Consider the following 55213-nt stretch of genomic DNA (forward strand, 5'->3'; position numbering starts at 1 on the left):
GCGGTCAGAACCTGCGGTCTCACGCAAGGTTCTGACCGCAGACAGCGATCTTCTGGCTCGGCCGGAGCCCGCACGGGACACGCCACGCGGGGAGGGGATACCGGTTTGGAAGAGCCGAGACAGGTGCGGTAAGGTTCGTTGTCGCACGGGGCTATAGCTCAGTCGGTTAGAGCGCAGAGCTGATAACTCTGAGGTCGCTGGTTCGATTCCAGCTAGCCCCACTCCCGAGCGTTAAGGTGCTCATCATGTGGAAGAAGTTGCTGATCGTCGCCGGAGTCGGCGTGGCGGTCGCACTGGTCGCCAAGAAGCTCAAGGCGGCCAGCGACGAGCGGGAACTGTGGCACGAGGCCACCACCGCACCCGACCTCCGCTGAGTCAGACGGGCCGAGCCCGTCCCTCGGGGCCTTAGCTCAATTGGCAGAGCACCGCCTTTGCAAGGCGGGGGTTAGGAGTTCGATTCTCCTAGGCTCCACTCACTGCCCAAGCTGGTCACCGCCGTCCATCGGCGAGTGGCCAGTTTTGTTTTGTGGGTCCGGAGCATACGCGGACGTTCTCTGTCGGTTGGTGATGCCACACTCCCGCCCATGCATCAGATCGTCATCGCTGCATTGGTTCGCGAAGGCCAAGTCCTGCTCGTCCGCCGAAGCCCGAACCGCCCTGTCTACCCGGACGTGTGGGATCTGCCCGGCGGACACATCGACGCAGGTGAGACAGAGACGGCCGCGCTCGCCAGGGAGATGCACGAGGAACTTGGCGTGCAGATAACAACAGGCTCGGCGGTCCACCTGTGTCGGCTGGAGATAGGCCGCGGAGAGGGATCCGTGCGCTTCAGTGCCTGGATTGTCGACGAGTGGGAGGGGACTCCGACAAACGCCGCTCCCGATGAGCATGACGAGATCCGTTGGTTCCGGCCGGAGGAGTTGCCTCCGCTCATCCACGAACCCGTACGCATGGCGCTGGTGGAGGCGATGCGGGGTCACAAGCCCAGTGCGACCGGGGAGGAGGGTACGCCGGACGTGAGCAGGTCGGTCAGCGGTGTGGCGAGGTCACGGGGCGAGAACAAGTCAGGTCCGGCGTAATTGGTGATCTCGGAGAGTCGCCACCATCGAAAGCCCGCGAGGAGCTCATCAGCGGCAAGTTCGTCGTCGGTGAACTCGCCGTGTGGCTCAAAATGGGCGGTGCGGACGAGGAAGTAGTCGTTGACCATGCCGTCGAAGCCGGGCACATAATCTGTGGCAACGATTACCTGATGCCAGACGTGCGGCGGATCGACGGTGGCGACCAGGCCGGTCTCCTCTCGCAGCTCGCGGCGCAGCGCGGACAGGCCGTCCTCGTCCGGTTCTATGCCGCCGCCTGGAGCAGCCCAGACCGCCTGCGCTCCGTTCGGGACCGCTGGGTGGGGGGAAACAAATCGGCATAGCAGGACGCGATCATCTTCGTCGAGGATGATCGCGCGGGCGGAGTTGCGAAAGGTCAGCGACACGGCGGACTCCTGATCCTGTGCGGGCGGCACCGCATTGATCGACGTGAGCCACAGGGTAATGCGTCACGAGCCGCGACGCCGACCGTGAGTCGCAACGGCTCGGGCCGGCTCAGGCGGACATGTTGATCTGGCGCATGAGCCGGGTGCGGGCCGCCCGGGACGCGATTCTCCTAGGTGCCACCAGCGAAAACCAGGCTGTACGGAAGCTGTGGTAAAGCCGGCGGTGCGGTCGCAGCTTCGACGGCACTGGTTCGAGTTCGGATCAGGGGTGGGCGATGCGGTACACGACGTGGTTGAAGACCGGGCCCTCTGGGTCCGGCTGGTGGTCGAAGTCGAGTTCAGCGGCGTGGCTCATGCCGATGCGCCGCATCACCGCCTGAGACCGGAGATTCGGCGCCACCGTGATCGCAAGGACTTCCGGCAGCCCGAGGTCGGTGAAGGCATGGTCGAGCACCGCCCTCGCGGCCTCGGAGGCGTACCCGTGGCCCCATGCGGAGCGGGCCAGCCGCCAGCCGATCTCGACGCCGGGGAAAGGCATGCTCGGCGCCACCGGGTCGATGCCGACCAGGCCGATCAGCTCCCGCGTGGCGGTCAGTTCGAGGGCCCAGTATCCGAACCCGTTACGGCGCAGCCCGTCCTGGTAGCGCGCGATGGACGCGGCGGACTCGGCCTCGTCCCAGACCGGACCGAGATGCTCCCGGACCTGCTCGTCGGCATTGATGGCCGCCCAGGGAGCCAGGTCCGCGTCGCGCCAGGCAGCCGCTCGGTACTGATCCTCGTCACATGCCCAGGTTAAGCGTCGGCCCTGGACACCGCATATGAGTGCGATGCTCGACTGCCGCTCGGCTCGGCGATCCACTCGGGTGCCAGGCGCAGGAAGGGCAGCGGCCGGAACGGACGGCCCGTACCGTGCCGACTGTGCGCGAGTTTCCGATTCACCTTTCCGGTCTGCCGGGCATGGGCGTTGTTCTCGTGATCGGGTCTGTACTGCCGCGTGTCGAACCCGCGACCAGGGGCGGCTCCGGGCGACCCGTCATGCGTGACCGCTGATGGGAACCTGGGGACCTCATCCGTTCGAGAACGATCACGCTTGGGATCTTTTCGCCGAGCTTGCCGAGCTGAGCGACGGCGAGAAGGCCGGACGCCTCCAAAAGATCTTCGAGGATGTGATCGACAATCCGGCGGACATGGCGTCCTGGCCGGTGGACGCGATGGTGGGTGCCACGCTGATCGCGCTGGCGCTGCCGGGCGGCACCGCCGTGGAGGAGTACCTCACCGAAGACGACGCCGAAGACGACTGGAGACCGGCGATGCTGCCAGAGCCTTCTCCCGAACTGATCTTCTCGGCGGCGCGGGCCCTTCGGATCGTCACGGCACCCGGAGGCTGGTGGAAGTCGAGCTGGTTCGAGGATGAGGACCGGATCGCCGCGCTGGGCCATGTGCAAGTGATCGCGGATGTGCTGCAATCGGGGTTCGGAACGCCGCTGACCGACGGAGGGGCCCTGTGACGGACTTCGGCGACGGCCGCGACGAGCACGGCCAGATCTTCTCGCAGCCGCAGGTCGCTGAGAGGCTGCTGCTCGTCGACACCGTCGAGGCCGGGGACTGGCGTGTCGTACTCCCGCATGCCGTTGCGATCAGGTCAGGCGAGACCTATTGGATCGTCTGGTCGAGCCTGTTCATCCGAAGCCAGAACGGCGAGGTCAGAGTCATCGAAGGCGTGGACAGTCACTGGATCTGCCGCTGACGGCGGTGGCGCGAGCACGCTCGGCTTGCTCGATCAGGTGGAGTAGTCGCCGTCCCACGGCTCGCCGAAGCGGATACCGGCAGGTACGAGTTCCGCGTAGCGAGCTTCGCGATCGGCGACGAGTCCCACCGTGAACCCGGCGACGGTTGTGGAGAAGGGCTGGACGGAGATGACGTCCTTCCGGCGGTCGGGGAGCGTGTCGATCAGCGCAGCCAGTTCGGCATCGGCGGCTTCATAGGCTGCTGCTGCGTCGGCGCCGAGTCGGCCCCGTGGCACGGGGCGCACGCTGGTGGCCAGGTGGACACCAGCAGCGTCGAAGGTATGCAGGATGGCCAGCCAGTAGCCGGGGTTCGTCGGGTCCCTCGGATCTTGATCATCTTGATGGGCGCGCGCGACAAACGCGAGGAACAGACCACCTGCGTGGTGACCGACGGCGCTCAAGTGTTCGCCGCCCTGGTAACCGATCGGAATCAGGCTGGGCATCGGCATGGCCGCGATGCTGCCATACCGGCGGCAGCACCGTGTGCCGCAGACATTCGCTGTCGTCGGCGGCTGGTATGAAATGGCCCATGAACACCGAGCACGCGCACCCTGACGACCTCGCGGCCATTCGTGCCGCCCTCGACGTCGACGACGGCGGGAGTCCGCGCTCGGCTGGGCGGCCGTCCAAGCCTTCGAACAGGAGCATGGCGTGCTGCTGCCGGAGCCGTACCGGACGTTCGTCGCCGAGATCTCCGACGGCTCCTACGCGGGACCTCCCGACTTCGGGCTGGTCGGCCTGGCTGAACTGCCCTCCGACTGGGGCGACGACCGGCCGGCGCGGGACCTGAGCCGCCCCTTCCCGCTCACGTCGGCGTGGCTGTGGGAGGACGACGAGCGGCCCGACGAGGAACTCGGCCCGCTGCTGGAGCCGGTGTTCAACCACGGTTCGGTCGTACTCGGCACGGAAGGCTGCGGCGAGTACTGGCACCTGGTCGTCAGCGGGCCGCATCGAGGGCACATCTGGTCCATCAGCGGCGAGGGTGCGATGCCTTTCGGTGCGGAGTTCGGTTTCACCACGGGTGAGCCCGGATTCGCCGGTTGGGTCAAGCACTGGGCCGCCGGCAAGGAGTGGTTCGACGCCGCGTGACGCGGCCACCGTGCGAGGCGGCGGCAGCAGCCATTTCCCGGTACCGCACCTCACGGCGAGTCGGAGCCGGGCCCGTTGTTTGGGTCAGGCGTACGTGTCGAAGAGGGCGTTGCGGAAGACGGGAAGGGGATCGATCCGGGATTTGGCGGCCATCGCGGCATCCCAGCCCGGGTAGGCGCGGCGCACTTGCTCACGCGTGGCGTGCAGCCGGTACGGCAGGTAGAAGGTCCCGTTCACCTCCAGCGCCGCGTCGACCAGCTCCCGGGTCAGCGCCCGCATCCGGTTGTCGGCCTCCGCGGTGCGTTCCTGCCGGAAGTTCATGACCAGCCCGAACACGTCCTCGCGGGCGTACGCGAGCACGCTGCGGGTGTCCCGCCGCACGTCGCGGACGGTCACGTTCAGCAGTTCCTGTCCCGAGCGCTGGATGATCTCCCTGGCGGCGGTGATGAACTTGGCCAGCGTCGTATGCGGCACGAAGTACTCGTGGAGGATGTCGGACGTCTGCTCGGAGTGGTCGGCGAACACGGCCGCGGGCTGGTTCTGGATGCTGTTGCGGCTGAGCGGCCCGGCCAGCCACGGCGCGGCCTCGCGTTCCAGGGTCCAGCGCAGCATCTTGCCCAGGTTGCTGCCGGCGGAGTTGCGGAACACGGCCCGCTGCAGCGATGCGGCATCCGGTTCGGCCAGCGGCAGCACGGTGCCGACGGTGTCCGGCTCGGGCGTGAACCGGACGATGAGCGCCTCTTCCAGGAAATTGCGCGGATCGACGGACAGCCGCCCGTACGCCATCTCGGCGGTCGAGTCCGGGGCGAGCACGAGCCGGCTGAACTCCTCGACGTAGTCCAGCGCGGGCATGCTGTCGAAGTGCGGGACGTAACGCGCGTTGGGCCACACCTCCAGGTCGGCTTCGAGGATCACCCCGAACATCCCGTAGCCGCCCAGCACCAGCCCGAACAGTTCGGCGTTCTCGCCCGGCCCGCAGTTGACGACCTCACCGGAGGCGGTGAGCAGGCGCAGCCCGCGTACCGTGCTCGCGATGGGCGGGTGCCCGGTGTGCCAGCCGTGGCAGTTGACACTGAGCGAGCCGCCGACGGAGAAGTCGTGGTTCGACTGCATGACCTTGGGCGAGAACCCGGCGGCGTTGAGCACCGGGATCAGGTCGCGCCAGGTGGTGCCCGCGCCGACCCGGACGACCCGGGCCGCGCTGTCCAGGGAGATCCGGTTCATCGGCCGGGTGTCGAGCACCCAGCCGCCGGCCAGCATGCTCTGCCCGCCCATCGAGTGGCGTACCCCCGCGACGGCCAGGGCCGGATCGTCCCCTGCGGCGATGCGGCGCAGCAGCGGGCCGACCACCCGTGCCGTTTCGTCCGGGGCCGGAGCCGCGAACAGGACGCCGCGCACTGCGGTCGGGTTGATCCGGCTGGCGTCGTCGAGCAGGGCGCCCGGCAGCGGCCCCGGCGGGATCACGCCCTGCGCGGCCCAGTCGCTCACGGCGAGGGTGGCGGCGCTGCCCAGGGCCAGTGCCCCGGCCGCGGTGGCACCGTGGGTGAGCACCTGCCGCCGCGTCGGACGCCACCGTGCCATGCGCCACCTCCGGGTATGGGGGACCGGACTCTTTCTACCGCCGGAATCCGTCGCGCACAGGCGGGCGAACGGCCAGGAACCTGTGTCGCCATGCGCCGGAATAGGCCGTGAACTGCGCACACATAAAACGCGGAAAATGAGGTTGCCTCGCCGACGCGGCGGCCAATACGGTATGCCCACACCAAGAACGACACCGCGAGAAAACGGACCGGAGACAGACATGAGCAGCTTCTCGAACGCAGTGCAGCGGCTGACGCCGTGCGTTCAGTGCGCCATGCCCGCCGCCGCCCGACGCGGTGAGGGTTATGGCTGGGAACTCGTTCCCGGACGAGGCGGATGGCGCTGCTGACGCGCCATGACAAGCGGCTGACGCCGCCCGCCTCCGGATTCGGAAGCGGGCGGCGTTTTCGTTGTCCGACACCTGTGAGCAGCTAAGACCGCATGAAGCCCCGGCCCCGGCCGGTGGTGTCGCACCTTGAGAACTCCACAGTGGATGGCGTAAGAGAAAGCGCGTCGCATTTCGCGGCGCAGCGGTCGATTCGGCTATGGGTAGGCCTCCGCGCTCTCGACGTGGGAAAGCGGGTTCGAGTCCCGCATCGACTACGCAATGAAAGAAGCTCGCGGTTGTCGCACAACGGCAGTGCGCTGCCTCGCCATGGCAGAGATCCGGGTTCGACTCCCGGCTACCGCTCCGTATCCATCACAGCATTCCAGGAGGTGACCCGATGAACGCAGTACTCGTCCTCAACGCCGATCTCGGCCCGCTCCACCGGGTCAGCCTGCGTCACGCCCTGCGCATGCTGTGGCGGCAGGTCGCGGTGGTGCACGAGGCTGAGCCCGACCAAGCCATCGGCGTGTGGCCGATTCCCAAGGTGGTGCGCCTGGTCAGCTACGTGGTGACCCGGTGGCGTTACCACGGTGGGCCGACCTGGTCGCGGCGCGGCGTGCTCGCCCGTGACCAGCACCGGTGCGCCTACTGCGGTGGTCCGGCGTACACCATCGACCATGTCATGCCCAGCTCCCGGGGCGGACGCAACACCTGGCTCAACACGGTGGCCGCCTGTGGTGGCTGCAATCAGCGCAAGGGTGACCGCACGCCCGCCGAGGCGCGGATGCCGCTGCGGTTCAACCCGTCGGCACCCTCGTGGACGGTGCTGGCCAGGCGCTGACCCGAGCCGCGGGGACCACGGGGTCCCGCGGCTCCCGGCTGCGGGATGGGGGTCCCGCAGCCTCCTTCGCGAGTCGTCCAACGGCAGGACACCTGATTCTGGATCAGGGAATCGAGGTTCGAATCCTTGCTCGCGAGCGTTGCACACGGGCCTATAGCTCATCTGGTAGAGCGCCGCTCTTGCAAAGCGGAGGCGGCCGGTTCGACTCCGGCTGGGTCCACGGTTCCACCCGCCCTGATGGCGCAACTGGACAGCGCACCGGTCTACGAAGCCGGGGGTTGCAGGTTCGAATCCTGCTCAGGGCACGCAGTGACGAACGGGATGTGGCGCAGCTCGGTAGCGCGCTGCACTGGGGGTGCAGAGGTCGTCGGTTCGAGTCCGGCCATCCCGACCAGCAAGTCCACGGCGCGGTGGACGAACGGAAGAGTCACCCGCCTTTCAAGCGGGAGTGTTGCGGGTTCGAATCCCGTCCGCGCTGCTCGAAGGCAACACCACGCGGATGCGCCGACGATGGAGAGTCGGGCCCGGCTGTAACCCGGGTGCCTTGTGCTCAGGGAGTTCGAATCTCCCCATCCGCACGTTTCTCGGCTTCGTGACGTCCCGGGTGGGGCGCTCCGTCTGCAAAACGGATGATCTCGGGTTCGACTCCCGGCGAGGCCTCTCGCGACGCCATCCGCTGTGGGTTCCTTCCGCTCGGTTATGGTGCCCGAATGATCACGAAAGTCGACGTGGCCGACGCGGCCGCCCGCATCGCCGGGCGCTTCCGGCGTACGCCGCTGGCCTCGATCGAGCCGGGCGGGCTGTTCGGCACGACCTGGCTCAAGTGCGAGTACATGCAGCACACCGGCAGTTTCAAGGCGCGTGGTGCGCTCAACCGGGTGCTCGCGGCACAGCAGGCCGGCGAGCTCGACCCGGTGGCGGGCGTCGTCGCCGCGTCGGGCGGCAACGCGGGGCTGGCGATGGCGTACGCGGCCCGTGCGTGCGGGGTGCCCGCGACGGTCTTCGTGCCGGCGACCGCTCCCGCGTTCAAAGTCGACAAGCTGCGCGGCCTCGGTGCACGGGTGGAGCAGCACGGCACTGAGTACGCGATGGCGTACGAGGCGGCCGTGAAGCATGCCGCGGACGCGGGCGCGGTGTACTGCCACGCGTACGACCAGGTGGAGATGGCCGCCGGGGCCGGGACGATCGGGCTGGAGCTGCTGGCCGACATCCCGGGCGGGTTCGACACCGTGCTCGTCGCGGTGGGCGGCGGCGGCCTGATGGCGGGGATCGCCACCGCTGTGGCGGGCCGGGCCAGGGTGGTCGCCGTCGAACCCGAACGCGCGCCGAGCCTGCACGCCGCGCTCGCGGCGGGGCAACCGGTGGACGTGGCGGTGTCCGGGGTCGCGGCCGACTCGCTGGGCGCCCGCCGGGTCGGCGACATCGCGTACGCGGTCGCGGTCCGCGAGGGTGTGCACAGCGTGCTGGTCGGTGACGACGACATCGTGGCCGCCCGCCGGGCGCTGTGGGCCGACCGGCGCATCGTGCTCGAACACGGGGCCGCCGCCGCGCTCGCCGCCCTGAGCGGCGGCGCCTACCGCCCCGCCCCCGACGAACGCGTCGTCGTCATAGCCTGTGGCGCCAACACCGACCCCACCGACCTCTGACCCCGCCCACCTCGCGCAACTCTCAGAAAGTCGCGGCCTCAAGACCTCCATGAGGCCGCGACTTCTCAAGAGTCGCGGCAGGAGGGCCGGGCCGAGCCGGGCGTCGGGGTGGGGAAGGGGTCAGAAGACCTGGGTGAAGTATTCGCGGCTGAGGATGCGGAAGTAGATCCAGGACGGGAGCTTGTCGTAGCCGGGCTGGACGGCCTGCAGGACGGTGACCTGGCTGACGTGGGCGTCGAGGGCGGCGCGCTTCTCGCTCGCCACGCTGTCGATGGTCATCGCGACCGTCGGCGCGGGCAGGCCCTGCGCGGGGTCGGTCGGGTACATGTCGCGGAAGGTGGGGGACAGGTCCTTGGCCACCGAGATCATCGACTCGGGCAGGGTGGCCTGGTAGAAGTGCTTGACCGGGAAGTCGGGGGCATGCCGCCGGGTGTTCAGCACCGTCTTGACCCACACCCCGACCTGGGCGTGATCCGGGTGGCCGTAGAAGCCGACCCGGTCGTCGAAGCTGATGACGACGCTGGGCCGGTACTCGTCGATCAGGTTCGAGATGGTCTTCTGCGCCTCGGCGGCGTCCGCCGCGGGCAGGCCGCTGTCGCGGAAGTCGAAAAGCTCGACGTTGTCGGCCCCGAGCACCTTGCCGGCGTTGTCCGCCTCGACCGTACGCCGCTGCGCGAGGTCGGACAGGGACGTCTTGGGCACGTTCGCGGCCTCGCCGCGGGTGAGGTACGCGATGGTGATCTCGGCGTCGGCCTCCTCGCTCATCCGGCGCAGCGAGCCCGCCACGGTGATCTCGTCGTCGGGGTGCGCGAAGATCGCCAGCAGCCGCTTGGGGGCGCTTTCCGGGAAAAGGCTGTCGGTCAGCGGCACCGAGGTGTCGTTGACGTACCGGTTGAGGCCGAAGACGGTGACCACCGGCAGGACCAGCAGGCATGCCAGCACCGACAGGAGGATCTTGTTGCGCCGGGTCAAACGCATGTGCTGTTCCGTTCCGAGGGGGTGGGCGGAACCCGCCGCTCCCGGCGCGGCGAGCCGCCACGCCCGGACCAGGCCTGCTCCGGTCGGACCACCTTAATGGGTGTTCAGACTTCCTCGTCAGCGGGCCGGACCGCGATAACGCAGGAACGCGGGCACAGCCAGGGCGAGCGCCGTCATCGCGACGATCACGAGCACGCCGCCGCCGGCCACCGCCGCACTCGCCCCGGCCACCGGCACCGCGACGCCGTGCAGCAGGTCGGCCAGGCGCGGCCCGCCCGCCACCACGACGGTGTGCACGCCCTGCATCCGGCCGCGCATCTCGTCGGTCGCCGCGGCCTGCAGGATCGCCCCGCGGAACACCATGGAGACCATGTCGGCGACGCCGGCGATGCCCAGGAACACCACGGCCAGCCACAGTGAGCTGCTCATCCCGAAGCCCGCGATCGCCGCGCCCCAGGCGCAGACCGCGATGACCAGCATCAGCCCGTGCCGGCGTACGTGCGAGAACGTGCCGGAGAGCAGGCCGCCGAGCAGGGCGCCGATCGGGATCGCGGCGTAGAGCAGACCCAGCGCGAAGTTCTCGTCCACGCCGGGGAACGCGGTGTCGGCCAGCTGCGGGAACAGCGCGCGGGGCATGCCGAAGACCATGGCGATGACGTCCGCGGCCATGGAGACCATGAGCAGCCGGTGGGTCGCCAGGTAGCGGAAGCCGTCCAGGATGTCGGTCAGCCCGGCCCGGCGGGCGACACCCGACAGCGGGGGCAGCGACGGCAGCCGCCAGACGGCGTACAGCGCGGCGCACAGCGCGATGGCGTCGAACAGGTACAGCAGGGGCAGGCCGAGCAGCGGGATCAGCGCGCCGGCCAGCATCGGGCCGACGATCTGGCCGCCCTGCATCACGGTCGAGTTCAGCGCCCCGGCCGCGGGCAGTTCCGCGGCGGGCACCAGCCGGGCGACCGAGGCGGTGCGGGCCGGCATGTTCATGCCGAACAGCGCCTGTTGCACCGCGACCAGCACCAGCAGCAGCGGGATGGACCGTACGTCCAGCGCCGCCTGCAGCCAGAAGACCACGCACAGCAGGGCGATGCCCGAGTTGGTGAACAGCAGCATCCGGCGGCGGTCGACGGTGTCCGCGATCGCGCCGCCCCACAGCGCGAAGACGATCAGCGGGGCGAGCCCCGAGATGCTGGCGATGCCGACCCAGACCGAGGAGCCGGTCATGTCGTAGATCTGCTTGGGCACCGCGACCGCGGTCAGCTGGCTGCCGAGGGCGGTGACGATGGTCGAGGTCCAGAGCCGGCGGTACGGCCGGTGCCGCAGCGGCCGGGTGTCCATGAAGAACCGGCGACGCTGCGCGGGAACGGCCGTGCCTGGTTCGGCCTGCTTCTCGGCTACCTCGCTCACGCGCAGAACCTTAGCCGAGCAAACGATCTGCGGGCCAGGGCTGGTGACCGAGGCAACGGGCCGGCGAAGAATATTCAGGCGGCGGCGGCAACCTTCCGCGCGGAGCACGCATCTTGCAGGTCGTCACTACGGCAGGAACACCTCGCCTGCCGCCACTCCTCAGTCAACGGGGGCAAACGTGGTCGACTCGCCATCAGCGGAGTTCGACAGCTTCGTCCGACACCGCTCGCCGGCGCTGCTGCGCGCCGCCTACCTGCTCACCGGGGACCAGCATCTGGCCGAAGACCTGGTGCAGTCCGCGCTCGCCCGCACCCACCGGTCCTGGCGGCGGCTGCACGGCAGCGGCAACGCCGAGGCGTACACCCGCAAGGTCATGTATCACCTGCAGGTCGCCTGGTGGCGCCGCGGCAAGGTCGCCGAGGTGCTGCCCGGGGAGCTGCCCGAACGCGGTCGCGGCGGGGATCACTCCGGTGCGTCGGCGCTCAAGCTCAGCCTGCGTGCCGCACTGCTGAAGCTGTCCGACAAGCAGCGGGCGGTACTGGTGCTCCGCTTCTTCGAGGACCGGACGGAGGCCGAGGCCGCCGAGGTGCTCGGCGTGTCCGTCGGCACCGTGAAGTCCCAGACCGCCAAGGCGCTCGCGCGGCTGCGTGTGATCGCCCCCGAACTGTCCGACCTGCACGTCGCGAACGGAGCTGCCCGATGAACGCCCCGATGGACAACCTGCGGTCCGGCCTGGCGGACCTCGCCGACGACGTGAACCCGGTGGACCTGCGCGACCGCGCGCTGCGGACCTCGCGCCGGATCGGCGTGCGGCGCACGGCGCTGACCTCGGCGCTGTCGCTGGTCCTGCTCGCCGGCGCCGGTGTCACGGCGGTGGCGATGACCGGTGGCGGCGGGGGAGTCGTCGAACCCGGCGCGTCGACCACGGCGACCGTGGCTCCGGTCTCGCCCTCGCCGGTGCGCGCGACGGTGACCGGCGACTACTACTTCATGGGCCAGACCTCCAACACGAAACTGCAGCTGAGCGTGCTGCGGGAGAGCTACCCCTGCGGCACCCCGGAACCGGGGGCCTGCAAGCCGGTCACCCGGACCGAGCAGCTGCGGACGATCACCCACCCGACCGACGACGCCTGCCCGTGGCAGTCGGTCACCGTGTCGCCCGACGGCCGCCGGGTCGCCTGGGTGGTCGGTGCCGATGGCGTGAGCAGCGGCGGTGACCTGATGATCGCCGACACCCGGGGAGGCACGCCGCAGAAGCGGGGGAGCGGAGTGCTGTGCCTCGGCACCGGGAACGTGGTGTGGTCGCCCGACTCCACCCGGCTGTACGTCGGCAAGCTCGACAACGCGGGCACGGTGGGTGTGGTCGACGCGGGCAGCGGGAAGTTCAGCCCGATGGAACGCGAGGCGTGGAAGGAAGCGCAGTCCCTGGCAACCGGGCCGTTCCGGGGTGTGCTCGGTGACGGCCGGCTGACCGTCACCAAGGCGGACGGCACCGCGCCGCGGTCCGTGCCGTACGAGACCGAGCACGGCCTCAGCGCGGTGGTGCTCGGGGTCTCCCACGACGGCCGGTATGCGGCGGTGAGCACGGAGGCCGGTGACCCGAGCCGGCGGCTGTACGTCGCCGATGTCATCGACCTGACCAGCGGTCAGCCGGTCGCGTTCGGAGTCGGCAAGGTCTCGGCGGTGTGGTTCCAGCCGGACGGTTCGCTGGTCGTGCAGGTGAACGGCGACCCCGACAAGGTGTACCGCCTGGACGCCGACCTTCGGGTCGTCGCCGAGTTCACGGTCGACAAGGCCCAGTTCCGGAACCGGACGCTGTTCCAAGGGGTCATCGGCTGAGGCGGCAGAGCCGGCAGGGCGGTGCGGGACTGCGGTCCGGCACCGCCTTTCTGCATGTTCGGCCGGTGTCTCGGGCGGGTTCGGCCACCGTAGGCTCCGCGGCCATGGGCATCCTGGGACGGATCGAGAACTGGCGGGCGAAGTTCTTCGTGTGGATCGGCCTGCCGGTCATCGCGGCGATCGGCCTGCTGTACGGCACCCAAGATCTGGTGCCGGCCTGGCAGGCGCACTCCGGCAGCGGCACTCCCGGCCTGTTCACCGCGATGCGCGAGGACTGCGGCAAGTACAGTTGCTCCTTCTACGGCGAGTGGGAGACCGCTGACGGCAGCACCCGCGAGGACGTCATCCTGTACGACGAGCCGGACTCGATGCGGGTCGGCAAGACCGTCGACGCGCTCGACACCGGCGCCCGCAAGGGCGTCTTCGCCACCGCGGGCGGCTCCACGTATCTGCTGATCACGGGTTTCACGCTCGCGGGGATCGCGGCGGCGATCGGCTGGGTCTTCGTGGTGGTCCGTGCCCTGCGCCGGCGGCAGGCGAAGGCGCGGGCGAAAGAGGACGACAAGGCGCTCTTCCGCATCGGCAATTGACGATCTTGTTTCACGTGAAACATCGACAAAACGACACGAAAGGGCCCCCAGGATCGGGGGCCCTTTCGTGTCGTGCCGCAGGTCAGATCGTGCAGGAGTCGTCGTCGCACACCGCGCCGCGCGGCGTCGGCAGGACCGTGAGCGGTGCCTTGCTCTCGCGGCGGTGCACCTCGTCCAGCACCTCGCGCAGCGTGGACGGGTCCTGTGCGCCGCTGATGCCGTACTTGCCCGCGAAGACGAACATCGGCACGCCGGTGATGTCGAGTTCGCGGGCCATGGCCAGCTCACCCTGCACCTCGGCGACGCCATCGGTCGAGTCGAGCAGGGTGCGCATCTCCTGCTCGTCGTGGCCGAGTCCGGCCGCGACCGCCGCCAGCACGGCGCGGTCGCCGATGTCGAGGCCGTCGGTGAAGTGGGCCCGGTGCAGTGCCTCGACCATCGGCCGCTGCTCGCCGTGCTGCCCGGCCCACCAGATCAGCCGGTGGGCGTCGAAGGTGTTCGCGTTGATCGCGCGGTCGAAGTTCATGGTCAGACCTTCGCCCTTGCCAACCTCGGTGACCTGGGTGAACATCCGCCGGACGCTCGACTCGCCGCCGTAGCGCCGGCCCAGCCACTCCACCAGCGGCCCGGACTCGGCCGACGGGTCGAGCTGGAAGGCACGCCAGGTCAGAGTCACCGGCTCGGCGAAGCCGTCGAGCGCCTTCAGCAGGCGCTGCTCGCCGATCCAGCACCAGGGGCATACGACGTCGGAGTAGATCTCGATCTGCACGTCCCCATGAAACACGGTGGCGAGGGGTTCTGTTCCCCACGCCGCACGTGGGTGTGCGCAAGGGCACTACCCGTCGGTAGGCCCGGCGGTGGCAAGATGTCGCGGTGAGTTGGAGCAGGTATGTGGCGCTGGGGGACAGCTTCACCGAGGGCATGGACGACCCGTACGCCGACGGGGTGTTCCGGGGCTGGGCCGATCTGGTCGCCGGGCGGCTCGGCCAGGTGACCCCCGGGTTCGGTTATGCCAACCTTGCCATCCGCGGTCGGCTGTTCGACGGCATCGTCGGCGAGCAGCTCGAACCGGCACTGGCGATGAAGCCCGACCTGATCAGCTTCGCGGCCGGCGCGAACGACGTGCTGCGCCGCAAGTGCGACCCGCCGACCCTGATGGCGCGTTTCGACGCGACGGTCGCCCGGCTCCGTGACACCGGCGCGGACGTGCTGCTGTTCCGGTTCGCCGACGTGATGTCGCGGCTGCCCGGCAACAACCTGGTCGCGCCGCGCATCCGGTACCTCAACCAGGCCGTCGGCGAGGTCGCCGACCGCAACGGCGCGCGCCTGGTCGACCTGTGGAACGACCACGAGTACGCCAACCCGGCGCTGTGGAGCATCGACCGGCTGCACCTGTCGGCGGCCGGGCACCGTCGCACCGCCGCCCACGTGCTCGCGGCGCTCGGCGTGCCGACCGACCCGACCTGGTGGGACGTGCCGGCCCGGCCGGCCGTGAAGTCCTGGCCGGCCGCCCGCGCCGACGACCTGGCCTGGGCCGGCCGCTACCTCGCCCCGTGGATCAAGCGCCGCCTCACCGGCCGCTCCTCCGGCGACACCGTCACCGCCAAGCGTCCCGAACTCGGCCCGATCGACCCGACCGCCTGATCCCGCAGCGGGTCAGGGCCTGGTCACGGGGCGATGTTCAGGTGGTCGAGGACGCTCTCGGCCAGGGCGACATCGCCGGTGAGCCAGACCTGCTGCCGGTCCCGAGTGCTGCGTCCCGTGGCGAGCAGGGTGTACGCCTCCCAGCTCAGCGTGGCGTGGGCGGTGGACCGATGGCTGTCGCTGGGCACCACCGAGGCGCGACCGTGCTCGTCGACGTACACGGTGAAGTCCTGCGGCAGCTCGCCCAGGGTGGTGAAGCGTACCGCGGCGCCGGGCGGCGCACCGGCCTTCTTGACCACGATCCGCGGTAGCGCCTGCAGGACCAGGTCCCGGGCGTTCTGCGCGCCGGGCGAGCCGAGGTTGCCGGGCCGGCGCAGGGCTCGGCGCACGTCCTGCTCGTGCACCCACAGGTCGAACGCACGTGCCGACAGCTGCACCGCGAACGGCACGGCCGTGTTCGCCCACACCCACCAGCCGGGCGCGTCCGCCGCCCGCAGCTCGTCGGTGAGCTGACGCTCGCGCACCGGCAGCAGCTCGTGCAGGGCCGCGAGCACCTCGCCGCGGGTCGCGCCGCGCCACTGCTCGACCCCGGCGTCGATCAGCTGTTGCGGCGGGCTGTCCGGGGGCATACCGCCGTCGGCCATCCACTGCTCCAGGCTCACCACGTGGGCGTACACGTCGGCCACGGACCACCCGGGACAGTCGGTCGGGGCGGCCCACTGCCCATCGGTGAGCTGATCACCGATCTTGGCCAGGGCGTGCAGGCTGTGGCGGCAGGCCGCGGCGGCGCGGTCGTGTGCGGACATGGCCGCAGCCTTCCGCGTTCACCCCCTCGATGCAAGCCTCCGCGGGACGGCACGATGTCGGGCACGGATCGGGGTGCAACCGGCATCGGAGATCGCGCGTGTTGGTGCCGTCCACCGGATCCGACCGGTGACATCGGGGAGGAAGGACCGTGTGACCGCCATGGCCACGCAACACGGGGAGGTCTGGGTCGCGGACTCGGCGGCATCCGCCGTGTCCCGCGACTTCGACGAGTTCTACGCCGCGACTTTCACGCCGCTCAGCCTGCAGCTGTACGCCTACCTAGGTGATCTCGGCGAGGCGCAGGACCTGGTACAGGAGGCGCTCTGCCGGGCGTACGCCCGCTGGAGCCGGATCAGCAGGTACGACGAGCCGGTCGCCTGGGCGCGCCGGGTCGCCTGGAATCTGGCGACGAGCAACTTCCGCCGCAAGCGGACGGCGCTGAACTTCCTGCGCCGCCAGCGTGAGGAGCACACCGCGGGACCCGACCCGGACCGGGTCGCGCTCACCCGGGCCCTCGCGAAGATCCCGGCCCAGCAACGGCGGGCGGTCGTCCTGCACTACATGGCGCAGCTGCCGGTCGCGGAGATCGCGGCGCAGGAAGGTGTCGCCGAGGGCACCGTCAAATCCTGGCTCAGCCGCGGCCGCGCCGCCCTGGCCGCCCAGCTCAAGAAGGAGAACTGAGATGACCGACTTCGACGACGACCTGATCACGGACGCCTTCGCGGGCTTCGCCGCCGCCGCGGCACCCTCGGTACGCGCCACCGGCGCGGGCGCGGTACGACACACCGTCAAGCGCCGCCGGGCTCGTACGACAGCGGCGCTGAGCGTGCTCGGGGTGCTGCTGCTGGCCGCACCGGCGCTGGCGTACGCCTCCCTGGACCGGGGCAGCCAGGGCCCGCCCGACCCCATGGCGTCGACGCAGGTCGCGGTGTCGCCGAGCGGTGCGTCGTCCCCCTCCGCGACGCCTTCGCCGTCAGTGGCCCCGTCGACCGCGCACACTCCCGCGAAGCTCGTGCTCGGGCCGCTGGGCTACGGCGATCTCCGGCTCGGGCAGAACCCGGCCGAGGCCCTCGCAACGGGCCTGGTGGACGCGAACGGGAAGATCGACGACGGCAAGACGTGCAACAGCAGTGCGGTCCTCATGGGAACCCCGGCACCTGAGGACGAGTACGACGTGGACGGGATGCTGTTCTTCTCCCAGCGGCTCGGCCTCGCGGCGATCTACGCCATGCCGGGCGTCGAGACACCGGAGGGGCTGCGCCTCGGCATGACCTACGACGAGCTGATCGCGATCTACCCGAGCTGGGAATCGGTCGTGGAACCGGATCGCCCGCTCGGTCGTGGTTACGTGGACGTGCCCGGCAACCCCGCGGCCAGGTACCGGATCGAGATGGACCACACCTCGGTGATCCAGATCAGCCTGCAGCTGCGCAATCAGGACTGCTACGAGTGACCGGGGCCTGCTGAAGGTCGGCGGGCGGCTCCCCCTGGGGAGTCGCCCGGTTCGGCTGTGTCGCGCGCGCGTCGCCGCGTCCGGGTACGGTGTCCGACGTGGAGCACTCGTTCCAGGGCGGTTCACGGGACGCGATCGACCTGCCGGGCCTGCGGCTTGCCGCCGTGCGGGCCGTGCCGTCGTGTCCGCAAGTGGTCGCGGTTCGCCGCCACCCTTTGTCCCCGCCCAGCGCGTCTCTACCTGAGCCGGACCCAGGGAGCCGGGTGTGAGCACCGACGAGGAGAACCCCGCTCCATGACCAACCCCAACCCCGACCGGATCCGCGCGCTCATCGAGCAGTGCTGGGACGCCCCCCGAGGTGCGGGTCAGGTGGCGCTGGCCGAGGAGGCGATCGCCCAGGCGGACGCGCTCGGTGACGAGCAGTTGCGGTTCCACGCCCGGATGGCGGCCACGGAGGCGTACCAGCGCGCCGGCCGGCCGGCCGAGGGGTTCGTGACGTTCTCCTGGTGCCTGGCCCGCTTCGACTCGTATCCGGAGCGGTACGGGGACCAGGAGTACCTGCTGCTCTGGCACTACAAGTACGCGATCAACTCGGCTACCCGGTTCCCGGACGTGCCGCTCGCCCGGACCCACGCGGTGCTCGACGACATGCGGCGCCGCTTCGAGGAGGGCGGGCACAGCCAGCAGGCCGTGCACAAGCACCGCTGGCTGCTGGCGTTCCATCTCGGTGACCGTGCCGCCGCCGACCTGCACTACGAGCAGTGGCTGGCGGCCCCGCGCGACGGCAACTCGGACTGCGTCGGGTGCGACCCGACCGACCAGGTGCGGCACCTGACCGAGCGCGGCCGTGACGCGGAGGCCATCGAGCTCACCGAGCCGGTGCTGGCGGGGCGGCTGACCTGCGCCGAGCAGCCGCAGGAGATCCTCACCGCGCTGCTGCTGCCCTATCTGCGCACCGGCCGGCTCGACGAGGCGCGCAAGGCGCACCATCAGGCATACCGCGCGATCCGGGGGGACCGCGGCAAGCTCGGCACGATCGCCGAGCACGTGTACTTCCTCGCGGTGAGCGGCAACGCCGTACGCGGCCTGGAACTGGTCGAGCGGCACCTGCCGTGGCTGGCCGAGGCGCCCTCCCCGATGGTGGAGCTGGAGTTCGCCGCCGCGGCCGCGCTGGTGCTGCGGCAGCTGGCCGCCGCCGGGCAGGGGGCGCAGCCGGTGCACGGCACGGAGCAGAGCGTCGCGGAACTGGCCGAGCACCTCGCGGCGCGGGCCGGCGTGCTGGCGAAGCGCTTCGACGCCCGCAACGGCACGCTCGCCCAGAGTGCCCGGGTGGCTGCGCTGCTGGCGGCCGAGCCGCTGGTGGAGCGGCTGCCGTTGAGCCTGACCGCGCGGGTGGGCGCGGTGGCGCGGCCCACGCCCGCGGTCGCGGCCCCGCCGGTGATCGTGGCGGACCTGCCGGACGTGCCCGGGGACGCCGGCCTCGACCTGCTGCTCGACCTGATCGAGGAGGCGCTGCGGTGTGACGACGAGCCCCGGTCCGAGGCGCTGTGGCAGCGCATCGAGCCGTTCACCGGCGCGGCCGGGCTGACCGCGCTGCAGCAGGGGCGGCTCGCCGACCTGCGCGGCATGCGGCTGCACGGCGAGACGGCCGAGCAGACCGAGCACGCCTGGACCGAGGCGCTGGAGCGCTACACCGCGGCCGGCGACGAGGTGCGCTGCCAGCGGATCCGGGGGCGGCTGGGGCTGCACCGCAGCCGGCACGGCCAGCCGGAGGAAGGGCTGGCACAGGTCCGGGCCTCCTCGGACTACCTGCTGGCGCACGGCGGGCCGAAGGACCAGGCTGGGGCGCTGCGCCGGCTCGCGGTCGCCCTACTGCACGCCCAGCAGCCGGGGGAGGCGCTGCGCGAGCTGGACCGGATCGCCGCAGTCGGCGAGCCCGACCCGGGCGCGCGGGTGCGGCTGCAGGTCATGCTGCTGCGGGCGCAGGCGCTGGGCGCGGACGGCCGGGTGCAGGAGTCCGTGGACGCGGCCCGGCACCTGATCGTGCAGGCCGTCGCCGAGGACCAGGACGAGATGACCGGGCTGGGCGAGTTCTTCCTCGGCCAGGGCCTGAGCATGCTCGACGACAACGCGGGCGCGGCGGCGGCCTTCGACCGGGCCCTGGCGAGGGCGCTGCCCGAGCCGCTGGAGCGCGAGGTCCGCGAGCGGCGGGCCGTCCTGCTGGCGGGCACGCCGCGGGCCCGGGAGGCGGTCGACGACCTGGCCGCCATGGTGGTCAGGCTCACGGGTGAGCCGCGGGAGGAGGAGCACGGCGACGACGCCGAGCACGCCCGCTTCCACCTGTCCGTGGCGCTGTTCAACACCGGCCGGGTCGAGGAGGCCGCCGAGGTCGCCGAGGAGGCGGTGCACGGCGCGGACCGGGCCGGCAACCAGAACCTCGCCGATCAGGTGCGCCACCTGCTGGCCGCGATCCACCAGCGGCTGGGGGAGACCGACCAGGCGCTGTCCTACCTCGATCAGCTCGCGGCGAACCTGGACGGGTTCGACAACGCCGCGGGGCGGGCGCGGGTCCTGGAACAGGCCGGTGAGCTGCTGTTCGACCTCGATCGCGACGCGCTCGCGGCGACCCGGCTCGGTTCGGCCGCCGCCGCGTACCGGTTGGCGCGGCTGCCGCTGGACGAGATGCGCGCCCGGCGCCGGCAGGCCGTGGCGGCGATGTACGCCGACGACTCGGACCGGGCCCGCCAGGCGGTGGAGCTGGCCGACGCCGCGGCGGCGGAGCTGCCACCGGGGCTGGCCAAGGAGCCGGAGGCGCAGTACGAGCTGGCCTGGCTCGCCTTGGACGGGGCGCGGGCCGTGGCCGGCGCGGGTGACCCGGAGGCGGCGCTGACCCGGGTGCGCGGCGCGGCCGAGCGGTTCCGCGGGCTGGAGGCGTTCGGGGAGGCGTTCCTCGCCGACCTGACCATGGGCGAGGTGCTGCTGACGCTGGGCCGGGCGGAGGAGGCCGAGCGGCTGCTGCGGGAGGTGCTCAACGGCCTGCCTCGCGACTCGGCGACGCTGCCGCGGGCGGCGTACGCCCTCGCGCACGCGCTGATGCAGTGCGGCCGGGGTGAGGAGGCTCGCGAACTGGCGGGCGAATATGGGTTCGAACTGGACTAAACGGACGTTAAGCTGCGGCTTGACCGGCGAGTAGCATGTCTCGGGTGACGGCAGTGGAGCAGCAGGTAGACACCCCCCCAGCGAAGCCGGCGCGCAGGTCGCGACGTGAGGAGATCCTCGAGATCGCCGTCGGCCTGTTCGCCGCGCGCGGCTATCACGGCGTGTCCATGGACGACATCGGCACCGCGGCCGGCGTCACCGGGCCCGCCCTCTACCACCACTTCGCCGGCAAGGAGGCGATGCTCGTCGCCGCGCTGATGCCGGTGAGCGAGGGCCTGCTGGCGGGTGGCCGGGGACAGGTCTCCGCGCACCCCGACGACCCGCGCGCCGCGGTCGAGGCCCTGGTCGACTTCCACGTCGAGTTCGCGCTGGCCAATCCCGCCGTGATCGCCCTGCACCTGCACGAGTTGGACCGCCTGCCCGAGGAGCCCCGCCGGGAGATCCGCCGCCTGCAGCGCCAGTACGTCGAGGAGTGGGTCCAGGTGCTCACCTCGGTGCGCAGCGACGTCACCGGCGGCGAGGCCCGCGTCCTCGCCCACGCCGCCTTCGGCCTGATGAACTCCACCCCGTTCCTCGGCGGCGAGGTCGAGCGCCAGCGCCGTGCCACCCTCCTACGCGCCGCCGCCCTGGCCGCCCTGCTGGGCTGACCCGCCCCGTCCTGTTTCGCAGTTTCCGGGAAACTGCGCCTTCGGCGTGCCCGGAAGCCGCAGTTTCCCCGAAACTGCTGGTCCGTGCGGTTCGGTGGCCCCGGTGGGTGCGCCGAACTTAACGTGCGTTTAGGCTCGGGTGTGGTTGGCTGAGTGTAGGAGGGACGCGGGCATGATCGAGTCGTTGCTGGTCGCGAACCGGGGGGAGATCGCCCGGCGCATCATCCGCACCGCCAGGGGCCTGGGGATCCGGACCATCGCGGTGTACTCCGAGGCCGACGCCGAGCTGCCGTTCGTGCGCGAGGCCGCCGAGGCGGTGTGCGTCGGACCGGCCAACCCGGCCGAGTCGTACCGCAACGCCGAGGCGATCCTCGCCGCCGCGAAGCAGACCGGCGCGCAGGCGATCCACCCCGGCTACGGCTTCCTCTCCGAGAACGCCGACTTCGCCCGTACCGTCGCCGCCAGTGGTCTGATCTGGGTCGGGCCCGGCGCCGAGGCGATCACCGCGATGGGCGACAAGATCAACGCTCGTAACCTGATGGCCGCCGCGGGCGTGCCCGTCGCTCCCGGCACCGCCGACCCGGCCGCGACGGTCGAGGCCGCGCTGGCCGCCGCCGAGGAGATCGGCTACCCGGTCATGGTCAAGGCCGCGGCCGGCGGCGGCGGCATGGGCATGGCCGTCGCGAACGACGCCGCCCAGCTGACCGCGCAGTACGAACAGGTGCGCGGCTTCGCCGAGCGCATGTTCGGCGACGGCTCCGTGCTGCTGGAGCGCTACTTCCCCCGGGTGCGCCACGTCGAGGTGCAGATCCTCGGCCTGGCCGACGGCACCGTGCTCGCCCTGGGCGAGCGTGAGTGCTCGGTGCAGCGGCGCAACCAGAAGCTGGTCGAGGAGTCGCCGTCCCCGGCGCTCACCCCCGCGCAGCGCGAGAAGCTGCTGGCCGCCGCGGTCCGCGCGGGCGAGGCCGTCGGCTACCGCAACGCCGGCACCGTCGAGTGCCTGTTCGACCCGGGCACCGGCGACTTCTTCTTCCTGGAGATGAACACCCGGCTGCAGGTCGAGCACCCGGTGACCGAGCTGGTCTTCGGCATCGACCTGGTCGAGGCGCAGCTGCGCGTCGCCGCGGGCCTGCCGGTGCAGTTCGAGCCGTCCACGCTGGCGTCCCAGGGCCACGCCATCGAGCTGCGGATCAACGCCGAGGACCCGAAGCGCTTCATGCCCGGACCCGGTGCGATCAAGACCTGGGTCGAGCCGCACGGCGAGGGCGTGCGGGTGGACTCCGGCTACGCGGAGGGCAACGTCGTCACCCCGAGTTACGACTCGCTGATGGCCAAGGTCATCGTGTACGGGGCCGACCGTGCCGAGGCCATCGCGCGGGCCAAGGCGGCGGTCGACGCGTTCGAGCTGATCGGCCCGAAGAACAACCTGCCGTTCTTCGCCGAGCTGATGGACAACGCCGAGTTCGTCTCGGGCGACTACGACACCGGCCTGGTCTCGCGGATGCGCTGAGCAGACATGAAGGGGGGCCCGGCGACGCCGGGCCCCCCTTTGTCACATGATCAGCGGATCTCGTACGCCCGGATCACGGTCTGGTCGAAGGTGTTGCCCTTCGAGTCCGCACCCGTTGCCTGCAGCGACACGAAGCCGCCCGCCTTCGGGTGCGCCACCATGACCACCCATTCGCCGCCGAGGCACAGCACCGGCACCTTGACCCAGGTCTTGCCGTCGTCGTACGACGCCTTCACCGACAGCTTGACCACGCGGCCGGAGCCCTCGGTCTGGGTGAAGGTCGCCGGGTAGACACCCAGGCCGCCGGCCTTGCCGACGTTGTTCGCGTCCAGCTTCGGCGCGAAGGCGACCGCGGTCAGCGGCAGCGATGCCCGCTTGTCCGCGTGGCCCGAGCGGAACGTCCAGCTCACCGACATCTTCGTGGTGAGCCGGGAGTCACGCTCCAGGCTGCCGTCGAAGCGGAACGAGGCCTTGGCCGCGTCCACCTCCTCGGCGTAGACGTACGGGCCGTCCGTCGCCTCGGCGATCAGCTCGCCGTTGCGGTAGAGCGCGCCCCGGCCCGCGGTGATCGTTCCGAAGCCGGGCCGGCCCTGACCGTCGCCGAGCAGGGCGGGACCGACATACATGACGTCGCCGTCGCGCTCGGCCGGCACGATGCCCGGCCAGAAGTCCGCCACACTCGGCCCGAACACACCCTTGTTCCACTGCTCGTGGTAGGTCCGGCCGGCCTTGTAGGCCACGTTGGCGGTGTTGTCGGAGACGGTCTCCGGCCACTCCCCGCCCTCGGCCGCCTTCTCCACCATGAACTCGACCTGCCACGGCACGTTACCCGCGTAGTAGTCGGTGCGGTTGAACGGCAGCGGCGTCTGCCAGCCCGTGGCCCAGCCGCCCCCGCCGTCCGGCGGCGCGAGGAAGTTGAGCTTCACGCCGTAGGTGTCCTTGTCGAGCAGGCCGTGGCCGGCCTTGACGGTGGCGAGGTCACTGGGCTTCAGGTGCTTGACCAGGCCGTTCCAGATGCCGTCGGCCTTGTGCCAGCCGAGGTTGTAGACGAACGGCGACGCCGCCGGGCTGCCCTCCTCGTCGAGCTGGGCCAGGGTGCCGGTGACCGCCGAGCTGAGACCGGGCACCTTCTTCGGGCCGAGCTGCTTGGCGTGGACGCCGGCGTAGCTCTCGCCCATCACGCTGACCCCGATGCTGGCGTCCCCGTAGTTCATGTTGACGTCGAAGGACGCCATGAGCACGTCGGCCTTCGGGTCGGGCACGGTGATGTCGAAGCTGGAGCCGTTGCGCGCGTCCATGTGCAGCGACTGGTCGCCGGCGACGGTGTACAGCGGGTACATCACCTGGGTGACGCTGTCCTCCTCGTAGACCCAGCTGAACGCGAAGTACTTGCCCGGCGGCAGGCGCAGGTCGGCGCTGCTCCCCTCCACGATGTAGTCACGGAAGGTCTGGAAGTCGAACAGCACCGTGAACGCGTCCGCGGCCGGGTCGCCGTCCCGCTCGGTCGCGGTGATGTGGACCTTGTGCTTGAGCTCCTCCCGGACGATGCCGAACGGGGTCTGCACGGAGACGCCGTCGGCGGTCGCGGTGATCCGGCCGCCGATGCCGCCGGTCAGGTCGCCGCCCTGGCGGGTGTCGGCCGAGATGGTCACGGAGGCGTCGCCGCCCGCCGGAACCGTCACGGTGTCGGCGCTGAGCGAGAAGATCCCCGCAGGCGCGCCGGTGAGGGCGAGCTGCAGGGTCACCGCGGCGCTGCCGCCGTTGTGGTAGGTGACGGTGCTGGTGCGCTTGTCGTCGTCCTCGTGCGGCCACTCCTGCAGGCCGAACGTGACCGCCGCCGGGCTGGTGGTGACCTGCTGGGTGATCGCCCGAGCGACGTCGACCCGGCCCGCGCCCTGCGCGAACACGCCGATGTCCGCGGACGGCTTGGCCGAGGCCATCAGCACCGACTTGCGCTGCTCAGCGGTCCACTCGGGGTGCACCTGGGTCAGCAGCGCGGCCGCGCCCGCGACGTGCGGGGTGGCCATGGAGGTGCCGTCCAGCGGCATGTACAGCTGCCCCGGCTCGCCGAGGAAGCCGTCCTTGCTGCGCGCGGCCACGATGTCCTGGCCGGGCGCGGCGATCTCCGGCTTGACCGCCCAGCCGTCGGCGCTGGGGCCCCGGCTGGAGAACACGGCCAGCTCGTCGGTCTTGGTGAACGCCCCGACGGCCAGCGCCGCCTCGGCGGTCGCCGGCGAGCCGACGGTCTCGTCCGCGCCGGCGTTGCCCGCCGCGATCACGAACAGCGTGCCGTACTGCGCGGTCAGGTCGTTGACGGCCTGCTCCAGCGGGTCGATCTCGGGGGTGTTGGTGCCGCCGAGGCTCATGTTGGCCACGTCGGCCCCGGACTCGGCAGCCCACTGCATGCCGGCCAGGATCCAGGACTCGGCACAGCCGTACTCGACGCAGACCTTGCCGTCGAGCAGCGAAGCGCCGGGAGCGACGCCCTTGTACTTGCCGCCGGAGCCGGCCCCGCTGCCCGCGATGGTCGAGGCGACGTGCGTGCCGTGACCGACCCGGTCGAGGTCGTCCTCCTCACCCTCGGTGAAGTTCTGCCGGGCACTGATCTTGCCGGCCAGGTCGGGGTGGGTGATGTCGACGCCGGTGTCCAGCACGGCGACCTTCACGCCCGTGCCGTCGAACCCGGCGGACCAGGCCGCGGGCGCGCCGATCAGCGGGACGCTCTGGTCCAGCGCCGGCTTGCGTACGGCGTCGAGCCAGATCTTGCCGGTGGTCGCCTTGCGGGTCGCCTGCCACTGCGTGGCCAGGTTCTCCTCGGCCACCTCGGCGGCGAAGCCCTTCACCGCGGGCAGCCTGCGCTCGGCGGTCAGGCCCGGCGCGGCGCTCGCGCCGGAGACGATCAGCGGCAGCGAGGCCTTGCGCGCGGCCTTGACCGCGAGCAGCTCCGTGACGTCGAACAGCCGCTTGTCCAGGCGGTTCGCCGCGAGCAGCGGCACCGCGTCGGACGGGATGACGTACTGGTGGTCCTTGATCCGGTAGCTCTGGTAGGTGACCCCGTCGCGCGGTGTCAGGCTGATCCGCCCGTTGCCGTGCACGGAGATCCGGTCACCCGTGATCAGTGCCACGGTCTGCGTCTTCGCGTTGTCCGGTGCGGGTCTGGCGGCCAGTGGTGCGCCGGCCTGTCCTGCGCCCGCGGTGCCGGGCGCTGCCATCAGCAGCGCGGCGACGATCCCCCCGGCCAGCATTGCCCTCGTACCTCTGCTGGATCGCATGTTCCTCCCCGTCCGATCGATCAGTCCGCCTTGGACTGTCGTTGGTAGAGACGCGCCGATAGGCCGATACGTTGGGCAGCGACATGAGTGAATACCTCAAATCCTTGTGAAGGTATGGCGAACAGCGAGGTCAGGGGAGGGGTGGGCAGGCGAGGTTAACGAGGGTTAAGGTGGCCGCATGGGTGCTGTGCTGCCGGACCGGGTGTCGATTCGTGAGGTGGGCCCGCGTGACGGGCTGCAGAACGAGGACCCCGTGCCCACCGCCGACAAGGTCAGGCTGCTCGACGCGCTGAGCGCCACCGGCGTCGGCCGCATCGAGGCGGTGTCATACGTGCACCCCAAGGCCATCCCGCAGATGGCCGACGCCGACGAGGTCTGGAGCACGGCCACGCGTGACCCGAAGGTCCGCTACAGCGCGCTGGTGCCCAACCTGCGCGGCGCCCAGCGGGCCCTGGCCGGCGGCTTCACCGAGGTCGAGGTGGTGGTCTCGGCCAGCGACACGCACAACCGCCGCAACATCAACCGCGCCACCGAGGAGTCGCTGGACGAGATCGCCCAGCTCATCCCGGCCCTGCACGAGGGCGGCTCCACCGCCGAAGTGATCATCGCGACCAGCTTCGGGTGCCCGTACGAGGGGGACGTGGACCCGAATCGGGTGGCCGCCATCGTCGACCGCGTCGTCGCCGACGGGGCGGATCGGGTGGCCTTCGGCGACACCACCGGCATGGGCACCCCGCGCCGGGTCCGCGAGCTGCTGTCGATCGTCCGCGAGCGGCACCCCGACGTGCCGATGCTGCTGCACTTCCACAACACCCGCGGCACCGGCCTCGCCAACATCCTCACCGCGCTGGAGTTCGGCATCACCGAGTACGACGCCAGCGTCGGCGGCCTGGGCGGCTGCCCGTACGCGCCGGGCGCGTCGGGCAACGTGGCCACCGAGGAGGTCGTGCACATGCTGCACGACATGGGCATCGACACCGGCATCGACCTGGAGAAGCTGATCGACGCGGCCCGGCTGGCCGAGCAGATCGTGGGCCGTGAGCTGCCGTCCGGCGTGCTGCGGGCCGGTCCGCGCAGCCGCACCGTGAGCTGATCGGCACGCTGCGCGAATTCCGTACGCAACCGGCCGCCGGGTGCGGGCGTGACTTGTGGGTGACCTGACACCCACCACCGGGGGAGCCCTGGATGTCACCACCCGTGTTCGACGAGTTCTATCTCGGCACCAGGCAGCGGATGCTGCGCTGCGCGTACGCCGTCACCGGGGACGCGCAGGAGGCACAGGACGTCGTGCAGGAGGCGTACGCGCGGGCCTGGCAGAACTGGGGCAAGGTCGCCGGGTACGACGACCCCGAGGCGTGGGTGCGCACCGTGGCGTTCCGGATCGCGGTGAGCCGCTGGCGGCGTGCCCGCAGCATGTTCACCGCGCACCGCCGGCACGGCGGGGAGTCGAGCGCGGCGCCACCGGACGAGAACACCGTCGCGCTGGTGACCGCGTTGCGCGGCATTCCCGAGGCCCAGCGCACCGCGATCGTGCTGCACCACATCGCGGGCCGGTCGGTCGCCGAGATCGCGGCCGAGACCGGGGTGGCCGAGGGCACGGTCAAGGCACGTCTCTCCCGGGGGCGGCAGGCCCTCGCCCACCTGCTCCGCACCGAGACGGGGAACAGCTATGCGTGACGACATCTCCCAGCAGCTCGACGGGTTCGGAGCGGACCTGCCGGCGATGACCTGGGCCTCACCCGAGGAGATCCGCGGCCGGGGGGAGCGCCGCCGCCGCGTGCGCGTCGCGGGCATGACCGCCGCCGGCGTGGTGGCCACCGTGCTGGTCGCGGGCACCGCGTTCGCGCTCGGCGGCGGACCCGGGGAGCCCGATCCCACCCTGACGGCCGGCCCGACGATCACCGCGGCGCCGCAGCTCAGCACGTCTCCTTCGGCCTCGCCCTCGACCCGGCCGACGCCGACCTCGCCGAGTCCCGTAGCGCCGTTCGACACGGTGATCCCGTCGGCCGCCATGCTCCGGGCCGCCGACGTCGGCCCCGCGTACCGGGTGCAGAGCGGCGAGTACCTGGGCGAGAGCCACCGGTACGTCACGGGGTTGTGCCAGGAGAAGGGCCAGTGGGACGGGAAGCCCGGCAGGCCGCAGTCCTCCCCGGAGCGGGACTCGTTCCGGCGGCGGGTGCTGGTGGCGGGCTCGAACGCCATGCACGTCGTGCAGGAGGTGACCGGCTACCCGTCGGCCCGGTCGGCCGGGGAACTGATGGCCCACGAACGGGCCGGGTTCGAGCGCTGCGCCGTTGTGGACCACCGGGAGACCCATGTCGAGTTCGAGATCATCGCGACGGGATTCGCCGGCGACGAGGCGCTGCTGGTCCGGATGACCCCTCGCACGTTGCTGGTGCTGGTGCGTGCGGGCGCGGTGTACGCCGAACTCTCCCTCTGGTTCCCGAGCGCACCCGATGCCGAGGACGTCGCGTTCGCGCGGGACCTCGCGGAGAAGGCGGTGGCACGGATCTGTGCGGCCACTACGGCCTGCTGAAAACGGGCCGTGCCAACAATGACAGGGAGTGACCTATGGTCACTCCCTGTCGGCTATCTGACCCTTGTTGCCTATTTAATCTAGAGCAATTCGGACATAAGCCGTAATTCGTGCAACGAACGGCATTTGCCGCCCTGGGTGATCGGTTCGGCTATCCGTGTCCGAGCAATGGCAGGCTCGTTGACCCTTGCGATGTCATAAATGCCCTATTTGTACGAGCCGAATCAGGTGACTACGGGCGCGCGTCGACAGCCGGAGCAACCGTGCTCCGGTGCGCTCATCGTGCACACAGGACGCTCCGCAAAGTGGCCGTGACATGGCAAGACACTGCATCTCCCCGTGGCAATTCCAGATCGAAAGGCACTGCGATTCACATGACTGCGACTTCGCTGGGCACGTGGACCAAGACGTCCGTGAAGGTCGGCGTCCTGTCCGCCGGCGTGCTGCTCATCGGCGGTACGGGCGCGCACGCGGCCGACAACTGGAACTCTTCCTTCAACAGCGGTATCGGCAGCGGCAATCAGATCAAGCTGCCGGTGCAGGCCCCGATCAACATCTGCGGGATCGCCATCGGCATCCTGGGCAACGCCAACGCCAGCTGCACCGGCGGCAGCGAGGCCAACTACGGCGAGGACGCCCTCGCCACCGACTGGAGCAGCCTCGGCAACTCGGGCATCCTGAGCGGCAACCAGGTGCTCGCGCCGATCCAGGTCCCGATCGACGCCTGCGGCGTGGGGGTCGGGGTGCTCGGCAACGCCAACGCGTGGTGCGTCGGCGGCTCCGAGGCCAACCTGCCCGGCGAGCCCGGCGACAACAACGAGGACCCGTACCCGCAGCCCTACGGCGAGCCGAACTGGCACAAGCACAAGAACAAGAAGAAGGACTTCGTGTCCACGGCGGCCCCGATCGAGAGCACCGTGGCCGAGAGCTCCCCGCTGGACGTCATCACCGGCCTGCTGCCGATCAACGGGCTGACCAGCGGCCTGACCAGCGCGGTCGGCAACACCAGCGCCAGCGTCGGCATCGGCGCGAAGCAGCAGCAGCTGATGAACCAGCGCAAGAACAAGAAGTGGCAGCACTCCGCGCCGAGCACCTGCGAGCTGAACTGGAACACCTTCGGCAACTCGGGGATCCTGAGCGGCAACCAGGTGTTCGTGCCGGTCCAGGCCCCGATCGACGTGTCGGGCGTGGCCGTGGGCGCGCTGCTGGGCAACGCCAACGCCTCCAGCGTCGGCGGCTCCACCGCCAACTTCTGCTGACAGATCCTCCCCACCGGAAAGGGCCGGCGCGGACGCGCGCCGGCCCTTTCGCGTACCCCCACCTGCCGCAACTCTTAAAGACTTGCCGCATCCAGGGATGTCGGAGGCCGCGACTCCTTAAGAGTTGCGGCAGGGGGTGGGGCGGTCGGGGGAGGCGGGGTGTCTCACATGGTGGTAGCCTAACGATCGTTCAGGTTTTGTCGGTGGGAGGAGAGGCGTCGGTATGCACGAGGGGCTGGATGAGCTGAGAGAGCGCATCGGGGCCGGTGGGGCGCCGAAGTACCACCAGGCCAATGAGGCCAAGGGCAAGCTCTTCGCGCGCGAGCGCATCGCGCGGCTGGTGGACAAGGGCTCGTTCGTCGAGGACGGGATCTTCGCCAACGCGCTGGCGCACGGGCTGCCCGCCGACGGTGTGATCACGGGTCAGGCGACCATCGACGGCCGCCCCGTGTGCCTGATGGCCAACGACTCCACGGTCAAGGCCGGCAGCTGGGGCGCGCGCACCGTCGAGAAGATCATCAGGATCATCGAGCGGGCGTACGGCCAGGGCGTGCCCATGGTCTACCTCGTCGACTCCGCCGGGGCGCGCATCACCGACCAGGTCGACCTGTTCCCCGGCCGCCGGGGCGCGGGCAACATCTTCTACCAGCAGGTGAAGTCCTCGGGCAGCATCCCGCAGGTGTGCGCCCTGTTCGGGCCGAGCGCCGCGGGCGGCGCGTACATCCCCGCCTTCTGCGACGTCGTCGCTATGGTCGACGGCAACGCCTCGATGTACCTGGGCTCGGACCGCATGGTCGAGATGGTCACCGGCGAGAAGACCACGCTGGAGGCGATGGGCGGCGCGAAGGTGCACACCGAGCAGTCCGGCGTAGGCCACTTCCTGTGCAAGGACGAGGACGAGGCGCTCGGCGTGGTTCGGCGATACCTGTCCTTCCTGCCCGCCAACTGGACCGAGCAGCCGCCCGCGCTGGAGCCGATGCCCGCGCCGGAGACCGACCTTGCCGCGATCGTGCCGGAGAGCGAGCGCCGCGCGTTCGACATGCGCAAGCTGGTCAAGGGTCTGCTCGACGGTGGGGAGTACTTCGAGATCCAGGCGCGCTGGGCCAAGGAGCTGACGGTCGGCTTCGGCCGGCTCGACGGCCAGGTCGTGGGCGTCGTGGGCAACAACTCGTTGCACAAGGGTGGGGTGCTCTTCGTCGACTCCGCAGACAAGGCGAGCCGCTTCGTGCAGCTGTGCGACGCGTTCAACGTGCCGCTGCTGTTCCTGTGCGACGTGCCCGGCTTCATGGTCGGCAGTGCCGTGGAGAAGCAGGGCATCATCCGGCACGGCGCGAAGATGGTCACCGCGATCAGCGAGGCGACCGTGCCGAAGATCTGCGTCGTGGTGCGCAAGGCGTACGGCGCCGGCCTGTACGCGATGGCCGGGCCCGGCTTCCTGCCCGAGGCGACCATCGCGCTGCCCACCGCCAAGATCGCCGTCATGGGCGCCGAGGCCGCGGTGAACGCCGTCTACGCCAACAAGATCGCCGCGATCGAGGACGAGGCCGAACGGGAGGCGTTCATCGCCGCCAGGCGCGCCGAGTACGAGACCGACATCGACATCGTCCGGCTCGCCAGCGAGCTGGTCATCGACACGATCGTGGAGCCCGATCGGCTCCGCGACGAGCTCATCCAGCGGTACCGCGCCGCACAGGGCAAGGACCGTCACTTCTCACGCCGCCGACACGGCGTGACTCCCGTTTGAGAGAGGCCGTGATGACCGATTTCGGGCTGTCCGAGGAGCACCGCGAGCTGCGCGACACCGTGCGCCGCTTCGCCCAGGACAAGGTGGCGCCGGTGATCGGCGACCTGTACGAGCGGCACGAGTTCCCGTACGACCTGGTCCGCCAGATGGGCGAGATGGGGCTGTTCGGGCTGCCCTTCCCGAGCGAGTTCGGTGGGATGGACGGCGACTACCTCGCCCTGTGCATCGTGCTGGAGGAGCTGGCCCGGGTCGACTCCTCGCTGTCCATCACGCTGGAGGCGGCCATCTCGCTGGGCGCGATGCCGATCTACCGGTTCGGCAGCGACGAGCAGAAGAAGCGCTGGCTGCCGGCCCTGATCAAGGGTGAGGCGCTGGCCGGGTTCGGGCTCACCGAGCCGGGCGCGGGCTCCGACGCGGGCGGCACCCGCACCACGGCGCGGCTGTCCGAGGACGGCACCGAGTGGATCATCAACGGCAGCAAGGCGTTCATCACCAACTCTGGCACCACGATGACCAGCCTGGTCACCGTCACCGCGCGGACCGGCGAGAACGAGATCTCCTCGATCATCGTGCCGTCGGGCACGCCCGGCTTCACGGTCGCGCCCGGCTACTCCAAGGTCGGCTGGTGCAGCTCGGACACCCACGAGCTGACCTTCACCGACTGCCGGGTGCCGGTGGAGAACCTGCTGGGGCAGCGGGGCCGCGGCTTCGCGCAGTTCCTGCAGATCCTGGACGAGGGCCGGATCGCCATCGCGGCGCTGTCCACGGGCCTGGCCCAGGGCTGCGTCGACGAGTCGCTCAAGTACGCGTCGCAGCGGGAGGCGTTCGGCCACACCATCGGCTCGTACCAGGCGATCCAGTTCATGATCGCGGACATGGAGACGCGCGCCCACACCGCGCGGCTGGCCTGGCGCGACGCGGCGCAGCGGCTGGTCGCGGGCGCGGACTTCAAGCGCCAGGCCGCCATCGCGAAGCTGCACGCCAGCACCGTCGCGGTGGACAACGCCCGGGACGCCACGCAGATCCACGGCGGGTACGGCTTCATGAACGAGTTCCCGGTCGCCCGCATGTGGCGCGACAGCAAGATCCTGGAGATCGGCGAGGGCACCTCCGAGATCCAGCGCATGGTCATCGCGCGGGACCTGGGCCTGCGCTGACGGGTGCGGGTGAGGCCCCCCGTGGGCCTCACCCGCACCGCGGTCTCCGGCCGCTGTGGCGACCGGAGACCCCCCCGTCGGTGTCGGGTCATGTCACGGCAGCCGCAGAGACATGTCGATGTCTGAAGACACGCGTTGTCCGGGCGGAAGGTTGCGCATGTCGGCCGTCCGACACCGGTCATCGGAAGGGTTGCGGTGTGACATCGGTCATGTCCGGCGAGTGCGCCAAAAAGTAGACGCTCGACTCCCACGTTCGGCTTCTGATGCGTAGTCTTTGCGGCCATGGCCCCAGGTCACCCGGTTCACGTTGAGGCCGCCGACGCGTCGGCGGCCTCCTTCAGCGCGCTCCTGCGCGCGCACCGGGACACCGCACGGCTGACCCAGTCGGAGCTCGCCGCGCGAGCCGGGCTGGGGGTGCGCACTGTCCGGGATCTGGAGCACGGCCGAGCTTCGCGACCCCAGCGCAGCACGGTCGAGCTGCTGGTCGGCGCGCTGGGGCTGACCGGCGACGAGGCTGCGGAGTTCTACTCGGCCGCCCGCGGCCAGCTCCCGCCACAGCCCAGGCCCGCGGCGTACACCCTGCCCACGCCGCCGGAGCTGCACGGCCGGGCCGAGGAGTCGGCCGCGCTCGGGGCGCACCTGGTCGCCCAGCCGGGGCTCACCACCCTGGTGGGGCTCGCCGGGGTCGGCAAGAGCGCACTGGCGATCAGCGTCGCGCACCGGATGCAGCCGCACTTCCCGGCCGGCGTCGGCGCGATCAGCGTCGCGGCGGGCGACACCGTCACCGACGTCCGCGACGTCGTCTGCGCGGTGCTCGGCGTCAACCGGCCGGCCGACCTGCCGGCCCGGCTGGAGCAGCCGGTGCTGCTGATGGTGGATGCGGTGGACCGCTCCCCGGACGCGTTCCGGATCGTGCTGGCGGAGCTGCTCGCGGCCGCGCCCACGCTGCGCGTGCTCGCCTCGGCTCGGGCGCCGCTGGGGCACGCGGGCGAGCAGGTGTGGCCGCTGGGCCCGCTGGCACTGCCCCCCGCCGGGACGCGGGTGCTGGCCGAGGCGGAGCGGCACCCGGCGAGTGCGCTGTTCCTGGCCAGGTGGCGGCGGGTGCGCCGCGCTCCGGCCGACGTCGAGGTGGAGGCACTGGTCACGCTGGTACGCCGCCTCGGCGGGCTGCCCCTCGCCATCGAGCTGGCCGCGGCCCGCGGCCGGGTGCTCGACCCCGCGGAGATGCTCGCCCGGTACGGCAACCGGCTGCTGGAGCTGGGCAGCGCCGACGTGGCCGCGTCGCCGCTGGTGACCCTGCGCGACGTGGTGACGGCCAGCTACCGGCTGCTGGAGCCCGCGCAGCGGGAGGCGCTGCGGCGGCTGGCCGTGTTCGGCTACCGCTGGTCCGTGGAGCTGGCCGAGGACCTGCTCGGCCCGCAGGTCGACGTGGTGCCGGTGCTGGAGCGGCTGGTCGAGCTGGGGCTGGTGCAGGTGCGCGGCTCGGGGGCGTTCCGGTTCGTGCTGCTGGACGTCGTGAAGGAGTACGCCACCGAGCAGGCCGAGGTGGCCGGGGAGCTGGCCGAGGCACGCCGGCAGCACGGGGTGGTCTTCGCCCGGTTCGCCGCGCGCACCGCGCCGACGATGGTGGGGTCCACGTTGGCCGCGGCGGTGGCCCGGTTCGACGACGTGGCCAGCGACCTGTGGGCGGCGCTGGCGCACGCTGCCGAGCACGACCCGCACACCGCGCTGTGCCTGGCGTCGAACCTGCCCCGCTGGTGGCGCTTCCGCGGCCGGGACCAGCAGGGCAGGCAGTGGCTGCTCCGGCTGCTCGACGACCCGCGCACCGCCGACGCGGACCCGATCATGCGGGCCTGGGCGAACCTGGGCGTGGTGCAGCTCGCGGCCGAACACGGCGCGGGCCGGGCCGAACTCGACCGGGGCGAGGCCGCGCTCGCGGCGTTCCTGCTGGTGGGGGATGTGACCGGGGAGCTGGCGGCGCGCGGCGTGCTGCAGGTGGTGCACCAGAGCGCGGGGGAGTACGACGACGCTCGCCGCCACGGTGAGGCGACCCTCGCACTGGCCACCCGGACCGGCCGGGTGGGCGACATGGCGGTGGCCCAGCACAACCTGATCTGGCACGACCTGCGCGAAGCGGATCTCGCCGCGGCGCAGCGGCGGCTGGCCGCGGTGGACCGGCTGTCTGCCAGGTCCGGGGAGCACAAGCTGCGGGCGCTGGCGCGGGCCAACCTGGCCGAGGTGCTGCGCCTGGACGGCCGCTACGACGAGGCGGTGCGGGTGGGGCTGCAGGCCGTGGAGATGCTGGCCGAGGTCGGCAACCCCGGTGAACGCCGGCGGCTGGTGGGTGTGGTGGGGCTGGCGTACGCGCAGGGCGGGCGGCTGGAGGAGGCGGAGAAGACGCTGACCGACATGCGTGCCGCGCTGCTGGAGGAGTCCGGACCGGAGACCGACGTGCCCGGCTCGGTCGAGCCGGAGGAGGACTGGCACTGCGCCATGATCGAGGCCACGGTGGCCTGGCAGCGGGGTCACCGCACGCTTGCGGCGTCGTGGTTCGCGGCGGCGGCGCGGTTGACCAGCGGTCTCCACGACCGGCGGGACACCATGGAGGCGCTCGTCGGGCTGGCGGCGACCAGCGACGAGCCGGCCGAGGTCGTGACCCGGCTCTACGTGCTGCGGGACAGCACGGGCATCTCGCTCACGCCACGGGCATTGGAACTGCTCAGCCACCTCTGATCGGTGGCGGGGCCGTAGTGCTGTGCTCGGCGCGGGCGGCCCCCCGACGGATGATGTCCCTCCGCGGCCCGCCGTGGCGAACCGCGCCCCCCGCCGTCTCCGCCCGCGCCGATGCAGCTCCTGTGCCGGACCGCCGACCAGCCTGACCGGCCTGCCGTCCCGCCACAGGGCCATGACGCTAGCAGCCAGGTTCACCCGATTCGGGGCTTAAACCGTCCTTTCTGGCAGGACCGTGGCACTTCTGCCGCCGGTTCTGCCGCAGCGGCAGCACCACCCCGCCGCATCCGGTCTTCACTGGTCATGCACGCCCGCGGTCGCCTCGGGGCGGACCGCGTCGCGCACCACGCGCAGCCCGACGAGCAGGCCGTGCAGCTGGCGCTGGGTGAGCGGGCCGATGAGCCATTCGTCAAGCAGTTCCAGGTGGCCGGGGACCGTCTCCTGCAGGCGGGCCAGGCCTTTGCTGGTGAGTGCGGCATACGAGCTGCGCCGGTCGATGTCGCAGGGAACCCGGCAGACCAGGGCCTCCCGCTCGAGCCGATCGATCATGCGGGTCACCCCGCTCGTGCTCATCGCGGTCTGTCGGGATAGGTCGGTCATGCGGAGTCGCCGCGCGGGAGAGCGGGCCAGCCGCACCAGCACTTCGAACTCGACAGGTGCCAGGCCGTGCGCGGCGAGCTGCTCCGCGCAGAGGGTGTTGAGGCTGGTGAACGCCTCTGTCAAAAGGCCCATGGCGGTGAGCCTCGAATCCTCGAGTAGCTCCATTTGCGCATCGTATATGGAGAGATGGCACATTTGTTGCCCTTCGTTTCCCGCAGAGTGGGACGACGGGTGTGCCAATCGGGACGACCACCCGATACGACTGTCGCCCGCGAACCGTACTCTGAGGGTTCGCTTGGTCACCGTGTGTCGGGGAGGGCTCATGGGCAAGGACGTTTCGCTGCAGACGTTCACCCGCCAGGAACGCGAGCACTACCGCCAGAAGGTCAGACGCTGCCTGGACGTGTTCGCGTTGATGCTCAACGACTTCAGCTTCGACGCCGACCATCCGACCACCGGGCTGGAGATCGAGCTGAACCTCGTCGACCCGGAGCACCTGCCGACGATGGTGAACGAAGAGGTGCTGCACGACCTGGCCGATCCGCAGTTCCAGACCGAACTCGGCCGGTTCAATCTGGAGCTGAACGTGCCGCCCCGGCTCATCTCCGACGATGGCCTGGTCCAGTACGAGCAGCAGATCATCGAGAGCCTGCGCCGCGCGGACGCGCACGCGCGCAAGCACGACGCGTCCGTGCTGACCATCGGCATCCTGCCGACGCTCACCACCGACCACGCGGTCGCCGAGAACCTGTCCGTCAACGGGCGCTACCGCTCGCTCAACGAGGAGATCCTGGCCGCCCGCGGCGAGCAGATCGGCGTCGACATCCGGGGAGCCGACCGGCTGCGCATCCGCACCGACTCCATCGCGCCCGAGGCGGCCTGCACCAGCCTGCAGTTCCACCTGCAGGTGTCGCCTGCGGAGTTCGCCGCATACTGGAACGCCTCGCAGGTCATCGCCGGGGTGCAGGTCGCGGTCGGGGCCAACTCGCCCTACCTGTTCGGCCACCAGCTCTGGTCGGAGACCCGGATCGCGCTGTTCGAGCAGGCCACCGACACCCGCCCCGACGAGCTGAAGGCCCAGGGCGTACGGCCCCGGGTGTGGTTCGGCGAGCGCTGGGTCACCTCGATCTTCGACCTGTTCGAGGAGAACGTGCGCTACTTCCCGCCGCTGCTGCCGATCGCCGAGGAGGAGGATCCGCTGGCCGTGCTGCGCAGCGGTGGGGTGCCCCGGCTCGGCGAGCTGCGCCTGCACAACGGCACCATCTACCGCTGGAACCGGCCGGTGTACGACATCATGGGCGGCCGCCCGCACCTGCGCGTTGAGAACCGGGTGCTGCCCGCCGGCCCGACCGTGGTCGACATGCTGGCCAACGGCGCGCTCTACTTCGGCCTCGTCCGCGCGCTGGTCGAGGAGGACCGGCCACTCTGGACGCAGCTGCCGTTCAGCGTGGCGCAGGACAACTTCCACGCCGCCGCCCGCCGGGGCATCGCCGCACCCGTGTGGTGGCCGCGCCTCGGCGAGATCCGGGTGACCGACCTGGTGCTGGAGATGCTGCTGCCCAAGGCCGCCGAAGGGCTCGACCGGTTCGGCGTCGACCCGGCACAGCGGGACCGCCTGCTCGGCATCATCGAGCAGCGCTGCCTGCTCGGGCGCAACGGCTCGACCTGGCAGGTCGACACGGTGCGGGCGCTGGAGGCGAAGGGCGCGACCCGGCCTGCGGCGCTGCGGGCCATGGTCGGCCGGTACGCCGAACATCAGCGCACCAACGAACCGGTGCACACCTGGCCCGTGGGCTGACTCGGCCTGACAGCGGATGGTGTGACCGTCGACCTCGGGGGAGGGTGCAGCCGTGACGGGTGACCGTAGTGACGTCAGTCCCTGGGCGCTGACGGCGATCCTGGCCATGCTGCTGGCCGTGGTCGCCGCCGCGGCGCTGCCGCCGTGGCTGCCTGGCGGGGCGCCGCAGCCTGCCTCGACGCAGGTCCTGCCGACGGCGAGCGTGCCGGTGCCGCGGCCCGCGCCGAGCAGCACGGCCGCGCCTGGCCGCTCGGCGGAGCCCTCACCCAGCCCGTCAGCTGGCGGGACGTTCGTGCCGCGTACGTTCACTGTCGTCGGCAGCGGGGACGTGCTGCTGCACAACGGCCTCTGGCGGCAGGCGCAGCGCGACGCGGGCGGGCGCGGCTACGACTTCGCGCCGCTGCTGAAGGGCGTACGCCCGGTGATCGAGGCGGCCGACCTGGCGATCTGCCACCTGGAGACGCCGCTGGGCGGCCCGCAGGGCCCGTTCACCGGATATCCGATCTTCAAGGTGCCGCCGCAGATCGTGCCCGCCCTGCAGCAGACGGGCTACGACGCCTGCTCCACCGCGTCCAACCACTCCCTGGACGGCGGCGAGGCGGGCATCCGGCGCACGCTGGCCGCATTGGACGCGGCCGGGATCGCCCACGCGGGCATGGCCCGCAGCCGCGCCGAGCAGGACAAGCCCACCATCGTCACGGTGCGCGGGGTGCGGGTGGCGCTGCTGTCGTACACCTTCTCCTTCAACGGGCTGACCCGGCCCAGGGGCAAGGAATGGCTGGTCAACTCGCTCGACCCGCAGCGCGTCCGGCAGGCGGCGGTCCGGGCCCGGCGGTCCGGGGCCGAGGTCGTCATCGTGTCGATCCACTGGGGCACCGAGTATCAGCAGCGCCCCAACGAGCAGCAGGTGTCCGTCGCCCGGCAGCTGCTGCGTGACGGTGCGGTGGACCTGATCCTCGGCCACCACGCGCACGTGGTGCAGCCGTTCGAGCGGATCGAGGGCCGCTGGGTCGCCTACGGCATGGGCAACCACGTCTCGAACCAGAGCTTCTCGGACGTCACCCGGGACGGGGTGATCAGCCGGTTCACCTTCGTGGAGACGGCGCCCGGCCGGTTCACCGTGTCCGCGGCCGCGGCGGTGCCGACGTACATGCAGCTCGACGGTGGCCCGGTCCGGGTGCTGCTGGTGACGGCGTGCCCGACCGCCCGCCGTGCGGCCTGCCGTGCCAGCGGGGAACGCTCCGCCCGGGTGCTGCGCTCGCGCGGTGCGGGCAGCGCGGGCCTGGTCGTCGTGCGTTGAGGTACGGGGGTCAGCGCTTCTTGCGAGGCTGCTTCGGGCTCGGCGCGTCCGCCGCGGGGGAGGCGGTGTCGCCGGTGCCGACCGGTGTGCCGGTGGTCGGCTCGTCCGCCGGCTTCTCGGCGGTCGCCTGGGCGGCCTTCGCGACGGAGGCCCTGCCCTGAGCGGGCTTGGCAGCGGCGTCCTTGGCGGCCGCGGGCTTGGCGGCGGCGTCCTTGGCCGTCGCGTCCTTGTCCGCGGCGGACCGGTCCGGGCCGGTCTGCGCGGGCACGGCCGGCGCCGGCACGGCGTCCCAGCCGGTGTACTGCGGCGGGACCGGCGCGTCCGCGGCCGGCACGGGGCGCGGGCGGCGCGGGCCGCAGAGCACCAGCGCGAGCACCGAGCCGAGCAGCCCGGCGAACACGGCGTACGGCGCCACCAGGTATGCCGACAGCTGCTCGGGCAGCGCGCCGGTCAGCTTCGGCGCGGCCAGCAGGTAGGCCACGGCGACCAGGGCCGGTCCGGCGGCACCGGAGAGCGCCACCCCCGCCTGGGCGTCGCGGCGGCGGGCCGCGGGCAGCGCGGCCAGGAATCCGATCAGCACGGCGGCCACCGCGGCGATGGCCGCGCCGGGCAGGTAGACGCTGCGGAACCAGGGCCCGTCGGTGGTGACCGGCCAGGAGCCGAGCTGCGCCACGACGGAGTCCCGTCCGGCCGCGATGCCGTCGGCCACCGCGGTGACTGCGAGCAGCCACAGCCAGCCGCCGGTGGCCAGCACATTCGCGGCGATCGAGCGCGCGATCAGGGCGGCCACGGCGACGAACAGGCCGAGCAGCACCCCGGCGATCGCGTATCCGCCGACGATCAGGTGCGGCGCGAACGTGTCCGCGCGTACGGCAACCCGGGCCGGCACCGCGGTCAGTGCGACGACGACCAGGCCGCCCAACGCCGCGGCGATGGACAGCGCGGCACGGCGCAGCACGCGGACCGCTGTCGACGACTGGACAGTCGGGCGGCCGACACGATCGGCCACAACGGCACCGAGCACCACCGACAGGGCGGAAATCCACACCGTCCAGGCCAGACTCGCCAGCCACGCGGCCTCGTCGCCACCGTGCACGGTGGGCACCCAGGAGAAGACCCCCAGGCCGTATCCGACACCCAACTGCGCTGCTCCCGCCGCGGCGGCAACGCCCACCGCGACGGCGACGGAGCTCAGTCCCAGCCGCGTACCCGGGCCCTGAAGTGACATGACGCGAGCGTATAGCAATGCGAGGGCGGTTCGTGTGAACGGTTTACTCTCGTTGCGGCGTAGCGTTCGCCGGGCGTACCCGAAAGAGGAGAGCATCATGACCGACCCGTGGGCACAGACGGCGCCGCTGACGCCGCAGCGACCACGTGGGTTCAGCCCCGGCACCGTCGCGATCCTGGCGACGGCCACGGTGCTGCTGGCCGTCGCGGGTCTCGCGATCGGATGGTTCGTCGCCGGCGACGGCGAGCCGAACGCCCAGCCCAGCGCCACCCCGTCCGTCGCCGTGTCGGCGGAGGCGAGCCCGTCCCCGAGCGAGGCGCCCTCGCCGACCCCGACGGTCGAGCCGAGCACGGCCTCGCCCGCGCCGGACGGCCCCCGCATGCCGAACGTGGCCGGACAGGACTTCCAAACCGTTCGCCGCCAGCTCATCGCGGATCTGAAGGTGACCGTGAACGTCGTCTTCGACCAGGAGGGCGAGGCGGGCCAGATCACGAAGACCGAGCCCGCCGCGGACGCCCCGGTGCGGGCCGGCACGAGCGTGAAACTCTTCGTCGCCGGGCCGATCATCGACGTCGATGTGCCGACACTGGTCGGCACGTCCTGCGAAGAGGCGAAGAAGGCGCTGGTCGGGGCAGGTCTGCGAGTCGGACCGTACCCGGCCGAGAAGGTCGGCACGGTCACCGCGGCCACCGCGGAGGCCGGCACGAAGCTCAAGTGGAACACCGAGGTGTCGCTCACCTGCGAGACCGCCCCGCCGCCCTCTCCGGCCGCAGGCTGATCGACGGTGCGTGGCGTGCCCGGCACGCCACGCGCCCAGGTAAGGCTTAACCGACCCGGCGACGTGGTAGGACCTCAGCATGTCCGATGAGCAGCGGCACGACGACAACGACCCGGCGGCGCGGGGGAGCGGCCCCGGGTCGTCCCCCTCCGACGAGACCGCCCCGATGGCTGCTCACCGGCGCGACGACGAGCCCCGGCCCGGCGACGAGCCGACGACGGTGCTGCCGGCCGGTGGCCAGGGCGGCGACGAGGCGACGACTGCGCTCCCCACGGGCGGCAGGCCCGGCGACGACGCCACGACCGTGTTCCCCGCGGGTGGGGGCCCCGGTGACGAGGCGACGACCGTACTACCCGCGGGCGGGCCCGCAGCGGTGCCTCCCGGCGGCGAGCCGACCTCGGTGCTGCCGCCCGTCGGCGGTCGGCCCGTGCCGCCGGACGAGCGCACCTCGGTGATGCCCGCCCAGGACGTCTGGACCGGCCGGGCGGGCGTGCCCACCCCGGAGCCCCGGTCGATGCGCGACGCCACCCCGCCGCCCGGCATCGAGTACGGCGAAGGCCAGCGCACCTGGCGAGCACCGCTGATCATTATCGGGATCGCGCTACTGCTGCTGGCGCTGTTCGCGGTGGCGGCCTGGTTCGTGCTACGCGGCACGGGACCCACGCCGGCGCCGAGCGCGTCGCCGACCCCGGCGCTGACCACTGCCGCGCCCACCAGCGCTGCCCCGAGCCCGTCGGCGTCGGTGTCACCGTCGCCGGAGGTGTCCGCCGTCCCGGTGCCGGGGAACCTGGTGGGCCTGTCGCAGCAGGAGGCCATCGACGCGCTGAACGCGGTGGGCCTGAACCCGCGCATCAGCGTGCGGATCACCGGCGACGCCGATCCCGGCACCGTGGTGGACGTGGAGCCGGAAGCGGGCACGCTGCTGGAACCCGGGTCGACGGTGACCATCGTGGTGGCCTCGGCGCCGACCAGCCCGTCGCCGGAACCGAGCCCCAGCGCGGAGGCGAGCCCGAGCCCCGACGGCGACGAAGACTGACCGGCAGGCTCGACTCCCCGTCGTGACATGAACAGCGCCCATGCCGTACGGCATGGGCGCGTTCTGTCTGCCGGCCCGTCACCATTGGCGGCGTCGGTGCGTGACGATGACGATCCCGCCCAGCGCGAGACCGATACCGATCATTCCGGTGGAGATCAGTGAGCGTGCCATCAACTCAGGCGGCACGGAGTGGGCGGTTACTGCGGCGGGCGGCGGTGCCTGCCGGGTGGATGCGTCCGCGACCGTTGCGGCTCGCACCTCGGTCGTGCCGGCCGTGGCGGGCACCGGCGTGAACAACGCCGCCGCCAGCGCCGCACCGCACAGTGCGGCCAGCCGGTGGGACCGATGTGGAATGGTCGCCCTGGGCTCCCGTCCAGATGCGATCGTTCGAATGTCCATGGCGCCGTCCCCCGGGTGAGCGGGTGCCGTGCCACGCGAGGGCCGGAACCTGGGAGTCCGTTGGCGCGCCGCGAGAGCGGCGGCGCGCCGGGACCAGCCATGTTCCGCGACGGGGAGATTCGTCGCGGCCGCCTGCTGACCGCAAACGGCCGGGCGAGTCGCCACCGTCGTTCAACTAGGGTCATTCGAGCGTAGATCCGGTCCAGGCCGACCGGAGGCGGATCGCGAGAAATTCTCAGCGTGCGCCGGCAGTTGCGGGGCGCAGGTTCGGGCGGCTCAGCGTGGGCCGCTGCCCGGTGCGGGCGGGCGCCGTGCGGGCACGGGCCGCGGCGCTGTTGTCGGGCACGATGCGCAGGCCGGCGCGCTGCACGAAGATCGAGCGGCGCTCCACGGCGTCACCTGCGGCGTTGAGCTGGTAGCCGTCGAGCCACACCCAGCCCTCGTACGTCGGCCAGTCGTGCACGCGGATCACCCGGAACATCATCGGGCGGAGGAACTGAACGCTGGCTTCGCGAGTGACGTGGAGGATGTCGCCGGCTTGGGGAGTCACCTTTTCTCCTGCTCTCTCGTACCGGTGCGATCTGGACAACACGTAATCGGGAGTCGCTCGTTGAACGCTAGAGGTGAAGCCGCGCCCACCGTGCGTGATCATGAAAACGGAAGATCAGCACAGCGGGGGCCATAACAGACACTGTGCCGGAAGACTTTGCTGAATGCAAGTTGCAAAGTGCGTATGCGCTCTGGTGTCCTTCGTCCGGTATGTGACAAGCTGGTGTCGGTCTCCCCGGTGATGCCGAGTCGCACCCTCTGTGCGTTCGGCCGGTTGATGATTCGCCGATCGTCGGAGCAGACTCGCAACACGACATATGCAAGTTCCATCGGGCGGGGGCATCGACTTTCGTGCCTCCGCCGACGTGCGTCGCGGAGGTGCGCCGTGACAACCCGACAGAGCCCGACAGTGCGCCGACGAAGACTCGGTGCCGAACTGCGCAAGCGGCGCGAACATGCCGGCATCACGCTGGAGTTCGTGGCCGAGAGGATGGAGTGCTCGCAGTCCAAGATCTCGCGGATCGAGACTGGACACAGCTCGGTGACCAGTCGCGACGTCCGCGACATGCTGACGATCTACGGCACGCCGACCGACGAGGTCGACGTGCTCGTGGAGATCGCCAAGGAGGCGAGGCAGAAGGGCTGGTGGCATCCGTACAGCAGCGTGCTGGTGGGTGCCTACGTCGGGCTGGAGGCCGCGGCCAGCTCCATCCGCGCGTACGAACAGCAGGTTGTCCCCGGCCTGCTGCAGTCAGCGGAATATGCGGAGGCGATGATTCGCGGCGCCTGGCCGGACTGGGACGAAGAAGCGATCATGAATCGTGTCCGTGTCCGGATGGGCCGTCAATCGTTGCTCACGCGACAAGACGATGCGATCAGGTTTCAGGTGGTGCTCGATGAGTCGGTGGTGAGCCGGCCCGTGGGCGGCGACAGGGTCATGCGAGACCAGCTTCGGTTACTGGCCGAAGCAGCCTCGTGGCCTAACGTGACCTTGCAGGTGTTGCCGTTCGAGGCAGGTCCACACGCCGGTATGGACGGTACTTTCGCCATCCTGGAGTTTCCCGAACCCGGGGACTCAGATGTCGTTTACGCGGAGAATGCGACCGGGGGACTCTTCCTGGAGAAGAACGACGAGCTGGGGAAGTACACCAAGATCTTCGAGAACATCCGAAAGGCTGCGTTGAGCCCCGAGGAGTCCGCCGAGCTGATCGCACAACTGGCGGAGGAGCCACTATGGAAATCGAGACCAAGGGGTTTCGAGTCGATCTGAGCGAAGCGCGTTGGTACAAGAGCACGCGGAGTGGCCCGAACTGCGACAACTGCGTTGAAGTCGCGTTCGTGGGTGGTGCGATCGCGCTGCGCGATTCCAAGAACCCCACCGGTCCGGCATTGATCTTCACGCCGGACGAGTGGGACGCCTTTGTGGAGGGTGCCAAGGACGGAGAGTTCGACCTCTAGGTCGAGCCCCGTTGCTGGCGACAGCTCTGGATCACGTTCAGGTGGGACCCCCTTCCGTGCCGTTGTCAAGGGCGCCGAAGGGGGTCCTTCGCCGTATCGAGGCTGATCACAGCAGCACCCGGTGCAGGTTGGCCCGCCGCCGCTCGACCATGGCCTCCCGGGCGTGCTGCAGCCACTCCCGGCGCTGTCCCGGCTCCGGCGGGTAGTCCAGGCCGAACTTGAACCAGGCCGGCGGCTGCGACATCCGGGCGTACCGGTCTATCAGGTCGTCGAGCACCCGGGTCAGCTCCAGCCGCGCGTTGCGCCCGGCCTCCAGCGTGGCGCGGTGGGCCGACAGGTAGTCGGCGCGCCGGTTCGTGACGGCGCGCAGCCGCCCCCGGATCTCCTCGATCCGTCCCCGCTGGATCGCGGTCAGCACGGCGGCGGCCCGGTCCTCGCGCAGGTGCCGGGCCAGCGCGGCCCGGTGGCGGGGCCGCAGCCACGACGACGGCTGGGCCAGCGCGGCGATGGTGGCGTGGATGCGGGCCTGGACCTTCTGCTCCGCCTCGTACGCCTCCTGGCAGCGCTGCTCGGCGAGCGCGACCTGGCGCGGATCCGGCCCGGGCGGCGCCGCCGCGGCGACCCGCTCGGCCTCCTCGACCAGGCGCCACAGCCAGCGCTCATCGTCGCCGATCTCGTCCAGCGGGTCGATCGGCGCCATGTCGTCGTAGGGCTCCCGGGCGGCCGGGACCAGTGCCTGGGAATGGACCGGCGCGGAGTGAGCGCCCTCCTGGCCGCAGTGCGGACAGGGCAGTTGCCGCACGAGGCGGCTGATCTCGCCGATCAGCTGCGCCGGCGTGACCTGGGCTGGCAATGGTGTGGACGCCGGTTCAGCGGCCATCGTGGTTCCCCCGCACGTGATGCACAACTGGTTAGCTTGCGCTTAGTCACGCAAGCAACACATGCAGTGACGATCGCGGGTAGACCGTCGCCTGCGTTCCGTTGCGGTCGTTGTACCAGACGGCGCCCCACCACACCGCGAAACTCGCCGACCGGGTAGGACGAAGATGACGATGCCTGAACACGTGCCCAGCCAGAACGCCAGTCCCACCCCGCGCGAGCGCGGCCTGCGCGACTCCGAACGGGTCCAGCTGCCGGGAGACACCCTGCTGGAGCCCGGCCCCGGACCGCTGCAGTCGCTGGGCCTGGACCGGTTCGGCGAGCAGTCGTTCACGCCGTCGAGCTGGCTCGACATGCCCGCCGAGTCGACCCTCGTCGACCACCCGCTCCTGCGCGGCCTGCTCCTCGAACTCCCGCCCCGCAACACCCCGCCCTCCGACGAATGGGTCGACCGCTGGTTCGAAGCCACCCGCTCCGTCCTGGGCCTCATCTACCTCCGCCGCTGACCCCGCCGCCCCCTCGGCCCCGCCGCACTTCGGGGGGCGACCCCCTTCGGGCGGCAACTTTTAAAGAGTCGCGGCATCGGACTCCCCCTGATGCCGCGACTCTTTAAAAGTTGCGGCAGAAGCGGCTGCTCTGACCCGGACCCGCAGCCGGGTTCGGCCGCCGACCGCACCCGCCAGGAGCGGAAGTCCGCGCAGCGGACGAGCGACCGGCGGGTAAGGGAGGCTTCCCGGGCCGAACCCCGCGCCCGCGAAGGCGGGCGCCGGCTACACCGCGAAGGTCGAGGGGGAGTCGGTGGCTGGGGTGACCGGGGTGGCGCGCCAGAGGCGGGTCTTCTGGGCGCCGAGGCGGGCCAGGTACTTCGGGTTCAGGATCAGGTAGCGACGCCACAGGCGCTTGGGCTCCAGGCCCAGGCGCCACAGCCACTCCAGGGCGTGCCGCTGCATCCACGCGGGCGGCTTGCGCAGCCCGCCGGCGTGGTAGTCGAACGCCGCGCCGACGGCCAGCAACGGCATCCCCAGGTACGGGCGCATCGCGTACGCGAACTTCTCCTGGCGCGGGCAGCCTAGCCCGACCAGCACGATGCGCGCGCCCGAGCCGGTGATGCGCGCCGCGATCTGCTCGGCCTCGCCGGGCTCCACACCGCGGAACTTCGACGGCTCGCTGCCGGCGATCTTCAGCGCCGGGTACTTCGCGATCAACGCCGGGATCAGCAGGTCGAGCACGGGCTGGGTGGAGCCGTAGAGGTACACCGGCAGGCCCTGCTCGGCGGCGCGGCCGAGCACCCGCAGGGTGAGCTCGGGGCCGTACACCCGGTCGCGCAGGCCCGCGCCGTGCAGCAGGTTGAGCGCCCAGCGCACCGGCTGGCCGTCCGGGGTGATCAGGTCGAAGCTGTTGAGCTGCGCGCCGAGCCTGCCGTCGGCGACGCCCTCCATCACGCCGTGCACCGCGAGCGCGGTGACCGCGTACGGCCGGCCCTCCGTCGCAGCGCGGATGATGCGTTCGGTGGCGTCGGCGTAGTCGGTGGCGTCGACGAGGACGCCGAGCACGTTGCGCTTGCTGCCGCTGTTCAGCGTCGTCGTCATGACGTTCCTAGGGTGTGCGCGCCGATGGGGGCTACATCCACTTGTCGGCGTTGGCCTCGTAGATCTCGTTGAGGATAGCGGGCACGTTGTAGGTCATCTGCCAGTCCGGGTAGTGCGCCTGGAACTTGGCCATGTCGCTGACGTACCACTGGTGGTCGCCCATGCGTGCCTGCTCCACGTAGTTGACCTTCGCCTCCTTGCCCGCGATCTTCTCGGCGATGGCGAAGGCCTCCAGGTGGGAGGTGTTGGAGAAGCGGCCGCCGCCCAAGTTGTAGACCTCGCCGGAGCGCGGGTTGCGGAAGAACGCCTCGAACGCGGTGAGCACGTCGTGCGAGTGGATGGCGTCGCGGACCATCTTGCCCTTGTAGCCGAACAGGTTGTACGTGCGGCCTTCCATGACGCAGCGCATCAGGTAGGCCAGGAAGCCGTGCAGCTCGGCGGCGCTGTGCGCGGGGCCGGTCAGCGTGCCGCCGCGGAAGGAGGCCGTCTTCATGCCGAAGTAGCGGCCGTACTCCTGCACGGCCACGTCCGCGGCGACCTTGGACACGCCGAAGATCGAGTGCATGCTGTTGTCGATCGTCATGTCTTCGGTGATGCCGTCGGCGAACTGGTGGTTCGCGTCGATCTCGTACCGGGTCTCCTGCTCGATCAGCGGAAGGCGGTTCGGGGTGTCGCCGTACACCTTGTTCGTCGAGCAGAAGATGAACGCGGCGTCGGGGCAGTGCTGGCGGGTGTACTCCAGCACGTTCAGGGTGCCGACGGCGTTGACGTCGAAGTCGGTGAACGGCTCCTTGGCCGCCCAGTCGTGGCTGGGCTGGGCCGCGGTGTGGATCACCAGGGAGATGTCCTTGCCGTACCGCTCGAAGATCTTGTTGAGCACGTCACGGTCGCGGATGTCGACGTCGTAGTGCGTGTACGAGTCGCCGAGCTTGCTGGTGAGGTTCACCAGGCTCCAGGCGGTCGAGCCGTCCTCGCCGAAGAAGTACTTGCGCATGTCGTTGTCGAGGCCGACGACGTGCATACCCAGGCCGGCGAAGTGGCGGGCTGCCTCGGAACCGATCAGACCGGCCGAACCGGTCACCAGCGCAACGCTCACCAGATACTCCCTGTAACCAATCGACGAACTCGACCAGCGGAGAGCTTACCCTGACCGGCCCCGCCCGTCCGCCCACCGTCCGCCCCGCAGCCGCCCGTTACACGGAGCGTTAAGAAGGGCACCTTCCTGTACGAAAAACGATGGGAAGGTGCCCTTCCTTTCAGTTCAGGCGGAGCCAGGGGCGGCGGTCGGGGGTGTCTACCGGGGCAGCGAGACCGTCACGACGAGCCCGCCGCCGTCGCGCGGCCGGGCCGCGACGGTGCCGCCGTGCGCCCGCGCGATCGCTCGCACGATGGACAGGCCGAGCCCCACCCCCTGGTCGGAGCGGGTGCGCTCGCTGCCCCGGCGGAACGGCTCGAACAACCCCTCCACCTCGTACGCCGCCACCACCGGCCCGCTGTTGGACACCTCCAGCTCCACCCGGTCCCCCCGGGTGCCCGTCGTGGCCCGGACCCAGCCGCCCGCGGCGTTGTGCCGGATGCCGTTGCCGATGAGGTTCTGCGCGACCCGTTCCAGCAGCACCGGGTCACCGGCGGTCTCCGCGGGGGCGGCCTGGACCGTCACCGTCACACCGGCCTCGGCGGCCGCGCCCGCGCTCTGCAGCCCGACGTGGTCGACGACGTCGGCGAGGTCCACCGGCCGCCGCTCCACCACCTCGTTCTCCGAGCGCGCCAGCAGCAGCAGCCCCTCGATGAGCCGCTCGTGCCTGCCGTTGATGTCCAGCAGCGTCTCGCCGAGCCGTTTGACGTCCTCGGACGCGGTCCGGCGGTGCATCGCCAGCTCCACCAGCGACCGGTTCAGCGTCAGCGGCGTACGCAGCTCGTGCGAGGCGTTCGCGACGAACCGCCGCTGCCCGTCGAAGGCCTGGTCCAGCCGGGCCAGCATGGCGTCGAAGGTGTCGGCCAGCTCCCGGATCTCGTCGTTCGGGCCGCGCAGCGCGATGCGCTCGTGCAGCCCGCGGTCGGCGGCCGGGGCGGTGCTGATCCGCCGGGCCGTGTCGGTGATCCGATGCAGCGGTGACAGCAGCCGGCCCGCGATGAGCCAGCCCAGCGCGATGGCCACCGCGCCCACCACCACGAGCGCGATCGCGCCCTGCTGAAGCAGCGCGAGCATGGTCGCGTGGCGCAGCGACTCGGCCTGCTTGTCCATGAAGTAGACGAGGTCGGGGTTGTTGTCGATGAGCACCCGCACCCGGGAGCCGCCCGGTCCGGCCAGGCCGGTCACCCCGGGCGCCTTGCCCAGGTCGGGCAGCGGGGCCTGGAAGGTGAACTTCTGCAGCAGCGACTGATCGACCAGGAAGTAGGTCACCACCAGCAGCGCCAGCCCGGCGAGGAAGAACAGGCCGCCGTACACCAGCGTGAGCCGGGCGCGGATGGTCAGCCGGTACGACGGAAGTCTCAGCGAATGCAGTCTCACGGGAGGCGATACCCCACTCCGGCGACGGTGGCGATGACGGGCGGGTCGCCCAGCTTGCGGCGCAGCTTGAGGATGGTCAGCCGGACCGCCGAGGTGAACGGGTCGGCGTTCTCGTCCCACACCTTCTCCAGCAGGGTCTCCGCGGAGACCACCGCGCCCTCGGCCCGCAGCAGCTCGGCCAGCACGCCGAACTCCTTGCGGGACAGCGGCACGTAGTGGCCGTCCCGGAAGACCTCGCGGCGGGCCTGGTCGAGCCGGATGCCACCGCGCACCAGCGTCGGCGCGGCGGCCGGCCGGGCGCGCCGGCCCAGCGCGTGCACCCGGGCCGCGAGCTCGGCGAACGCAAAGGGCTTGGACAGGTAGTCGTCGGCGCCCAGGGTCAGCCCGGCGACCCGGTCGGCGACCTCGGCGGCCGCGGTGAGCATCAGCACCCGGGTGTCGGCCTGCGCGGCCACGAGCGAACGGCACACGTCGTCGCCGTGCACCACGGGCAGGTCCCGGTCCAGCAGCACCACGTCGTAGTCGTGCACGGCCAGCCGTTCCAGCGCCGCGTCGCCGTCGTACACCACGTCGACGGCGTGGGCGTCGTCACGCAGCCACTCGGCGATGGCGTCGGCGAGCAGCGCCTCGTCTTCGACCACGAGCACCCGCATGTCCGGATCCGCCTTCCCGCCGGTCGGTCCGGCGAGCCAATAGTTACCCGACGTGTTGTTTCCTCGCCGTTATCGCGAGCGGAAACGGCCGGGAAACGGCCTCCCGCGTGGACTGGGCACCAACGTGCTCGCCGGCTACTGCGGCCTTGCTCGGCGTCATCCTCCGCTGTGCTCCGGATGACGCCGAGCGGCCGCTACCGCGGGCGACGACTGCCGCCGGCGACCGGCCGGCGGCCCGACGAAGGAGACACGCGATGAAGCGAGGGCTGCTGGGGGCGGCGTTGGCGCTGCCCCTGATGGCGGCGCTGGCGCTGGCCGGCTGCGCACAGCCGGACGACGGCGACGGCATCGCCTCGGTGGGCAACGGGACCGCCGCGGCGACGCCCAGCACCGGGCCGAGCTTGAGCCAGCAGGAGAAGGGCCTCAAGTTCGCGCAGTGCATGCGCGAGCACGGTGTCGACATGCCCGACCCCGATCCCAACGGTGGCCCGGTCCGGATCCAGATCAGCGGCGGTCCCATGGACCGGGACCGGTTCGAGGCGGCGCAGCAGGCGTGCGAGCAGTACTCGCCGTTCGGCGAGGGCGGGCCAGGCCAGATCGATCCCAAGGCGGCGGAGAACATGCGCAAGTTCGCCCAGTGCATGCGCGACAACGGGGTGCCGAACTTCCCCGACCCGGACGGCGGCCGCGTGATGATCGACAAGAGCGTCGGCGAGGACCCGGACTTCCCGGCCGCGCAGAAGCTGTGCGAGGAGAAGTTCATGCCCGGCGCGTTCCAGAAGAAGGCGCCGTGACCGGGACCGCGCAGCTCCCCCCGCTGAACAGCACCGCCGACGCGACGCCCGGACGGCGCCGCCGCCGGCGCGGGGCACGTACCGCGCTGCTGGTCCTCGGCGCGCTGGCCGCCGGCGGGGCCGCGGCCGCCGCCGCGGTCGGCTTCGGTGGCGGGGACGGCGCGACGCCGCCCGCGAGCAACCTGCCGCCGGCCACGTCACCCGTGACCCGGCAGACCCTGCAGGACACCCAGACCCTCGACGGCGAGCTCGGCTTCGGCCCGACCTTCTCGGCCGTGAACCGGCTCAACGGCACGGTGACCTGGCTGCCGGAGTCCGGCGCGGTGATCTCCCGCGGCAAGCCCCTCTACCGGATCGACAACACCCCGGCCGTGCTGATGTACGGCAACGTGCCCGCGTACCGCGAGCTCAAGGCGGGTGACGAGGGGGCCGACGTCAAGCAGCTGGAGCAGAATCTCCAGGCGCTCGGCTACGGCGGCTTCACGGTGGACCGGGAGTTCACCTCGTCCACGGCCACCGCGGTCCGGCGGTGGCAGGAGGACCTCGGGCTCAAGGAGACGGGGCGGGTCGAGTTCGGCCGGGTCGTCTTCGCGTCGGGGCAGATCCGGGTGGACAGCGTCGAGGCCACGGCGAGCGCTCCGGCGCAGCCCGGGGCCGCCGTGCTCAAGTACACGGGCACGGTCCGGGTCGTCGTGGTCCAGCTGGACGTCGCCGACCAGCGGCTGGCCAAGGTGGGCGCGGCCGTGCGGGTCGAGCTGCCCGCGGGCGGCACGGCGCAGGGCAAGGTGGCCAAGGCGTACACCGTCATCGAGGCGGGCGGCCAGGGCGAGGAGGCCACCACGAAGATCGAGGTGGTGGTCTCGCTGGCCGACCAGAAGGCGGTCGCCGCCTTCAACCAGGCGTCCGTCGACGTCACCTTCACCGCGGCCGAGCGCCCCGGCGTGCTCACCGTGCCGGTCTCGGCCCTGGTCGCGCTGCGCGAGGGCGGGTACGGCGTCGAGGTCGTCGAAAACGGCACGAGCCGCTACGTCGCCGTACAGGCGGGCCTGTTCTCCGGCGGCCGGGTAGAGGTCAGCGGCGACGGCCTCGCCGAGGGCATGACCGTGGGAATCCCACGGTGATCGCGCTGGACGGCGTCACCAAGGTGTATCCCGGTGGCGTGACCGCCCTGGACGGGGTGTCGCTGGCCGTGGGCGCGGGGGAGATGGCGGCGATCGTCGGGCCCTCCGGGTCCGGCAAGTCGACCATGCTGCACATCATCGGCACCCTCGACCGGCCCACCACCGGGTCGGTACGCATCGCCGGCTACGACGTGGCAGCCCTGTCGGACCGGCAGCTGTCGGCGCTGCGGGCGGCCCGGGTCGGCTTCGTGTTCCAGCAGTTCCACCTCGCCGCCGGGGTCAGCGCGCTGGACAACGTCGCCGACGGGCTGCTCTACGGCGGGATGGGCCTCGGCGAGCGCCGCCGTAGAGCAGCCGCCGCCCTGGACCGGGTCGGGCTGGCCCACCGGATGGACCACGAGCCGCACGAGCTGTCGGGCGGCGAGCGCCAGCGGGTCGCCATCGCGCGAGCCGTGGTCGGCAACCCGCCGCTGCTGCTGGCCGACGAGCCCACCGGCAACCTGGACTCGGCCTCCGGCGCGGGCATCATGGCGCTGCTGCGCGAGCTGCACGCGGCGGGCACCACCGTGGTGATCATCACGCACGACCGGGAGATCGCCGCGGGCGCGCCCCGCCAGGTGCAGATGCGCGACGGCCGGGTGGTCGCCGACAGCGGCCCGGCAGCCGGTCGCGCCGTCCCGACGGCGGACCTGTCCACCGGCGGTACGACGATCCCGCCGACTGGTCCGGGGACGCATCCCGCGAGCGTCGGCGGGAGGGCGCGATGACGGCCCCCGCGCTACCGAGGTTGTATCCGGCCCGGATGCGGCCGCGCGACGTGCTGCGCGTCGGGGGAGTGGGCCTGCGCACCCGTCCGGTACGGGCGTTCCTGTCGGCGCTGGGTATCGCGATCGGCATCGCGGCGATGATCGCCGTGGTCGGCATCTCGTCGTCGTCACGGGCGGAACTGGACCGCACCCTGGCCGCCCTCGGCACCAACCTGCTCACGGTGACCCCGGGCCGGACCATGTTCGGCGCGGACGCCCAGCTGCCGGTGGAGTCGGTCGACATGATCGCCCGGATCGCGCCGGTGGAGCAGGTGTCCGCCATCGGCAAGGTCGACGGAGCCAAGGTCTACCGGTCCGACCGCATTCCCGCGGCGCAGACCAACGGCCTGGCCGTGTACGCCGCCCGGCTCGACCTGCCGGCCACGGTGGGAGCGAAGCTGCGCGCCGGGACCTGGCTCAACGCGGCCACCGAGCGCTACCCGGCGGTGGTGGTCGGGGCGGACACGGCCACCCGGCTGGGCATCGGGGCGGTCGGGCCGGACACCCAGATCATGGTCGGCGGCAAGCGGTTCACCGTGGTCGGCGTGCTGGAGCCGGTGCCGCTGGCCCCGGAGCTGGACGCCGCGGTGCTGGTCGGCTGGCCGGCCGCGGCGGATCGGCTCGCCTTCGACGGGCACCCGACCACCGTCTACACCCGCTCGGTGGAGTCGGCGGTCGCGGCGGTGCAGGGTGTGCTGGCGGCGACCGCGAACCCGGAGGCCCCGAACGAGGTCGACGTGTCGCGACCCTCCGACGCGCTGCAGGCCAAGCAGGCCGCCAACCAGGCCTTCACCGGTCTGCTGCTGGGCCTGGGCGCGGTGGCGCTGCTGGTCGGCGGGGTCGGGGTGGCCAACACGATGGTCATCTCGGTGCTGGAGCGGCGGGCCGAGATCGGCCTGCGGCGCTCGCTGGGCGCGACCCGGGGCCAGGTCCGAGTGCAGTTCCTGGCCGAGTCGCTGCTGCTGTCCGCGCTGGGCGGGGTCGGCGGAGTGCTCCTGGGCATCGGGGTTACCTCGGCGTACTCGGCGTACCAGGGCTGGCCGACGGTCGTCCCGGCCTGGGCCATGCTCGGCGGCCTCGCCGCCACCCTCGCCATCGGCGGCCTGGCCGGCCTCTACCCCGCCATCCGAGCCTCCCGCCTGTCTCCCACGGAGGCCCTCGCCACCCCTTGAAGAAAGGAAGGGCACCGTCGGCTCGCGTCAGCGAGACGAGCAGCAGCTCGGCACAACGCTCCGCGTTGTAGAAGGTGCCCTTCCCAACATCGGACCGCGCCGTCCAGGGCGGGCACGCCGCGCCCGCGGCCCCGCGCGGCCAAGATCGTCGGACTTGCCGGGCACCTGTGCGTATCTTGACCGGACATTCGCCCACCTGCCTGGCAAGTCGGACGATCAAGCGGGCGGATGGCGGCGGGTCCGGAGACTCGACATCGAATCGTGATCTTCCAGGGCGTGTTCGGCGTCTGAGGAGGTCCAGGTGAGGCCGTGGTGAGGCGCTTCTGACCGAAAACGGCGATCTTCCTGTGAAACGGCCGACAGTTCGGTGGCCGATACCGAGCTGAGACAAAAAGAAGAGGTCTCCCGGAGGAGACCTCTTCTTGCTGGTGGGGAAGGGGGGAGTTGAACCCCCACGCCCTTTCGGGCACACGGACCTGAACCGTGCGCGTCTGCCATTCCGCCACTTCCCCTTGCGGACCAAGTTGCAGTCCCGCGGCGTGTGCAGGAACTTTATCAGTCCCGGCGGCTCGCCCGGGAGTCACCTCCCGTTGCGTGCTGGCACAGCTTACGCTATGCCTGCTCCGCCTCGCCAACCGGTTAACCCGGCGGGCGTTGCGGGGAGAACACTAACACGACCACCTGGCCAAGGGTGAAATCGGAGGCAAGGATGGTCGTCATGCTGGCGTGGCGTCGGCAACGGCGGACGTATTGGGCGAAGACGCGGGAGTGGAGGGCAGATAACATCATGTCCTCGGAACCCGAGGAGGACCGGTGAGCGTGTTGCAACGCTTCGAGAAACGCCTGGAAGGCCTGGTTGAGGGCGCCTTCGCGAAGGTATTCAAGGGGGTCGTCCACCCTGTGGAGATCCTGAATGCCATGCAGCGTGAGGCAGAAGCTCACAAGGCGATCCTGGTTGGTGGGCGCACGCTCGTGCCGAACCGCTATGTGATCGATCTCTCGCCGTACGACCACAGCCGGCTCGCGCCGTATGCGGCCGCGCTGGCGCAGGAGCTGG

51 protein-coding genes, 12 tRNA genes and 2 pseudogenes (1 of these 65 cut by a window edge) are annotated in these 55213 nt (G+C 71.1%); 46 read left to right on the forward strand and 19 right to left on the reverse strand.

Annotation, left to right across the window (positions count from 1 at the left end; genetic code table 11):
• Positions 1-147 precede the first annotated feature (147 nt).
• From ACFQO7_RS33220 to ACFQO7_RS33235, 4 genes are all read left to right on the forward strand, one after another.
• Positions 148-221: transfer RNA gene (locus tag ACFQO7_RS33220), tRNA-Ile, on the forward strand.
• 24 nt (positions 222-245) lie between these two features.
• Entirely contained in the window at positions 246-374 is a 129-nt protein-coding gene (locus ACFQO7_RS33225) for a DLW-39 family protein (RefSeq protein ID WP_239167697.1), read from the forward strand.
• 25 nt (positions 375-399) lie between these two features.
• Positions 400-472: transfer RNA gene (locus ACFQO7_RS33230), tRNA-Ala, on the forward strand.
• 112 nt (positions 473-584) lie between these two features.
• Positions 585-1079 (forward strand): NUDIX domain-containing protein, encoded by a 495-nt coding sequence (locus ACFQO7_RS33235; protein ID WP_376810102.1) that lies wholly within the window; start codon positions 585-587, stop codon positions 1077-1079.
• Here ACFQO7_RS33235 and ACFQO7_RS33240 read toward each other — a convergent pair.
• Positions 977-1483 carry an NUDIX hydrolase gene (locus ACFQO7_RS33240; protein ID WP_376810103.1) on the reverse strand — a complete coding sequence of 169 codons (507 nt, stop codon included), beginning with the start codon at positions 1481-1483 and terminating at the stop codon, positions 977-979. The genes ACFQO7_RS33235 and ACFQO7_RS33240 overlap by 103 nt on opposite strands.
• Positions 1484-1745: 262 nt before the next feature.
• Positions 1746-2342 carry a GNAT family N-acetyltransferase gene (locus ACFQO7_RS33245; RefSeq protein WP_376810104.1) on the reverse strand — a complete coding sequence of 199 codons (597 nt, stop codon included), beginning with the start codon at positions 2340-2342 and terminating at the stop codon, positions 1746-1748.
• A 190-nt stretch (positions 2343-2532) separates the two neighbouring features.
• On the opposite strand from ACFQO7_RS33245, the gene ACFQO7_RS33250 reads away from it, so the two are divergent.
• Together ACFQO7_RS33250 and ACFQO7_RS33255 are read left to right on the forward strand one after the other, a co-directional pair.
• Positions 2533-2991 carry a DUF4259 domain-containing protein gene (locus ACFQO7_RS33250; RefSeq protein ID WP_376810105.1) on the forward strand — a complete coding sequence of 153 codons (459 nt, stop codon included), beginning with the start codon at positions 2533-2535 and terminating at the stop codon, positions 2989-2991.
• On the forward strand, positions 2988-3230 hold the full coding sequence (locus ACFQO7_RS33255; RefSeq protein WP_376810106.1) for a hypothetical protein: 243 nt from the start codon (positions 2988-2990) through the stop codon (positions 3228-3230). Before ACFQO7_RS33250 ends, ACFQO7_RS33255 begins: the two co-directional genes overlap by 4 nt.
• A 33-nt stretch (positions 3231-3263) precedes the next feature.
• On the opposite strand, the gene ACFQO7_RS33260 is transcribed toward ACFQO7_RS33255, so the two are convergent.
• A complete protein-coding gene (locus tag ACFQO7_RS33260) occupies positions 3264-3719 on the reverse strand; it encodes a hypothetical protein (RefSeq protein WP_376810107.1) in 456 nt (151 codons plus the stop codon).
• A gap of 184 nt (positions 3720-3903) precedes the next feature.
• On the opposite strand from ACFQO7_RS33260, the pseudogene ACFQO7_RS33265 reads away from it, so the two are divergent.
• Positions 3904-4359 (forward strand): annotated as a pseudogene (locus tag ACFQO7_RS33265) (SMI1/KNR4 family protein); the annotation flags it as partial.
• Positions 4360-4443: 84 nt separating this feature from the next.
• On the opposite strand, the gene ACFQO7_RS33270 reads toward ACFQO7_RS33265, so the two are convergent.
• Complete coding sequence (locus tag ACFQO7_RS33270; RefSeq protein WP_376810108.1) at positions 4444-5940, reverse strand: FAD-binding oxidoreductase; 1497 nt, start codon at positions 5938-5940, stop codon at positions 4444-4446.
• A 532-nt stretch (positions 5941-6472) separates the two neighbouring features.
• On the opposite strand from ACFQO7_RS33270, the gene ACFQO7_RS33275 reads away from it, so the two are divergent.
• The 11 genes from ACFQO7_RS33275 to ACFQO7_RS33325 all read left to right on the forward strand — a co-directional run bounded on the left by ACFQO7_RS33275 (position 6473) and on the right by ACFQO7_RS33325 (position 8755).
• Positions 6473-6543, forward strand: a tRNA-Glu gene (locus ACFQO7_RS33275).
• A 17-nt stretch (positions 6544-6560) separates the two neighbouring features.
• Positions 6561-6631: transfer RNA gene (locus ACFQO7_RS33280), tRNA-Gly, on the forward strand.
• A gap of 34 nt (positions 6632-6665) precedes the next feature.
• On the forward strand, positions 6666-7109 hold the full coding sequence (locus tag ACFQO7_RS33285) for an HNH endonuclease (RefSeq protein ID WP_360523480.1): 444 nt from the start codon (positions 6666-6668) through the stop codon (positions 7107-7109).
• 66 nt (positions 7110-7175) lie between these two features.
• A tRNA-Gln gene (locus ACFQO7_RS33290) sits at positions 7176-7246 on the forward strand.
• A 10-nt stretch (positions 7247-7256) separates the two neighbouring features.
• Positions 7257-7329, forward strand: a tRNA-Ala gene (locus ACFQO7_RS33295).
• Between the two features lie 11 nt (positions 7330-7340).
• Positions 7341-7414: transfer RNA gene (locus ACFQO7_RS33300), tRNA-Arg, on the forward strand.
• Between the two features lie 12 nt (positions 7415-7426).
• Positions 7427-7503: transfer RNA gene (locus ACFQO7_RS33305), tRNA-Pro, on the forward strand.
• A 10-nt stretch (positions 7504-7513) separates the two neighbouring features.
• A tRNA-Glu gene (locus ACFQO7_RS33310) sits at positions 7514-7587 on the forward strand.
• A 17-nt stretch (positions 7588-7604) separates the two neighbouring features.
• Positions 7605-7687 (forward strand) — tRNA-Tyr (locus ACFQO7_RS33315).
• Positions 7688-7695: 8 nt separating this feature from the next.
• Positions 7696-7769, forward strand: a tRNA-Cys gene (locus tag ACFQO7_RS33320).
• Positions 7770-7819: 50 nt separating this feature from the next.
• Positions 7820-8755, forward strand: a complete 936-nt coding sequence (locus tag ACFQO7_RS33325; RefSeq protein WP_376810109.1) for a threonine/serine dehydratase — start codon at positions 7820-7822, stop codon at positions 8753-8755.
• A 120-nt stretch (positions 8756-8875) separates the two neighbouring features.
• Here ACFQO7_RS33325 and ACFQO7_RS33330 read toward each other — a convergent pair whose 3' ends face one another.
• Positions 8876-9733 (reverse strand): PIG-L deacetylase family protein, encoded by an 858-nt coding sequence (locus tag ACFQO7_RS33330; protein WP_376810110.1) that lies wholly within the window; start codon positions 9731-9733, stop codon positions 8876-8878.
• Positions 9734-9850: 117 nt separating this feature from the next.
• Positions 9851-11137, reverse strand: coding sequence for an MFS transporter (locus ACFQO7_RS33335; protein ID WP_376810111.1), 1287 nt, complete (start codon positions 11135-11137; stop codon positions 9851-9853).
• Between the two features lie 178 nt (positions 11138-11315).
• Here ACFQO7_RS33335 and ACFQO7_RS33340 point away from each other — a divergent pair, with 178 nt between their 5' ends.
• The 3 genes from ACFQO7_RS33340 (at position 11316) to ACFQO7_RS33350 (ending at position 13566) form a co-directional block, all read left to right on the forward strand.
• On the forward strand, positions 11316-11840 hold the full coding sequence (locus ACFQO7_RS33340) for a SigE family RNA polymerase sigma factor (RefSeq protein WP_376810112.1): 525 nt from the start codon (positions 11316-11318) through the stop codon (positions 11838-11840).
• The gene (locus ACFQO7_RS33345) at positions 11837-12976 is read left to right on the forward strand and encodes a TolB family protein (RefSeq protein ID WP_376810113.1); all 1140 of its coding nucleotides are present in this window, start codon (positions 11837-11839) and stop codon (positions 12974-12976) included. The genes ACFQO7_RS33340 and ACFQO7_RS33345 overlap by 4 nt, the downstream gene beginning before the upstream one ends.
• Positions 12977-13080: 104 nt before the next feature.
• Positions 13081-13566, forward strand: coding sequence for a hypothetical protein (locus ACFQO7_RS33350; RefSeq protein ID WP_376810114.1), 486 nt, complete (start codon positions 13081-13083; stop codon positions 13564-13566).
• Between the two features lie 82 nt (positions 13567-13648).
• On the opposite strand, the gene ACFQO7_RS33355 is transcribed toward ACFQO7_RS33350, so the two are convergent.
• Positions 13649-14335 (reverse strand): DsbA family oxidoreductase, encoded by a 687-nt coding sequence (locus ACFQO7_RS33355; protein ID WP_376810115.1) that lies wholly within the window; start codon positions 14333-14335, stop codon positions 13649-13651.
• Positions 14336-14439: 104 nt separating this feature from the next.
• On the opposite strand from ACFQO7_RS33355, the gene ACFQO7_RS33360 reads away from it, so the two are divergent.
• Entirely contained in the window at positions 14440-15210 is a 771-nt protein-coding gene (locus ACFQO7_RS33360; protein ID WP_376810116.1) for an SGNH/GDSL hydrolase family protein, read from the forward strand.
• A gap of 23 nt (positions 15211-15233) precedes the next feature.
• Here ACFQO7_RS33360 and ACFQO7_RS33365 read toward each other — a convergent pair whose 3' ends face one another.
• A complete protein-coding gene (locus tag ACFQO7_RS33365; RefSeq protein WP_376810117.1) occupies positions 15234-16016 on the reverse strand; it encodes a maleylpyruvate isomerase family mycothiol-dependent enzyme in 783 nt (260 codons plus the stop codon).
• A gap of 160 nt (positions 16017-16176) precedes the next feature.
• Here ACFQO7_RS33365 and ACFQO7_RS33370 point away from each other — a divergent pair, with 160 nt between their 5' ends.
• The 5 genes from ACFQO7_RS33370 (at position 16177) to ACFQO7_RS33390 (ending at position 22786) form a co-directional block, all read left to right on the forward strand.
• Positions 16177-16698: a SigE family RNA polymerase sigma factor gene (locus tag ACFQO7_RS33370; RefSeq protein ID WP_376810118.1), complete on the forward strand. Its 522-nt coding sequence runs from the start codon at positions 16177-16179 to the stop codon at positions 16696-16698.
• Between the two features lies 1 nt (position 16699).
• A complete protein-coding gene (locus ACFQO7_RS33375; protein WP_376810119.1) occupies positions 16700-17470 on the forward strand; it encodes a hypothetical protein in 771 nt (256 codons plus the stop codon).
• A gap of 294 nt (positions 17471-17764) precedes the next feature.
• Positions 17765-20629: a hypothetical protein gene (locus ACFQO7_RS33380; protein WP_376810120.1), complete on the forward strand. Its 2865-nt coding sequence runs from the start codon at positions 17765-17767 to the stop codon at positions 20627-20629.
• Between the two features lie 44 nt (positions 20630-20673).
• Positions 20674-21276 carry a TetR/AcrR family transcriptional regulator gene (locus tag ACFQO7_RS33385; protein ID WP_376810121.1) on the forward strand — a complete coding sequence of 201 codons (603 nt, stop codon included), beginning with the start codon at positions 20674-20676 and terminating at the stop codon, positions 21274-21276.
• Between the two features lie 172 nt (positions 21277-21448).
• The gene (locus ACFQO7_RS33390) at positions 21449-22786 is read left to right on the forward strand and encodes an acetyl-CoA carboxylase biotin carboxylase subunit (RefSeq protein WP_376810122.1); all 1338 of its coding nucleotides are present in this window, start codon (positions 21449-21451) and stop codon (positions 22784-22786) included.
• 50 nt (positions 22787-22836) lie between these two features.
• Here ACFQO7_RS33390 and ACFQO7_RS33395 read toward each other — a convergent pair whose 3' ends face one another.
• Complete coding sequence (locus ACFQO7_RS33395) at positions 22837-26031, reverse strand: S8 family serine peptidase (protein WP_376810123.1); 3195 nt, start codon at positions 26029-26031, stop codon at positions 22837-22839.
• A gap of 205 nt (positions 26032-26236) precedes the next feature.
• On the opposite strand from ACFQO7_RS33395, the gene ACFQO7_RS33400 reads away from it, so the two are divergent.
• From ACFQO7_RS33400 to ACFQO7_RS33430, 7 genes are all read left to right on the forward strand, one after another.
• The gene (locus ACFQO7_RS33400; RefSeq protein WP_376810124.1) at positions 26237-27151 is read left to right on the forward strand and encodes a hydroxymethylglutaryl-CoA lyase; all 915 of its coding nucleotides are present in this window, start codon (positions 26237-26239) and stop codon (positions 27149-27151) included.
• Between the two features lie 92 nt (positions 27152-27243).
• On the forward strand, positions 27244-27735 hold the full coding sequence (locus ACFQO7_RS33405) for a SigE family RNA polymerase sigma factor (RefSeq protein WP_376810125.1): 492 nt from the start codon (positions 27244-27246) through the stop codon (positions 27733-27735).
• Positions 27728-28594 carry a hypothetical protein gene (locus tag ACFQO7_RS33410; RefSeq protein ID WP_376810126.1) on the forward strand — a complete coding sequence of 289 codons (867 nt, stop codon included), beginning with the start codon at positions 27728-27730 and terminating at the stop codon, positions 28592-28594. Before ACFQO7_RS33405 ends, ACFQO7_RS33410 begins: the two co-directional genes overlap by 8 nt.
• 374 nt (positions 28595-28968) lie before the next feature.
• Entirely contained in the window at positions 28969-29853 is an 885-nt protein-coding gene (locus tag ACFQO7_RS33415; RefSeq protein WP_376810127.1) for a chaplin family protein, read from the forward strand.
• A gap of 223 nt (positions 29854-30076) precedes the next feature.
• Positions 30077-31597 carry an acyl-CoA carboxylase subunit beta gene (locus tag ACFQO7_RS33420; RefSeq protein ID WP_376810128.1) on the forward strand — a complete coding sequence of 507 codons (1521 nt, stop codon included), beginning with the start codon at positions 30077-30079 and terminating at the stop codon, positions 31595-31597.
• A gap of 11 nt (positions 31598-31608) precedes the next feature.
• Complete coding sequence (locus tag ACFQO7_RS33425; RefSeq protein ID WP_376810129.1) at positions 31609-32754, forward strand: acyl-CoA dehydrogenase family protein; 1146 nt, start codon at positions 31609-31611, stop codon at positions 32752-32754.
• A gap of 282 nt (positions 32755-33036) precedes the next feature.
• On the forward strand, positions 33037-35487 hold the full coding sequence (locus tag ACFQO7_RS33430) for an ATP-binding protein (RefSeq protein ID WP_376810130.1): 2451 nt from the start codon (positions 33037-33039) through the stop codon (positions 35485-35487).
• A gap of 291 nt (positions 35488-35778) precedes the next feature.
• On the opposite strand, the gene ACFQO7_RS33435 is transcribed toward ACFQO7_RS33430, so the two are convergent.
• Positions 35779-36249 carry a MarR family winged helix-turn-helix transcriptional regulator gene (locus tag ACFQO7_RS33435; RefSeq protein ID WP_360523542.1) on the reverse strand — a complete coding sequence of 157 codons (471 nt, stop codon included), beginning with the start codon at positions 36247-36249 and terminating at the stop codon, positions 35779-35781.
• Between the two features lie 157 nt (positions 36250-36406).
• Between ACFQO7_RS33435 and ACFQO7_RS33440 the strand changes: the two genes are divergently transcribed.
• Positions 36407-37882 carry a glutamate-cysteine ligase family protein gene (locus ACFQO7_RS33440; RefSeq protein ID WP_376810131.1) on the forward strand — a complete coding sequence of 492 codons (1476 nt, stop codon included), beginning with the start codon at positions 36407-36409 and terminating at the stop codon, positions 37880-37882.
• A gap of 52 nt (positions 37883-37934) precedes the next feature.
• A complete protein-coding gene (locus tag ACFQO7_RS33445; RefSeq protein WP_376810132.1) occupies positions 37935-39182 on the forward strand; it encodes a CapA family protein in 1248 nt (415 codons plus the stop codon).
• Positions 39183-39192: 10 nt separating this feature from the next.
• Here ACFQO7_RS33445 and ACFQO7_RS33450 read toward each other — a convergent pair whose 3' ends face one another.
• Complete coding sequence (locus ACFQO7_RS33450) at positions 39193-40410, reverse strand: hypothetical protein (RefSeq protein ID WP_376810133.1); 1218 nt, start codon at positions 40408-40410, stop codon at positions 39193-39195.
• 97 nt (positions 40411-40507) lie between these two features.
• Between ACFQO7_RS33450 and ACFQO7_RS33455 the strand changes: the two genes are divergently transcribed.
• Complete coding sequence (locus ACFQO7_RS33455; RefSeq protein WP_376810134.1) at positions 40508-41188, forward strand: PASTA domain-containing protein; 681 nt, start codon at positions 40508-40510, stop codon at positions 41186-41188.
• A gap of 79 nt (positions 41189-41267) precedes the next feature.
• The gene (locus tag ACFQO7_RS33460) at positions 41268-42224 is read left to right on the forward strand and encodes a PASTA domain-containing protein (RefSeq protein WP_376810135.1); all 957 of its coding nucleotides are present in this window, start codon (positions 41268-41270) and stop codon (positions 42222-42224) included.
• A gap of 78 nt (positions 42225-42302) precedes the next feature.
• On the opposite strand, the gene ACFQO7_RS33465 is transcribed toward ACFQO7_RS33460, so the two are convergent.
• Both ACFQO7_RS33465 and ACFQO7_RS33470 read right to left on the reverse strand, forming a co-directional pair.
• On the reverse strand, positions 42303-42623 hold the full coding sequence (locus ACFQO7_RS33465; RefSeq protein WP_376810136.1) for a hypothetical protein: 321 nt from the start codon (positions 42621-42623) through the stop codon (positions 42303-42305).
• Between the two features lie 235 nt (positions 42624-42858).
• Positions 42859-43107, reverse strand: a complete 249-nt coding sequence (locus ACFQO7_RS33470) for a hypothetical protein (RefSeq protein WP_376810147.1) — start codon at positions 43105-43107, stop codon at positions 42859-42861.
• 450 nt (positions 43108-43557) lie between these two features.
• Here ACFQO7_RS33470 and ACFQO7_RS33475 point away from each other — a divergent pair, with 450 nt between their 5' ends.
• Complete coding sequence (locus ACFQO7_RS33475; protein ID WP_203691951.1) at positions 43558-44442, forward strand: helix-turn-helix domain-containing protein; 885 nt, start codon at positions 43558-43560, stop codon at positions 44440-44442.
• Positions 44412-44630 carry a DUF397 domain-containing protein gene (locus tag ACFQO7_RS33480; protein WP_120321590.1) on the forward strand — a complete coding sequence of 73 codons (219 nt, stop codon included), beginning with the start codon at positions 44412-44414 and terminating at the stop codon, positions 44628-44630. Before ACFQO7_RS33475 ends, ACFQO7_RS33480 begins: the two co-directional genes overlap by 31 nt.
• Before the next feature lie 106 nt (positions 44631-44736).
• Here ACFQO7_RS33480 and ACFQO7_RS33485 read toward each other — a convergent pair whose 3' ends face one another.
• Complete coding sequence (locus ACFQO7_RS33485) at positions 44737-45510, reverse strand: hypothetical protein (RefSeq protein WP_376810137.1); 774 nt, start codon at positions 45508-45510, stop codon at positions 44737-44739.
• Between the two features lie 166 nt (positions 45511-45676).
• Here ACFQO7_RS33485 and ACFQO7_RS33490 point away from each other — a divergent pair, with 166 nt between their 5' ends.
• Positions 45677-46015, forward strand: a complete 339-nt coding sequence (locus tag ACFQO7_RS33490) for a hypothetical protein (protein ID WP_376810138.1) — start codon at positions 45677-45679, stop codon at positions 46013-46015.
• A gap of 264 nt (positions 46016-46279) precedes the next feature.
• Here ACFQO7_RS33490 and ACFQO7_RS33495 read toward each other — a convergent pair whose 3' ends face one another.
• The 4 genes from ACFQO7_RS33495 to ACFQO7_RS33510 all read right to left on the reverse strand — a co-directional run bounded on the left by ACFQO7_RS33495 (position 46280) and on the right by ACFQO7_RS33510 (position 50263).
• Entirely contained in the window at positions 46280-47098 is an 819-nt protein-coding gene (locus ACFQO7_RS33495) for a WecB/TagA/CpsF family glycosyltransferase (RefSeq protein ID WP_376810139.1), read from the reverse strand.
• 31 nt (positions 47099-47129) lie between these two features.
• Positions 47130-48194 carry an NAD-dependent epimerase/dehydratase family protein gene (locus ACFQO7_RS33500; protein ID WP_376810140.1) on the reverse strand — a complete coding sequence of 355 codons (1065 nt, stop codon included), beginning with the start codon at positions 48192-48194 and terminating at the stop codon, positions 47130-47132.
• Between the two features lie 198 nt (positions 48195-48392).
• On the reverse strand, positions 48393-49610 hold the full coding sequence (locus ACFQO7_RS33505; RefSeq protein ID WP_376810141.1) for a sensor histidine kinase: 1218 nt from the start codon (positions 49608-49610) through the stop codon (positions 48393-48395).
• Positions 49607-50263 carry a response regulator transcription factor gene (locus tag ACFQO7_RS33510; protein ID WP_376810142.1) on the reverse strand — a complete coding sequence of 219 codons (657 nt, stop codon included), beginning with the start codon at positions 50261-50263 and terminating at the stop codon, positions 49607-49609. The genes ACFQO7_RS33505 and ACFQO7_RS33510 overlap by 4 nt, the downstream gene beginning before the upstream one ends.
• 254 nt (positions 50264-50517) lie before the next feature.
• On the opposite strand from ACFQO7_RS33510, the gene ACFQO7_RS33515 reads away from it, so the two are divergent.
• The 4 genes and pseudogenes from ACFQO7_RS33515 (at position 50518) to ACFQO7_RS33530 (ending at position 54156) form a co-directional block, all read left to right on the forward strand.
• Positions 50518-51057, forward strand: coding sequence for a hypothetical protein (locus tag ACFQO7_RS33515; RefSeq protein ID WP_376810143.1), 540 nt, complete (start codon positions 50518-50520; stop codon positions 51055-51057).
• The gene (locus tag ACFQO7_RS33520; RefSeq protein WP_376810144.1) at positions 51054-52178 is read left to right on the forward strand and encodes a peptidoglycan-binding protein; all 1125 of its coding nucleotides are present in this window, start codon (positions 51054-51056) and stop codon (positions 52176-52178) included. The genes ACFQO7_RS33515 and ACFQO7_RS33520 overlap by 4 nt, the downstream gene beginning before the upstream one ends.
• Positions 52175-52822 (forward strand): annotated as a pseudogene (locus tag ACFQO7_RS33525) (ABC transporter ATP-binding protein); the annotation flags it as partial. The gene ACFQO7_RS33520 and the pseudogene ACFQO7_RS33525, both read left to right, overlap by 4 nt.
• Before the next feature lie 119 nt (positions 52823-52941).
• Complete coding sequence (locus ACFQO7_RS33530) at positions 52942-54156, forward strand: ABC transporter permease (protein ID WP_376810145.1); 1215 nt, start codon at positions 52942-52944, stop codon at positions 54154-54156.
• Between the two features lie 426 nt (positions 54157-54582).
• Here the strand turns inward: ACFQO7_RS33530 and ACFQO7_RS33535 are convergent.
• Positions 54583-54668, reverse strand: a tRNA-Leu gene (locus ACFQO7_RS33535).
• A gap of 301 nt (positions 54669-54969) precedes the next feature.
• Between ACFQO7_RS33535 and ACFQO7_RS33540 the strand changes: the two genes are divergently transcribed.
• Positions 54970-55213, forward strand: partial view of an FhaA domain-containing protein gene (locus ACFQO7_RS33540; RefSeq protein WP_203691934.1) — the beginning only. It continues 503 nt past the right edge of the window; only the first 244 of its 747 coding nucleotides appear in the window; its start codon is at positions 54970-54972; its stop codon lies beyond the right edge, outside the window.

This window comes from Catellatospora aurea (genome assembly GCF_042663325.1).
Lineage (GTDB): Bacteria > Actinomycetota > Actinomycetes > Mycobacteriales > Micromonosporaceae > Catellatospora > Catellatospora aurea.

Coding starts and splice junctions, on each gene's coding strand:
- ACFQO7_RS33390 (WP_376810122.1), top strand. CDS start 21,449: ATGATCGAGTCGTTGCTGGTCGCGAACCGGGGGGAGATCGCCCGGCGC.
- ACFQO7_RS33365 (WP_376810117.1), bottom strand. CDS start 16,016: ATGTCCGCACACGACCGCGCCGCCGCGGCCTGCCGCCACAGCCTGCAC.
- ACFQO7_RS33435 (WP_360523542.1), bottom strand. CDS start 36,249: ATGGAGCTACTCGAGGATTCGAGGCTCACCGCCATGGGCCTTTTGACA.
- ACFQO7_RS33260 (WP_376810107.1), bottom strand. CDS start 3,719: ATGCCGATGCCCAGCCTGATTCCGATCGGTTACCAGGGCGGCGAACAC.
- ACFQO7_RS33440 (WP_376810131.1), top strand. CDS start 36,407: ATGGGCAAGGACGTTTCGCTGCAGACGTTCACCCGCCAGGAACGCGAG.
- ACFQO7_RS33405 (WP_376810125.1), top strand. CDS start 27,244: ATGTCACCACCCGTGTTCGACGAGTTCTATCTCGGCACCAGGCAGCGG.
- ACFQO7_RS33455 (WP_376810134.1), top strand. CDS start 40,508: ATGACCGACCCGTGGGCACAGACGGCGCCGCTGACGCCGCAGCGACCA.
- ACFQO7_RS33370 (WP_376810118.1), top strand. CDS start 16,177: ATGGCCACGCAACACGGGGAGGTCTGGGTCGCGGACTCGGCGGCATCC.
- ACFQO7_RS33225 (WP_239167697.1), top strand. CDS start 246: ATGTGGAAGAAGTTGCTGATCGTCGCCGGAGTCGGCGTGGCGGTCGCA.
- ACFQO7_RS33465 (WP_376810136.1), bottom strand. CDS start 42,623: ATGGACATTCGAACGATCGCATCTGGACGGGAGCCCAGGGCGACCATT.
- ACFQO7_RS33430 (WP_376810130.1), top strand. CDS start 33,037: ATGGCCCCAGGTCACCCGGTTCACGTTGAGGCCGCCGACGCGTCGGCG.
- ACFQO7_RS33330 (WP_376810110.1), bottom strand. CDS start 9,733: ATGCGTTTGACCCGGCGCAACAAGATCCTCCTGTCGGTGCTGGCATGC.
- ACFQO7_RS33490 (WP_376810138.1), top strand. CDS start 45,677: ATGACGATGCCTGAACACGTGCCCAGCCAGAACGCCAGTCCCACCCCG.
- ACFQO7_RS33425 (WP_376810129.1), top strand. CDS start 31,609: ATGACCGATTTCGGGCTGTCCGAGGAGCACCGCGAGCTGCGCGACACC.
- ACFQO7_RS33345 (WP_376810113.1), top strand. CDS start 11,837: ATGAACGCCCCGATGGACAACCTGCGGTCCGGCCTGGCGGACCTCGCC.
- ACFQO7_RS33415 (WP_376810127.1), top strand. CDS start 28,969: ATGACTGCGACTTCGCTGGGCACGTGGACCAAGACGTCCGTGAAGGTC.
- ACFQO7_RS33530 (WP_376810145.1), top strand. CDS start 52,942: ATGACGGCCCCCGCGCTACCGAGGTTGTATCCGGCCCGGATGCGGCCG.
- ACFQO7_RS33515 (WP_376810143.1), top strand. CDS start 50,518: ATGAAGCGAGGGCTGCTGGGGGCGGCGTTGGCGCTGCCCCTGATGGCG.
- ACFQO7_RS33410 (WP_376810126.1), top strand. CDS start 27,728: ATGCGTGACGACATCTCCCAGCAGCTCGACGGGTTCGGAGCGGACCTG.
- ACFQO7_RS33510 (WP_376810142.1), bottom strand. CDS start 50,263: ATGCGGGTGCTCGTGGTCGAAGACGAGGCGCTGCTCGCCGACGCCATC.
- ACFQO7_RS33400 (WP_376810124.1), top strand. CDS start 26,237: ATGGGTGCTGTGCTGCCGGACCGGGTGTCGATTCGTGAGGTGGGCCCG.
- ACFQO7_RS33495 (WP_376810139.1), bottom strand. CDS start 47,098: ATGACGACGACGCTGAACAGCGGCAGCAAGCGCAACGTGCTCGGCGTC.
- ACFQO7_RS33235 (WP_376810102.1), top strand. CDS start 585: ATGCATCAGATCGTCATCGCTGCATTGGTTCGCGAAGGCCAAGTCCTG.
- ACFQO7_RS33285 (WP_360523480.1), top strand. CDS start 6,666: ATGAACGCAGTACTCGTCCTCAACGCCGATCTCGGCCCGCTCCACCGG.
- ACFQO7_RS33350 (WP_376810114.1), top strand. CDS start 13,081: ATGGGCATCCTGGGACGGATCGAGAACTGGCGGGCGAAGTTCTTCGTG.
- ACFQO7_RS33470 (WP_376810147.1), bottom strand. CDS start 43,107: ATGATGTTCCGGGTGATCCGCGTGCACGACTGGCCGACGTACGAGGGC.
- ACFQO7_RS33375 (WP_376810119.1), top strand. CDS start 16,700: ATGACCGACTTCGACGACGACCTGATCACGGACGCCTTCGCGGGCTTC.
- ACFQO7_RS33485 (WP_376810137.1), bottom strand. CDS start 45,510: ATGGCCGCTGAACCGGCGTCCACACCATTGCCAGCCCAGGTCACGCCG.
- ACFQO7_RS33420 (WP_376810128.1), top strand. CDS start 30,077: ATGCACGAGGGGCTGGATGAGCTGAGAGAGCGCATCGGGGCCGGTGGG.
- ACFQO7_RS33450 (WP_376810133.1), bottom strand. CDS start 40,410: ATGTCACTTCAGGGCCCGGGTACGCGGCTGGGACTGAGCTCCGTCGCC.
- ACFQO7_RS33250 (WP_376810105.1), top strand. CDS start 2,533: ATGGGAACCTGGGGACCTCATCCGTTCGAGAACGATCACGCTTGGGAT.
- ACFQO7_RS33395 (WP_376810123.1), bottom strand. CDS start 26,031: ATGCTGGCCGGGGGGATCGTCGCCGCGCTGCTGATGGCAGCGCCCGGC.
- ACFQO7_RS33380 (WP_376810120.1), top strand. CDS start 17,765: ATGACCAACCCCAACCCCGACCGGATCCGCGCGCTCATCGAGCAGTGC.
- ACFQO7_RS33270 (WP_376810108.1), bottom strand. CDS start 5,940: ATGGCACGGTGGCGTCCGACGCGGCGGCAGGTGCTCACCCACGGTGCC.
- ACFQO7_RS33325 (WP_376810109.1), top strand. CDS start 7,820: ATGATCACGAAAGTCGACGTGGCCGACGCGGCCGCCCGCATCGCCGGG.
- ACFQO7_RS33460 (WP_376810135.1), top strand. CDS start 41,268: ATGTCCGATGAGCAGCGGCACGACGACAACGACCCGGCGGCGCGGGGG.